Below are 57671 nucleotides of genomic sequence, written 5' to 3' on the forward strand. Positions count from 1 at the left end.
GTGTATATGAGGGCGCAGGCGGCGGGGGTGGTGTAGGGCAAGGTCGGGGCCTGGAAGGCCTGATCCGCCACCAGCCGGAAAACGACCGCATGGCCCAACGCCTAGAAGCAGGCACGCTCGCGGCCTTGGTGGAGAAGGATGCGGTGCTGGTCGGCCAGGCGGAACTGCTGCGGTCGATTCTGGAAGGTGTCGAAGGGGATGCAATCCTGGCGGGCAAACGCGAGATCGAGGAGGGGATTGCGGCGATTACGGCGGCGTTGCGGGAGCGGCAGACGTTTTTGTTGTGAGGTGAGCGAAGCCTATCACGCCTATTCTGCTATGGCTACTACTACGCCGAGCATATTACGCTTTTAAGGCCAATCCCAAAACTTTAATAGGGAACTTTTCTTAGGGCGATCTTCGCCCCGAAGGACGATCTCCATCTCAGCTGGCGTGAGGGCGAGCCGGTTCAAGATGTTGTTGTTCGGAGCAACCAAGCTCAGCTTTGAAAGGCTCAGAAGGATCCGTTTGTTTAGATCCCAGTAGCTAGCCGAATAGAAATGTGGGAGGTCGCTCTCTAACATGGACTTTGCAGTCCGAGACAAACCAGCGTTAACAACCACAACGCGAAGTTCGGGCAACACCAGTGAGATCAAATCCCAACTGTTCGCGGTTTCCTCGTCGATCGCTATCCTGAGCAATGCAGCTTGCATGGTCGTACGTTCATTACCCTGGGCGTCATCGACCATCGCGGACATAAGCCTTGCAATCTCTGCGCTGCTCTTTGCAAGATTTCGCGGATAACGCAATATGGAGAGTGCCGAAGCAAATTCCTTCGTGGACCGAAGTAGTGATAACCAATTCAAGCGCAGAATCTCCTCACCCTGACGCGATAGGCGATCGAGCCATGACTCATGGATCCGATTCTCGCAATGAGCCTCAACAGCGAATTGAAAAACGAGCGCGGGGCGCGAAGAAATCATCAAATCTTCGATATCACCCAAGTCTCTTTGAAGCATCTCGCGGATCACGACATGAGCGTGAGAGGCGGACGACTTGCCCTCGAGGAGCTGAGGTAGAACATCGTTTGCTACGAGCGCGAGACTGTCGGCGTCGATGAGGTCCTTCCGCGCAAGGAGGACGTCGGCGAGCATATCGCTCGGGTACTCAGTTGTGACGGATGACTTATCCGCGAGCGCAACAATAGCTCTGTTGATTTCGTGCTTCCATGGCGACAACTCTTTCTTGTTCGCTGCGTAATAGCGCGCGACGGTGCCGATCTCTCGTGATGACAACTCCCCGAGCCTGGCTCCGACCTGCGCGGTCGTCGGAGTTTCGGGAAGTGCCTTCGAAGTCAGAATCTGCAGAAGATCGACAGCGGAAATCGCAGCCACAAGCCTTGGTGAACTGGGGCCGAGCCCCAATATATCGCGCTTGAGCACCGCACCTTCCAACGGATCTGGAAGAGCTCGAAAGACGTCAAAGGCTGTATCTGCGGGGATAACATCGGCGTTCCCGAAACGTACGTAGAGATCTACTATCATCCGATACTGACGTCGGGAGGCCGTGATGTCGCGACCATACCGCCACAGGAAGCGCCGCAAGGGCGTCACTTGGTTTAGCGCAGCGTCTACGGCTGCAGTGAGAACCCACTTTTCACGAGTCTCTAAAGGCGCCTCATCGCGTGGAGCGACCTGAACACTGTAGTCGTTCTGATCAGTTCGGCGGTTATCGCTCAGCGATGCCGTGCAGAAGGTGAACGTAGACCTGAGGCGCGGCCATTGCTGCGACCAAACGGCCAACACGGCATTTTCGATCTCATCGGGTTCACCGCTGTCGGGTGACAATATTGCTCGTCCGGCAGTGTAGTAGCCCGCAATGATTTCTGAGATCAGGTCGACGTTAGCGGGCTCAACGGCCCGCGCGAGCGGGACATCCAGCGGATTTTCGTACAAAGACGTCTCGTTCAAGACTGGTCGCCGGAAGAGCTGCAGAACCCCAGAGAGCGCGGGCACGGAACCCGAAGTTTTCGGACCGAGCAGGAGCACATGACTCCACACGCAACCCGGGCGCGGCATTTCCGGAGCAGCCCAGGTCCGAAACACGGCATATCTCCGCGACTCCGGCAAGGGCAATCCGGACAGATAACTGTCCTGTTCACCAAGGCGGGCTCCACTGGCTAGATCGCTCGCAGAGCTGAGAAGGAACAGGTCCCTCGGTGGCAAGCGCACGGATGACGCGATCTGTCGATGGCCGTCGGCATAGCCGAACAGGGCTTGGTCGATGCTATCGTGCGCAGCAGCACTCAAATCGCAGACTCCAGACCTGCCAGCCAGAGCAACGGCCGAGTGATGTCATGTTCCGTGATCTCCGGGCCGACGATCCGTATCCGCTTGCTTGCGGGCACGATCGCGAGAAGATTTTCGCGGTCGGGACCTGGTCCATCCTTCTTCTTCGACAATCGTCCACCTTGTGCCGAAACGCCGTAGATCCGCAAATTCAGGATGCCTTCCGAATTCGCCAGATACTGCGCCAAGAGAGGATATCGATCGTTAAGCCATTTCTCGGGGTTTGTGTCGCCGTCTGGCACCAGATCCCAGGCAGACACTACCAAAGCGACCTTCATAGGCTTTGCCTCAAAAGGTGGCCGTTGCAGACATTGAAGGAGGTCCACGAGTTGTACCTGCAGGGGAGCCTTCGCAGGCTCCCAATGGTTCGGGTCGACGGCTGGCTGGGCCGCTTCCTCTTCTGCATCGAACGCATCAAGGATCGTGACTGAGTCATCGTTCCTTCGATTCGCACTGAGGAACAACAGCATACCCTCGGCATTCTTGACGAGTTCGACGAATTTCTCAGGACAGTATCTCGTCGCGAAGGCTTGCTCGAGTGTTTCGCCCGACATGTCATCAAATTGCAGTGTCATCTCGTCGCCCGATGCCGCATGCAGCAGATTAACTCGAATGTTCTCAACCTGCTGTAATTTCGTGCGCTCAACCTCGTAGCCTTCGGCCCACGATCCTGAAATTTCCTGCAGATAGGTAAAGTCACCGAAGTGCTTCCCTTTGATTAAGGCCGTGGGAATCTCCTCGCTATCAACCAAATGCCAGAGGGCGGCCGCGAAGGTGGTTTTCCCGGATTCTTGGATACCGAAGACCATGCAACGAGTATCCATCACGCCCCCCTCGCGACTTTCGACATCAGCCGGTCGATCTGGCGCGGCGCATCGACGACCGGCCGCGGCGCGACGTCGGGAAGTGGCTCGGGCTCCGTCCAGCGCCGGACTAGATCGTCAAGGCCAACAATGCCGATCGTGCGATCCGCCTTTGGCAGTGCACAGATTTCGTGCGATGAAATCGCGAGTCCTTTCTTGGCGAAGTCGGACACGATTCGAGCTTGGAAATCGTTGAGGAAGCTTATGTCAGCCGGATCACTGCCGCGAGTGATGTCCAACTTAGTTGAAAGGATCTCAACAGCGGCGGCATCAGCTAGGGCCCCGTTGTCGTGAAGGGCATTGATCATCTGGCGGAAATTCCGGGTGTAAGCAGTCCGATCGTCGTTCGATGCGAGCCGCCCGCCGTCGAGTAGGAAGCAGACCCGGTCCGCCAGCTTGAATTCGGCGAGTGTTCCGATGAGGTCGGTGGAAGTCCGGGCGGCCGCATAGGTCTCTCCAGATCGGTCCGCGATTACCAAATCAACAATGTCTCTGCGGCTGCGCGCCAGCGCCAGATGGAAAAACGCCAGCGGATCGCGCCTGCTCGTTCGGGGTACTGTCGGCGAGGCACGGCCAGAGCTCAGCATAGCGAACGCCTGGAGCTTGGCAAACCCGAGCAACGTCTCGCTGCCCGCAAACGTGAGGTCGGCGAACGGACCCCGACAGAACATCGCATAGATCGAACATAGCAAAGTCGTCTTGCCGACCTTCTCCTCGCCGACGAGAGCAACCGTTCTCAGCCGACGCCGTCTCGACAGAATCGAGTAATCGGCAAGTAGCATCTTGTTGCTGGCCCAGATCTGTACCGGCGGGACAGTCCTGGGTTCTTCCGATTCTTCGAGCTCTTCGATCGGCTCGATATCAGTTGCGTAATTCTCGCAGCCCTCAACCGGATCGTGGCCAAGCGCGCACTTACCATCGATCTGAACTTTGCAACCGTCGTAGCTGCAGATCGGCACTACGGTGTTCATCAAATGGTCCAACCGTACTCGAGCAACGCTCGCTCGCGAAACGCTTGAATGCCGAGTTCAAAATGCGACATCTTGGCGGTTGCGATTTCGGGCACGGACTTCGTGAATTCCGTGTCCCAAGCGTCGCCGTCGTTCGCGATCAATTGGATCGCCGTGTGCACGGGGAATAGAGACCTAGATGCTTCCGGAATATCCTTCGACAGTTTTTGCGCATCTTCCTGGGAAAGCGATTTGACAGCAGCCTTGAGACTGGACTTGCCGTCCGCCTCTGCTCCCGAAATCCTTCTCAGAATCCCGTGCGCGCCGTAGGGACCTGGCAATTGCCGCACCATCGCGCCGAGTTCAACACCGGATACTACCATCTTTAGTGCGGACGTCGTTTCGGTGCGCGGCTTATTGAGCAATTCGTGCCAGTCGCCAATGCACCACCACAGCATATCGACTTCCTCAGCGAGCCGGACGATGTCGCTGCGGGCGCTTTCCACAGGTCCCTTGACGTTGTCTGATAGAGCCTTGATCGCGGTCTCGGTTGACACCATGACCGCGTCGAAAGCTGCCTTCACGACTGGGCCGGGCAATGGATTGTTGTTGTTCACTGCATCGACTTCCGCCGTGATCGCCTTCAGTTTCGGCACCGCCAAGAGCTTCGTTCCACTAGAAACCCGATGGTTGCGGACCGCGTTGTGAAAAGCAACGTTCGCTTGCATCGTCAGCACGTCTCCGTCAGCGGAATGCCGCCGACCGCAATATGATGTTGTCAGAATTGCCAGCGGTGCATACGATCCCGGCGACTTAATACGTTCTCGAAGAAGCAGCGCGGCGATCCGCCCAGCATCAGCCTTGTCCTTTTCCGCAAGGAAGTGCGGATCGAATTCCCGCACGGCATCCTCAAACCATGGGCGCGCGGGGAAAGGCTCAATTTGGTAGGCTAGGCGACAGAGATCGTAGATTTGCGCCATCTTGTCGATGGCCTTTGAGAGTTTTCTGAAGCTTTTGTGCCTCGCTTCGACGACCTCGCGAGATGCACCGGCGTCGAGATCCCTATACGACTGGATGAAATCGAATTCGTCGGCCATCAAAGCGTCTCCCCTGCCAATGTCTTGTCGATCAAGCGGTCCATGTCGGAAAGAACGCCTAGCGTTTCGCTTCTTTTTACGGCAGCCACCACGAGTTCGTAGTCCTTCATATCTCGGTCGCCTGGCCTATCGAGCTTCAGCAACGTGATCACACGTCGTTGCTCGTGCTCCTTTAGCTTAAACAGCTTGATGGTCACGCTCCTGACGGTTGGCGGCAGGGGGGCTGACGTCGTCATTGTCTGAGACTCCAGCACTGGCGTACTCGCTTCGGCTTTCGTAATCTGGGGGACGACGGCTTTCGGCGCCGCCCAACGCGGCAAGTCATAGGAATTTTCCCAAATCGGATTTCCCCTCCGGTCTGGTACCGCAAGGAAATTGTTCGTTGCAAATTGACGTACCCAAACCTTAACGACGAGCTTACGCTTCTCGTCAGTTCCATCAACCGACACATCGATCCAATTATAGCCCGGCTTCCAGTCACGTTCGTTCCGATCCGGGTGCATTGCACCTGCGCGAATTCTAAGGAAATACTTTCCTTCCTCAACGCGTAGAGTGTGTTCGTGGCCGAAAAGTTGGATCTGCGCCACTGTCTCGCACCGCTCCTGAAAGTCCTGCCCGTTCTTGAGCCAGCCAAATGGATGGTGCGCCATCACCATATGACAGACACCGTCTTCTTCCTCGATCTGCGCGGCCGCCGGATCAATCAACATGCGATCCTTATCGTCTGTAATGTCAGAGACTAAGACGGTGTTGAACCCCCAGAGGCGAAGGGTCGAACCATCGTTTAGGGGAAGATCTCGCCGCGCGAACGGGCGCGCACCGAGGTCTTCCGCTCCGTCGTTGTCTAGGTACGGTTTCAGCAAGCACAAGAATTTCGCTGCAAATCTGTTGTACTCTTGGATCGGCCCAAAGATCACATCCGAGGCGATCTTGCTGCGCATCCACTGTCTGAGATAGCCGTTCACTTCGTTGGCGGGTTTGGCACGGAGCGCTTCCCTGGCCATATTCTGTGCGATGTCGTTTTCCGCGCTTCGATCTACGTCATGGTTGCCAGGTATGACGAATACATCATCAATCAAACATCCTGCTTCAGGACACAGCTTTTCTTCGAGCCACTTGTAGGCAAAGGCATACTCTTCCGTACCGCCAGCGAAAGCGACGTCTCCGGTCAGCAGGATGCCGTCGGCAGGTCGCCCGATTTCCGTCCGCATCCGCCGCACATCACGAACTATGTCGCTGCGCAAAGCAAGGTTTGGATCGTCCGGCTGGCCGATCTCGGTCTTCTTGAAATGAATGTCAGATAAGTGCAGAAAGAGCATCGCCTGTCCCCAACCAGGGCGACGTCGGCAGCCGTTTTCAGTATTGGCCAGCCTTTTATGAACACTCAATGTGTACTGATATTTCGCCCGATTCCCTAATAGCATCTTGGTTGTGGTTCGAATAGACGCACCACCTACTCTAGAACGACTATTTGTGTAGATCCAACAGCAGCTTGTCTGATAAGCTTTTTAGCACAATGGGAATCAAGATAATCGCGGCGGCGCGAATGAAACGTGCAGCTACCGTGAAGACGTGACATTCGACATGCTTTCCAGCCATTCCGCACGCAAAATAGCCGAAGCGGATCATGAAGAGGTTTGGAAAGTTCTCACTAAATTGCTCCCCCCTCACCCTCCCGCCAATCTCGGCAGCAGAAAAATCTCCGCCCCCGGCGGCAGCTTCTTCGACCAGGTATCGCGATAGATCGTCCCGTCGATCGCGACAGCAATGCCGCGATCGATCCACGGTTCAAACCCGGGATACTGTTCAGCCAGTTTCCTGAACAGCTCCCTGATATCCTTGGCCTCGATCTCGACCTTGCTCTGGCCTCCGGCAAGCTGGCTGAGCGCGCCCCAGAGCGTGACTTCGACCATCAGAACCTCATCTGGCCCTAGCCTTCCCGTTCCGCCTCGATCGCCGCCAGGATGCGGGGCGGTGACATCGGGATGTGGGTCATGCGCACGCCGGCCGCGTTCGAGACCGCGTTGGCGATCGCCGCCAGCGGCGGCACGATCGAGGTTTCGCCGACGCCGCGCACGCCATAGGGGTGGTTGGGGTTGGGGATTTCCAGGATTTGGGTGTCGATCATCGGCAGGTCGGAGCAGACCGGGATGCGGTAGTCGAGGAAGCCGGCGTTCTGCAGCCGGCCGTCCTTGCCGTAAATATACTCCTCGTTGAGCGCCCAGCCGATGCCTTGCGCCGCGCCGCCCTGGTACTGGCCCTCGACATAGGTCGGGTGCACCGCCTTGCCGGCATCCTGCACCACCGTGTAGCGGATCACCCTGGTCGAACCCGTCTCGGGGTCGACCTCGACGTCGCATATATGGGTGGCGAAGGAGACGCCGGCGCCGTCGGCGACGAGCTCGCTGTGGCCGGCGATCGGCCCGCCGGTCTTGCCAGACTGCGCCGCGATCTCCTTCAGCGACAGCTTGCCGAGATTGCCGTGCTTCTCGCCCCTGGCGACCGCGTGGCCCTGTTCCCAGACGACGTCGTCGACCGCTATGTCCCACATCTGCGCGGCGCGCTCGCGCAGGATTTTTATCGCGTTGCGGGCGGCCGAGATCGTCGCCATCGAGGACGAGAAGGTGCCCCGGCTGCCGTCGGTCATGTCGTTGTAGCCGAGGCTCGACGTGTCGGCGACGATGGCCTTGACCTGCTCATAGGCGATGCCGAGCTCCTCCGCCGCCACCAGCGACAGCGAGGCGCGGGACCCGCCGACGTCGACCGTGCCGACGGCGAGCGAGACCGAGCCGTCCATGCCGATGTTCAAATCGGTGCAGGTCTGGCCGCCGAAATTGAACCAGAAGCCGCAGGCCATGCCGCGCCCCTGGTTTGCTTTAAGCGGCGCCTTCATGTGCGCATGGTTCTTCACCGCTTCCAGCGTCGGGCCGATGCCGATCGGGCCGTAGACCGGGCCGTAGGACGACCGCGTGCCTTCCTGGGCGGCGTTCCTGATGCGGAACTCGACCGGATCCATGCCGAGCTCCTTGGCGAGCTCGTCGACGGTGCTTTCCACCGCGAAGGCCGCCATCGGGGCCGACGGCGCGCGATAGGCGGCAGTCTTCGGCCGGTTGACCAGCACTTCGAAGCCCACGGTCTTGACGTTGTCTAGACGATAGCAGGCGAACGCCGTCATGGCCCCGATCTCGGCCCAGGTGCCGGCATAGGGGCCGCTGGTGTAGCGCAGCGTCGCTTCGGCCGCCGTGATGGTGCCGTCCTTGCGGGCGCCGATCTTGACGTCGATCGAGGTGGCGCTGGTTGGCCCTGAGGCGCGGAACACCTCGTCGCGGGTCATCACCAGCTTCACCGGGCGTCCGGCCTTGCGCGACAGTGCGAGCGCCACCGGCTCGGCCCAGACATGGGTCTTGCCGCCGAAACCGCCGCCGATCTCCGAGGAGGTGACGCGCAGCTTCGAGGCTTCCATGCCGAGCAGCTGCGCGCAGTGCTGGCGATAGACGAAATGACCCTGCGTGCAGACCCAGAGGTCGGCGGTTCCGTCGGAGCTGACATTGGCCACGCAGGCATGCGGCTCGATATAACCCTGGTGCGTCTGCTCGGTCTTGAAGGAGCGCTCGACGATGAAATCGGCGTGGCCGAAACCCTGATGGACGTCGCCATGGCCGAACTGCGAGCGCTTGGTGACGTTGGAGGGCTTGACCGGCTTTTCCTCCAGCCCCTCGGTGAAGACCGTGTCGTTGATCAAAGGCGCGTGGTGCTGCATCGCCTCGTCGACGTCGGTGACGTGCGGCAGCACCTCGTAGTCGACCTCGATCAGCTTCAGCGCTTTCTTCGCCGTATGGGCATCGATCGCGGCCACGGCGGCCACCGCATGGCCGTCATAGAGCGCCTTGGTGCGCGCCATGCAATTGTCGAGGATGTCGTACATGGCGGCATCGCCGTCGGTGAGATCGGGCAGGTCGGCGGCGGTGATCACCGCCTTGACGCCGGCAAGCGCTTCCGCCTTCGAGGTGTCGATCTTCCTGATCTTGGCATGCGCGTGCGGGCTGCGCAGCACGCGGCCGACCAGCTGGCCGGCCATGTTGAAGTCGGCACCGTAGCGGGCGCGGCCGGTCACCTTGTCGACACCGTCGGGACGGATCGGGCGCGTGCCGACGGATGCGAATTTACGCCCCGAAAAACGCGGATCGAAATTCATCTCAGGCTCCCTTCATAACGATGGCCGCGTCCTGGACGGCGCGCACGATCTTGTCATAGCCGGTGCAGCGGCAGAGATTGCCGGCCAGCCCGAAGCGGATTTCCTCCTCGGTCGGGTCGGGGTTTTTGGCGAGCAGGTCCTTGGCCGCGATCAGGAAGCCGGGCGTGCAGATGCCGCATTGCAGGGCGGCGTGCTCCAAAAACTTCTGCTGCAGCGGGTGCAGCGTATCGCCATGCGCCATGCCCTCGACGGTCTCGATCCGGCGGCCTTCCGCTTCCGCGCCGAGCACCAGGCAGGAACACACCAGCCGGTCGTCGACGATGACGCTGCAGGCGCCACAGTCGCCGGTGCCGCAGCCTTCCTTGGCGCCGGTCAACCCGAGCCGGTCGCGCAGCACGTCGAGCAGCGTCTCGTCGGGCTGGCAGAGATATTCGACGCTGTCGCCGTTGATTGTGGTTGAAACAGCTACACCAGCCATCATTTGCCTCCTGCGCGTGCATAGGCGGTCTGTGCGGCTCTCCTCGCCAGCACGCCCGCAACCTTGCGTCTGAATTCGATTGTGCCTCGCTTGTCGTCGATGGGTCGGCAGGCCCCGGCGCAGACCTTGGCCAGCCGCTCCAGCGCTGCCTCGTCGAGCTTGCGGCCGATCAGGGCCTGCGCCCCTTCTTCCACCAAAAGCACGGTCGGCGCGGCGGCGCCGATCGCCACGCGGGCCGCCGTCACGACGCCGGCTGCGTCCACCGTCAGGTTCACGCCCGCGCTGACCACGGCGATGTCCATCTCGGTGCGCGGAATGAACCTGAGATACGCATCGGCCGAGCGCGGCGCGCGCTTGTCGAGCAGGATCGCCTCGATGATCTCACCCTTGGCGAGCGATGTCCGGCCCGGCGCGGTCGGCACGGTCTCCACGGCAATGGTGCGCTTGCCCGACGGGCCGACGACCACCGCCTTGGCGCCAGCCGCCACCAGCGCCGGCACGCTGTCGGCCGCCGGCGAGGCATTGCACAGATTGCCAACAATGGTGCAGCGTCCCTGCACCTGCTTGGAGCCGATCAGCTTCGCCGCTTCGACGACGCCAGGCCACGCCTTCTTGAGCGCGGCGTTCTCGCCCAGCACGGCGCAAGGCACGGCAGCACCGATGCTGAAGCCGTCGGCGGTTTCCCTGATGTCGCGCAAGCCGGCGATCGACTTGATGTCGACGATCAGTTCGGGTTCGACAAAGCCACCCTTCATCCTCACCAGCAGGTCGCTGCCTCCGGCAAGAATGGCGGCCGGACCGGCCGCCCCGGCCAGTTGGCCGACGGCATCTTCGATTGAAAGCGGACGTATGTAGCGCATCGTCTCCCCTTGGTATCGCGATTTCAGCGACCGTTATAAACAATCGTCTCATAATGACCATCCGTTTCCCGGGCCGAGGCGATTGGGCCAGGTGCGGCAAAATGCGGTCCACCTCACCTGAAGCCCGCCCAGGGAAGCGCAGGTGCAGGGCCGCATTAAGGCTTGACCGGATGATGCCGCGCGTCAATCCTCTGTCCCAGGGGAGGAGTTTCCATGCCACGTCTCTTGGCTGCGCTTTGCGCCGTGATGCTGGCCTCGCCGGCGGGCGCCGCGACGCTCTACTACGGCTCACGGGTCGGGATGGAGCTCACCATCGTCAAAAAGTCAGGCATCGGCTCCACGCACGCCGGCATCCTGGCCAGACACGACAGGCGGAAGGCGCGCGTCTACTGTGAATATGGCCACGATTTCACCGAGGAGTGCATCGACGCGGAAATGCAGGCGCCGCTGCACTTCGAAATCACCGCCAACTGCAAGACCGGCGAGTTCACCACCTTCTATGGCGCCAAGATGCTGTTCCAGGGCCGCAACAAGGGCACCGATGTGACGACCGATTACCGGATCACCGCCGTAGACGAGAAGGTGGTGCTGGATGGCTCCGGCGCCTCGGGCTACGACTACACACTCGACCAGTTCAAGGCGCTCTGCCCCAACCGCGTGCGGTAGCCGATCCACAAGGGAGTGCCGTGTCTGGCCCGCCGAAGCCTGGGAGTTGGACCGTGGCAGACACGGCCGTTTATCGCTAGCACAGGACCGCAGTGGAGGCGAAAAACCATGACCCTGACCAATCGCGACATTGTCGAACTGACCGAGTGGCGGCGCAAGCTGCACCGCCAGCCGGAAATCTCGAACGAGGAGGAGAAGACGGCGGACGAGGTCGTCGCCTTTCTCGCCGACACCGGGCCGGACAAGGTGCTGACCGGCCTCGGCGGTCACGGCGTCGCCGCCATCTACGACAGCGGCAAAAACGGACCGACCGTCCTGTTTCGGTCCGAACTCGATGCGCTGCCGATCGAGGAACTGTCCGGCGTGCCGCATTCATCGCAAGTGCCGGGCAAGTCGCATATGTGCGGCCATGACGGACACACCGCGATCCTGGCCTCGCTTGGCCGCCAGTTCGGCCGCGAGCGGCCGGCCAGCGGCCGCGTCGTGCTGATGTTCCAGCCGGCGGAGGAAACCGGCAATGGCGCGGCCGGCGTCGTCGCCGATCCCCGCTTTGGCGAGATCGCGCCCGATTTCGCCTTCTCGCTGCACAATCTGCCCGGCGTGCCGTTCGGCGAGGTCAGGCTCAAGCCCGGCGTGGTCAACTGCGCCTCGCGCGGCATGCGCATCGTGCTGGAGGGCAAGACCGCGCATTCCTCCATGCCCGAGACCGGAACTTCGCCCATGCCGGCGATCTCGGAGCTGATGCCGGCTTTGCCCGCGCTCGGCCGCGCGACCTTCGCCGATGATGATTTCTCCATGATCACCGTCACGCATGCGCGAATGGGCGAGGCGGTGTTCGGCATCGCGCCTGCTTACGCCGAGGTCTGGGCGACGCTGCGCACCCGCCGCGACGAGCGCATGGCGGACCTCTGTGCGGCCACTGAGGCGCTGGTCAAGGAGATCGCCGGCCGGCACGGCCTCTCCGCCAGCTGGGACTATCACGAGATCTTCGTCGCCAGCGTCAACGCACCCGATGCGGTCGAGCATCTGCGGCGCGCCCTCGACGAAGAGAGCGTCGCGCATGGCGAGGAAGCCCTGCCGATGCGCGCCTCGGAGGATTTCGGCCTGTTCGGCCACAGCGCCTCGTCGGCGATGTTCTTCCTCGGTGCCGGCGAACGCCACCCCGCGCTGCACAATCCCGATTATGACTTTCCCGACGACCTGATCCCGATCGGCTCGAGGATCTTCATGCGCACGGCGCGCAACCTGCTCGGCTGATTTCAGCGCAACCCGGCCAGCACCGCGGCTCCGTCCCGGATCAACTGGACATCTGGACTCTTCGAAACTGGGACATTTCCAACGGGCCGAATTGTGTGGCATCTGTCAGGCCAACGCAAGGAGTTCGAATGTACACGCCGCCCGCCTTCCGCGACGACGACAAGGACAGCCTCATGGCGACGATCCGCGCCGCGCGGCTGGCCAACCTCGTCACCGCCACGGCGGACGGGCCGCTCGCCACTCCCCTGCCCCTCTTTCTCGACGAAACCGAGGGCGAGCATGGCGTCATCCATGGCCATCTGGCCAGGGCCAACCCGCAGTGGCGTATTCCTTCGATCGGCGACGGGCTCGCCATCTTCATGGGGCCGGACGCCTATGTGACGCCGGCCTGGTACGCGACCAAGCAGGAAACCGGCAAGGTCGTGCCGACCTGGAACTACGCCGCCGTCCACGCCTATGGGCCGGTCGAGTTCTTCGACGATGCGGACAGGCTGCTGGAGGTCGTCACCCGGCTGACGAACCTGCACGAAGGGGCGCGCGCCGCGCCCTGGGCGGTGTCGGACGCGCCGCCCGACTTCATTCAGTCGCAGCTTCGCGGCATTGTCGGCCTGCGCATGCCGGTCGTGAGGCTCGAAGGCAAGCGCAAGATGAGCCAGAACCGCAACGCCGCCGACCGCGCCGGCGTGGCCACTGGGCTGGCGACGAGCGAGCGGCCGTCCGACCGCGAGGTCTCGTCCTTGATCCCGTCGTAACGCACACGACGCCTCGCCTTTGATTCGGCGGCCCGCGCCCGCCGCCGTCAGGCGTCGATCCGGCCCGCGACCTGCTTCGCCTATCGGCGTCCATTGCCACCAGAGCCGGCTTCCCTCGCCAGCACCAGGTCCGCGTCGTCGAGAATGTAGCGGACATAACGGTAGTCGCGAATGAAGCTGATCCGGCCTTCGCGCCATTCCAGCCACATGAAATGACTTGGCTTCGGGGCGGCCCGGTCTTCGAACACCGCGATCACTTCGCGGCCCTCGACCCATGCCGGCCTGAGCCACAAGCCGTCGCTCTTGGCGTAGATCGTGAAGAACATGCCGACGTCGGCGGCGCCCGCGCGCGGCGGGTGCATGGATTGATGGAGCCGCACATCATCGGCGAGCAGCGCGCGCAAGCCGTCCCAGTCGCGTTGGTTGAACAGAGTGACGTAGCGCACGGTCGCCGCGGACGCGATGCGCGCATCGGGGAGCGGATTGGCCTCAGCGTTGAGCCGCCGAAGCCGGGCGCGTCCGCGCGCCAGATGCGCCTTCACCGCATCGACCGTGATGCCAAGCAAAGCGGCGATGTCGGCCAGCGGCTCGTCGAGCACATCCCTCAGGATAATCACGCTGCGTTGCGGCACCGGAAGCTCCGCGAAACGCGACACGGCGGTTTGCACGGCTTGCCTGCGCATCAGCATCTCCACCGGGTCGACCTCGTCGGCAATCTCAAGCGCCGCTTCGATGGGCTCGGCGGCGCGGATCGCGCGGCTGCGCAAAAGGTCCAGCGCGCGGTTGTGGGCAATCCGGAACAGCCAGGGCCTGAGCTGCGGCACCTCGCGCAACTCGTCCAGGGCAATGAAGGCGCGCGCGAACGTATCCTGCACCACATCCTCGCCGTCGATGACAGAGCCCATCAGGCGCGAACAATAGCGGTGCAGCTCCGGCCGCAAGGCGGCGGCAAGGGCAAGCAGCCCCTCCTGCCGGTCGCGCTCCACGGCTGACTTTCCCTCGCTCAAGGGCCCTCCATGATCGTCACGCCCGCGTCGCCGCTGAGGCCGAAGACGACGCCCTCGGCATATTGCGGGTCTTCCAGCACGGAAACCACCCTGTCGCCGAAAGCCCGGGGCGGCATCGGCGCGCCGAAGCGGGTGATGAATTGTTCCGGCGTGATGCCCATCGAGCCGGCATAGGCGCCGGCCGCCGCATCGCCGATCCCGGTGCCGAGGATCATCTGCCGCGGCACGATCGCCTGGAAGCGTATGCCGAGCCCCTTCTCCCGCGCCACGCCATTGGCGTATTTGGCCATGAACCACAGCATCCGCTTGGAGCCGCCATAGCCGCCCGACATCTGCGACCCGGTGACGGCGGCTCCGCTCGACCCGACCAGCACCCGGCTACCCGGCTTGAGCGGCAGGTTCAGCGCCGCCTGCAGCCAGTAGAGCCCGGCCTTGACGTCGGTTTCCCAGGCGATGGAGAAATCCTCCCACTTCAACTCGTCCAGCCGCCCCATCCGGGGCGTGGCACCGGCGTTCAGCACCACTATGTCTGGGCGGACCTCGCCAAGAATGCGATAGGCCGCGTCCTCGTTCGTGACATCGGCCGCAATGGTGGCGACCCCAAGCCGCGCACCGACCGCTTCCAGCGCCTCGGCGCCACGCGCGACCACGGTCACGCTGGCGCCTTGCTCGACCAGCGCTTCGACCAAGCCGAGGCCAAGCCCACGGCTGCCGCCGGTGACCACGATATTCCTGTCCCTGAGGCTCATTGACCCTGCTCCAGTGTTTCACTGTAGCTAAGACGTTTGAGGATCGGGAAAAGAGTCAGGGGTGGGCGAGATTTGGCATCTGCCCCGGCCTTCCGGGATCGTGGTGTGTTGGAGAGGTTCGTGGTGGAGAGGTTCGCGATAGACATGCACTCGGCCGATATGGAGCCGGCGGCAGGCCGGCAGCTTCGAGGTCATGCCCAGTGGACGGTCCGCCGGACATGTGCTCCATGGGCAGGTGACGAAGCGGTGGGGAAGAAGTGAAGCGCGTTTTTCGATTGTTTGCCGCGGCGATCGTGGCGTCCGCCATGAGCGGTTGCACCAGCATTTCCTACTACGCGCAATCGCTGGAAGGTCATGTCCGGATCATGGCCGCGCGCGAAGACGTCGGAAAACTGATCAAGGCCCCTTCTACCCCTGAGGCATTGCGAACCAAATTGACGTCGGCGAGCGCCATAAGGCGTTTCGCGACAGACGAGCTGGCACTGCCCGAAAACAGCAGCTACCGCAGCTATGTCGACATCCACCGGGATGCAGTGACCTGGGCCGTTTTTGCCGCGCCGCAATTCTCGCTCACGCCAAAAACATGGTGCTTTCCGGTTTTCGGCTGCGTTCCGTACCGGGGTTACTTCGATCGCAAATCCGCAACCGAAAGCGCCGTCGCACTTCATGGACAGGGGCTGGACGTCTATGTCACCGCCATCACCGCGTATTCCACGCTGGGCTGGTCCAGTGACCCGCTGCTCAGCACCATGCTGCGTCAGGACGACACCTATCTCGCGAGCCTTATCTTTCATGAACTGGCGCATCAGCGCCTCTATGTGAACGGCGATTCCGCATTCAATGAGGCTTTCGCGGTTTCCGTCGAAACCACCGGCACAAGAAAATGGCTCCGCGCCGCCGGCGATCGCGCCGGATTGCGCCGCTACGAAGCCGACCGCAAACGCAGCGCCGATTTTCTCGGACTGGTGTCGAAAACGCGCGACGAGTTGAGGCAGGTCTATGAAAGCTCCCGCACGCCGGACGAGATGGCGGTGGCCAAGGCAGCCACGCTCGACAGCCTGCGGACACGCTACCGGCAAATGCGCGACAGACGCTGGGCCGGATACCGGGGATACGACGCCTGGTTCAACGCCCCGATCAACAATGCAAAGCTCGCCGCGACTTCTGTCTACGGCGAACAGGTTCCGGCGTTTCTTCGCCTGTTCGAGCTGTGCTCCGGCGATTATCCAAGGTTCTACGCTTCCGTTCGACGGATCGCTGATCTGCGCGAACCGGCCCGTGCCGAAGCGCTCAAGGCCGCGACCACGTGCGATTGACCTGCGGAGCACGATGGGCTTTGGCGTGCTCCGATGGCTCTAAGCCTGGTTCGCCAGGACTGACGTTCCTATGTCCGCGTCGAGCACAAAACGCTCGCAACGCTCGCCGTCGGACTCATCGATGAAGCTGTCGACATGTTTGAAGCCTAGCTTCGCCAGTATCCGCAACGACGCGACATTGCGTGCCGCCGCCTCGGCCGTCACCTGGTCGAGCGCCAGGGTCTCGAAGGCGTAGCGAACCACCTCGCGTGCCGCCTCGGAGCCCAGCCCCTGCCCCCAATGCGCACGCCCCAGCACAAATCCCAATGCGGCTGTCTTGGGGTCGTTCGCGCCGAAGGACAGGGTTATCGTCCCGATCGCGTCTGACACGCCTGCCTGGTCTACCGACCATTTGATCGCCCTGCCGTCGGCGAACCGCTGACGCGCAAGGGCGAGCCATCGCTTGCCCGCGCTGATGTCGTCGGCAACCGGATCGCCTGCAAGGGAGGCGGATTCGACATCGCTCGCGCGCGCGAACCACGCCGGGATATCCTGCTCGCCCGGCGCCCGAAGCACGAGCCTTGCCGTGGTGAGCCTGGGAACTGCCTCCATGGAGGGCAATGGACCGCCGTCTCTGAGTTCCATCCCCAGCCCCGTGCAGCTTCAGCCGATCCGACTCATGGCAAACCTGCTAGGCAGGCGAGCCTTCTTGCCTTCAACCTTGACAGGGAACATGAGAGACTATTCGCTCAGCTTTCCGCCGCGGTGTCCCATCGTCATCTTGGATGCGTACATCGTCGGTGCACGCTTGCCTGGCAGGTTCGCCTCGAGAACGATCTGCTCGACAAACCCTTGGTTCATTTCGAATTCCACGCATTCGTCAAGCTTATCGACAATCCAGAGCATATATTTCTCCGAGCCATGCTTATTAAATTTCTTATCATACCCGCAATCGTCGAGAGGTATCATTTGAGGGAGAACTGGGAGAAGCATGATCTTCGGTTTTGGAAGATCAAAGCAATGCCCCTCATACGAATACCCGACGATAATTCCAGATGACAGTACTTTTCCGCTCTTATATGCCTCATCGAATGACACCACCGTAGAAATCACGATAAATCCGATATTTCGCACGGCTAAGGAAATCTGAGTCGCGTAGCCAAACCCATCGGGAAATCCGTTGATTCTTCGATTTGCAATCAAGTTAAGAAATTCTTCCTTTGTAAGTTTTGAATCACCCAATTGCGTCAAAAATTGCTCATTTTGACTTATATCATCCGATTGTGATCGAACTGATATTGCGAAGTCTGAGCTCTCAAGGTTTTTTGGATGATTGGGGTAAACAAGATCTCCGCCGCCTGGGGCGATACCGTAAAGCCTGACCTGTGTCGCGTTGTAAGCGCCCGATGGAAACGTCAATGTCGGTCGGTGATAGTCGTCGCTCATTTTCCTCGCTCCCTTTTGTTGCAATCGATCAGTTCATAGAATCTCTCGCCATCTGAAGTTTTCTTCAAACTTTTCCGCAAGCGCGGGCGCCAGCCGGTCGCTGACATCGACCAGCGTGGCAGCGGCATTCTCGAAGGTCAGGTCATCCGCATCGAGGCGCGGCCATGCCTGAGCAAGTGCGAGGGCCACTTCGTCCCTAGCTCTGATCAGCATGCTCTTGAACATGAAGGGCCGAGCGCGAAAGGCGCGGGACGTGAAATCCGAGATGCGCTGCATGTCGGACTGGTCGACATCCCTGATATCGATCCCCAGCAGCCGCTCGTCGGCCAACCCCTCGTGCACCAATGCCGCGTGGTAGACGTCGACGATCGTGTCGAACACAGCTCCCGTGAACGGCCGTGACCTGTCATGGATTTCCGCCGTCACCTCCGACATGCGGCGTGCGTTGCTGGCGAGGCGGATCTGCCGATCGCCAGTCAGTTCGGCAATCCGGTTCAATTCATTGAGAACAAGCAGGTTGCCATCGCAGTGCCGCAGCAGCCGGTCCATGCCGCTGTCGAAATTCAGGAAGGACAAGAGCGAGACCAGATCCGAGCTGGCTTCGTGGAACGGCCCGAAATCGCCTTGAGTCAGGCCGCCGGCTGGTGTCCCAAACAGCGAAAACAAGATTGCGTGGCCGACCTCATGTGCGATCACGTCAAAGTTGAGCGCATAGGGATAGTTGCCTCCGTCGATGCCGCGCTCTCGGCCGAGTTCCAGATAGCCATAACCCGATTGCGCATTCTCCCAGTCAACGAACGGAATGATTTCGAGCCGCTCGTACGTCTCGGCAAAATACCAGACAATCGGTTTGCCGAGGTAGCTTTCCCAGATGTCCAGCACGCGGCTGACCGAGGCGAAAGCGTGCGCGGAAAGGAACTGCCTCGATGTCAGGGAAAGCTGATCGAAATGGCCGTCAAAGCCAGCCTCCGCGGGCGGAAAGATTTCGCCGACAAAGGGTGGCAGATAAGGGTAGTCGTAAGGCTCCTTGTCAAGGAGCGGATCGCGAACGTAGATGCGGTGATCTTCCGGACCGGGGCGGATCAGATCCGGTGGAGTAGAAATCCATACTGTCTCAGGTGTTCCGTAACCCGAAAGGTGAGGGACCTGCGCGTAGACCAGGAACCGCGTTCCCAACGCGGGATCTTGCGCAACGACACGATCGACCGCGTCCAATTGCTTGGCCCCCTCTGAGCCTATGACCGTATCACGGCGCTTACGTCACGTAAATCATCGACCGCCAAGAGGCCAGGGCCTATAGCGCCAGCCCCGCATCATCCATATCCTTGGAGAAGGCCGAGGTTAGCTGCAATTCCGGCATGGGGTGTGCTTTTTCAAATGCTTGCTCCCGCAAAAGTTCGAGTGCCCGCAGGGCATCTTGCTTTTTTTGCTGGACGAAAGCCGCGCCGAGTTCCCTGCACAAATTCTCGACGTCGTCCTTGCCGTCGTGCGCATCCCGGACCATCCGTGCCAGGGTGCGCTCGCGAAAGTTGACGGCCTGCGCCGCCCCCTCGAGCCTCGCCTGCTGTTCGGGTGAAATCACGCCGCGCCGGCAAGCGGCGCGAACGGTCCGGCGTAGGTCAATCAGCGCATGCGTCAATTGAGCGAAATTCACCTCGGCTGGTCCGTGCAATACCGCTACCGCGTCGTCGGGTGCAAAGGCGAAGCGGCGATACCATCGGTAGATAAGCCCGACGCCTTGCATATGGGGGAACAGCTCGGCCGCTCGAAGGGCACCCATGCTGGCCGCGCCGACGACATGAATGCCGCGGCTGAGGGCCCACAGGATTTCCTTGTGCCGAACCGCGGGCTCGGCCTGAAAACCGCCGTCTATTACAAGGATCGCACTCGGGTCGAAATGCTGCACGGCCGACACGATCGAGCCTTGCACGGCCGGGGGAAGGCATACCGCATCGACGACCTTCAATGCGTCGGCATGGGACACGGTAGGGCCGGTGAAGACGAGCTTCGGGCGCATGGTCCCTACCCCTGTAAGAGCGGCTGCAAGGCAGGGATGACGATCCTGACAACCGACAGGGTGTCGAGCGGTTTCGTTGGCACCCGGATTAGGTGAACCGCATCGAACCCCCTCTCTTCGAGAATTGCCAAGAGGACCGACAGCCCGTCCGACGCCGTGTTGAATTTCTGCTCGGCGAGCGCGCGGAAGTCCACGCTGCGCGGGCCATCGCGGAGGAGCCGGCGATGCGCCGCGATCATCCGCCGATCGGGGTATTTCGGATAGAACGCGCGCGTCAGGTCATCGCGCGCGCCCGAGATCGCCGCCAGACGGGCCTGGGCCGCTTCGTGGATGGCGTGCGTCGCGGCGCCGGCGGGACTGAAACCGGCAGCCGAACCATCAGCCGGATGATCCAAAAGGACCATTTCCGTCGGTTCGTCCTCCAGCAAATGGCACCACACCACCGGTATGCCCAACGGCGACAAAGCTTGCCAAAGGCCGACCAGCACGTTCTTGGCCGCCAAGGTTTCCAGGAGATCGCGGAGCGACGGATCATCGATCGTCTCGGTATCGATGCGTTGACGGTGGAAAAACCCGTGGGTCCGGTATGCCGTGGCGATCGCGTCGCGTTCGATGCATTCAAGCATGCCATGAACGATGGCATCGGGCTCCTCGAAGCCCGCGGCCAAACCGCTCGTCGATGCCGCGAAAATGCCGTCATGGGGCAGTGACGGCAACACATAGGCGGTGTGCACGAGCTCGAAAGGGACTAGGTCGCGGCTGCCGGTAAGAAGATTGTCCGCGGCTACCCACGCCGTCTCCCTGCCGCGCCATCCGGGCGCGGTGCCACCCTGGAGATGCCTTTCGAAACGATCGGGCGGGATGCCCAACAGATCGGCGCGGCCGACGACTGTGTCGAAATTCGCCACCTGCTCCGCAAAGAAGCTCTCGGCCGATTCCAGCATGGCCGATATCGCGGCTTGCGCCAGGGTGGCGCCCTTCCCTTGCGCGACCGCGTTGGAGAGCGAGAAAGGTCTTGTCACTTGCACGACCGGGATGCCGAGTTGGTCGAGCCCGGTAATGTCGGCGATCCGCGTGATGCCCAAGCCTTCGCGCATCTTCATCAGTCTCGCCAGCGCCTCATCGGGCGGCGGACCCAGGCGTTCATATCGCTCCAGCATCGCGGATACTCTTGCAGGGCCGGCTAGTGCCGAACGGCCGATTCGGGATTGACGATCAGCGCGGCGCCCGGCTCGAGAGCGGATTTCGCACGTTCGACCCGATCGCGATAGCGCGACGACAGTTCAGGTGACAGGCCTGATGATTGAAGGGTCTCGTATGTACCGACGAGGAAAGGCACAGCGCTTTGCTCCGCGGCTATGGCGATGCTCTTTTCGAGGGCAGCGATTATGTCCGCCTCCGCATCGCCCTGGAGAAGAAGTAGCTCCGCCCTTCGCCGGTAGAGCTCCGCCAGCCAGAAGCGGCTGCCTCCGGCCTCGGCCTGCGCCACGGCCGAGCCCAGCAGCGCGAGCGCCTCATCGACCTCGGCGGTTCGTGTCAAAAGCTCTGCCAGCATGCTGCAATAGACCGGTTCGTCCTCAGGCGTCTGGAACGCGCCATGGAGGCCAAGGCCTTGCCGCATTTTTTCCCTGCCGCTCTCGACCTGGCCGGCGTTGCCGTCGCACCAGCCTTCGAAGATTTGCGCCGCGGCGGCCAGGGCGGGCATATAATGGCGCTCCGTCAAGTGGCGCAAATCCGCTATCACGCTTCGCAGCATCGAAAAATCGCGGCGATAGCAATGCAGCATCGCCTCGTTGAGGTAGGCATGCGCGATGCTGCCGGCATGTTCGGTTAGCTGCGCCCAGTTCCTAGCTTCCGACATCGAATGGATCGCGCTTGCCGGCTTTCCGACGAACCACAGCGACAAGGCGCGGTGGGCGAGCCCGCAGACCCTCGCGTCATGCCCGCCGAACAACGCGGCATTGGCTTTGCCCTGGCCGTGCTCATAGAGCGACAGTCCGGCGTCGACGGCCGCGATACAGCGGTCGTGGCGGCCAAGATTGAAGTCGATTGCCCACACGCAATGCCTGGCCTGGAGTTGCACTTCGGCATCCTCGACATCCCTGAGATCCCTGAGCACGACTTCCGCGCGCTCGCCGTCCATGACGGTATCCGTGAACCACCAACCCCAGTAGATCGGGAACCACTTGGCCCGCTCCGCCACCGGCCGCCGCCGGGCGATCACCACGCCGTTCTCGTACAATTCGCGGGCGGGCGCCGAGTTCGGACCTTCGACAGCGGTCAGGATGGGACCGAGCACGATCATTGCCGATAGCCGCAGCGCGTCTCGCGTGTCGGCTGCCGCAACGCGCTCGCAGAGCGCCAATGCATGCTCGAGTAGCTGCCTCGCTTCCGCCATTGCTGAGCGGGACGAGCTTTCCGTGCCTGCAATCACGAACTGAGCGATCGCGTCCTCCAGAAGGCCTGCGCGCTCGGCGTGCTCGGCGATCTCGGCGGTGCCCAGCCACCCGGCCAGGTTTCGGTTGCGGCTGACCGCGGCAAACAGGCGGCGATGCAAGGCCTGCCGTCTCTTGCGCAGCGTTGCGTTGTAGATCGTCTCCTGAATAAGCGCATGGCGCACGCCATGGACCGGAACGCCGGAAGACCGCACGCGGATCAGGAACCCGGCCTCCATCAGCGAATCCAGCGCGTTTGCGATGATTTCGTCGTCGAGCTCCGGCAACAGCGCGCGCAGCAATTCCTGATTGAAACGATTGCCCACGACGGCGGCGGCGCGCGCGACTTCGCGTGCCGGCCCCAGCGTTTCGAGCCTGGCCTCGATCACGCTTTCGAACACCGAGGCATGACTGCGCGTCGCGGTCCGCGCCAGCCGATCCGTTGCCGAGGCCGCGTTCTCGGTCATCCATTGGCAGATTTCCTCGATGAACAGCGGGATGCCTCCGGTCACGCGTTCCACCACGTCGAGCAATTCCGGGGAAGTTGACGGCTTGCCTTGCGGCCACATGGCCGCGATCGCCAGCCGCGTTTGCTCGCGGTTGAGCGGCTCTAGTGAGATATGCCTTGGATTCGATGCTGCCAGCCAGCTTTCGGATTCAGGGCGCGTCGTCGCGATGACAAGCGCCCGGAAGTGACGGGCCGACCGTGCAAGCTCAGCCAATAATTGTCTCGACGTCAGGTCGATCCAATGTATGTCCTCGACCACCAGGACGATCGGTCCGCTGGCGCACAAGGCTTCGAGCGAGTGGCGAACCGCCCAATTGGCTTTCGCGCGCATCGCCTCGGCGTCGATTTCCTTGAGCATCGGATCGGCTCCCGCGGCGCCGAGCAGGAACGAGAAGATGTCGATGATTTCGGGATCGCGGACGTCATGATCGCGGAATACTTCCGCCACGGCGGCAGCGCTCAGCTGTCCTTCGTTGCCGGCGAGATCGCCGCGTACGTTCTGTAGCAGCGGATGCAGCGCCGAGCGCAAGCCGCCGGGCGTGCACTGGAAGAGCAGCAGTTTCGCGCGCTGGTGACGCGTGCGCCGGCGCACTTCGTGAAGAATGCGCGACTTGCCGATGCCGGCCTCGCCCTCGATCACCACCACGCCGCCGTTTCCCGCGACGGCGCTGTCCCATGCTTCGGCGATCGTGGCGAGCTCGGCCTCGCGATTGACGAGCGGACTGCTCAGCCGCCCGAAGGCGAAGAAGCGGTCGACCTCGCGCTTGTGACTCAGCGCGCGCCAGACCAGCTCCGGCTCGGCAAACCCCTTGATCGCATGGGGGCCCCTGAAGCTGAACACATGCGACCGTCGCGCCAGGTTGCGCGTCGCGTCCGAGACCACCACCGTATCCGGCTGCGCGATGGCCTGGAGCCGCGTGGCCATCGCGAAGGCAGGGCCGGTGACATTGTCACGACCGGTGTCGGCGTCACCCTTGTGGATCAGGGTCATCGATGTCGCGATTCCGACCCGGACATGCAGATCGGCGCGGCCTTGGTCCGAACCGACCCGCCTGCAGGCGTCGATGATTTCGAGCCCGGCCCGGATCGCCAGCGATGCCGCGTCCTTGGCGTCTATTTCGGCGGGAAACAAAGCAACGCCGCCATCGCCGACCTCGACCTGGACGGCACCCGAGCACGACGCGACCGCCTGTCTCGCCGCCCGCTGGAAGGCTGATATCAGTTCCTCGAACTCTTCGATGTCCAGGATGGCAAGAAGGTCGGTCGATCCGACCAGGTCGTAGCAGAGCGCGGTCAGGATCCGGCGCTCATGCCGGGCTTCGGACGCATTTTTGCCGTTGCCGCCCAGAAAACCTGTTGCTACCGACGCCGCCGGCAACGCGACCGGGCTCTTCTCCGACATGCTGCGATTTCCTCGCCGAGCACAGTGACGGCAATATTAGCAAAGTGCGATGCTGTTCACAAAACACTTAATCGGTGGGCGGGGCGGGAAAGCCGATGCCGGGATCATATGGAGAGATATGCTCACGGCGTAAACTCCCCGTGGCGTTGACATTTGCCGCGACCGCTTTTGGTGGGCGGCAGGGATGACTTCGATGACCGAAATAAAGCTGTCACCAACCGAGCTTATCCGATCCTCGGGAATGAACCATCCACGTGACACGCCTTGAGGCAGCCCGGCCGGAGGGCGATCGGAAATGTGGAATGCTGTTTTCGGAGACGACCATGCTTGAACGGACAGACAGGGCCGCGCCCCACCGGGATCACACGAAGAAATAGGACATGTGGCTGAGTGAATTCGAGATTGTCCTGCGCGACCGCGTCATTGCCAATGGCGCTGTCAGGATCGAAGACGGCCGGATCGCCGAGATCCGCGACCAGCCTGTCGAGAACGCCGACCTCATCGGCGGCGGCCGCCTGCTGCTGCCCGGTTTCATCGATATGCATGGCGACATGGTGGAGCGGGAAGTGGAGCCGCGCAGCGGGGTCCACGTGCCGATGGCAATCGGCATCGCCGAACTCGACAAGCGGCTGGCCTCCTGCGGCGTGACCACCGCCTATGCCGCGCTCTCCTTCATCGGCAACAGCGCCACCGCAGCCTTGCTGCGCTCGGAAGAACATACATCTTCGATCATCGAGACCATCACCGGGCTGAAAGACGACCTTCTGGTCGATCACCGCATCCATGCCCGTTTCGAGGTGACGTTCACCGCGGCTGTCGGCGTGCTGGAAAGATTGATGGATGCCGGCAAGCTGCATCTGGTTTCGCTGATGGATCATACGCCCGGACAGGGACAGTACCGCGATGTCGAATTGTATATCGCCCGCATGGCCAAGGAGCGCGGCATGTCGATAGCCGATGTATCCGAGGTCGTCGGCAAGCGCATGGCCGATCGAAACGGGCATGGCGGTGTGCTCGGCACGTTGCAGAGCCTGTCGGCGTTTGCCCGCGCCCGCGGCATCGTGCTCGCCTCGCACGATGACGACACTCTGGAAAAGGTGGAATTTGTCCACGGCCTGGGAACCGTGCTCAGCGAATTCCCGGTGACCCTGGAGGCTGCGCGGGAAGCCCGCCGGCTGGGCATGTATACGGCCATGGGCGCGCCCAACGCGCTGCGTGGAGAATCCTATTCGGGCAATCTTTCCGCCCGCCAGGCCTATGAGGCCGGGCTGCTCGACATGCTGGCCAGCGACTATCACCCGGCCTCGATCCTGCCGGCCGTGCTCGGCCTGGCGGAGCTGCGCGACGGTGGCCTGGCGAAGGCTGCGGCGCTGACAAGCGCTAATCCGGCCGAGGCACTCGGGCTCACCGATCGCGGCGCCATCGAAGCCGGGCTTCTGGCCGATCTCGTCGTCGCCGACCGCCAGCCGGTGCCACGTGTGCGAGCAACCTTCCGCGCCGGCCGCATGATCTACGGCGACGGCACGCTGAGCCGTTCGCCGCCTCCCGGGAACGGCAAACGGCTCTAACGCTTTGTCTTGACGCAATTCCCGCGGGGAAAGCGCCGCGCGCTTTTCCCGGGAAACCACTTCACGGTTTTCCCGGAATTGCTCTAGGTGCCTGCCATCCAGAACGCCAGCATCCGCTTGGTCTCGCCGGAGGTCCGGCGCTTTTGCCAGTCCGGGTCACGCGACAGATATTGGAAGGGATCCTTCCTCTCCTTGGCCGCCTCCGCGAGATAGGCACGCCAGCGATAGTGGCTGTAGGTCTGCATGGCGTTGATGGCGTAGTGCATGGCGATCTTCTTGTGGCCCCGAATGACGATGAAGTTCTCGTCGTTTGCGGCACTCGCCGAGTGCGAAAAATTATGTGAGCCCGTGACGACGATGGGATCGTCGCTGAATGGATCGATCACCAGCACTTTTGAATGCGTGATGGCGTGACCTATGGCCGATTGGAAGTCGGCAGCCGTACCTTCCACGGCCCATTGCCCAACCGGTTTCTCAACCCCGGTGTCCTGCGCCGCATCGAGGAAAAAATCCTCGGGCTTCGCCTTCAGCAGCTTGAACTCCTCGAGACCCTTGCCGGTAAATCGGGTCGCGACGCCGCGCACATAGAGCTTCTTCTCCTTTTGAAGCCTGAGCAATGTTCGCACCGGCTCGTTGCCCGGCTGAAACATCACGAAAAAGACCCCATGCTGCGCACCTTCCACCAGTTTGACGAGTTCCCTGATGTCGATTTCATCGCTCAAACTCGAGAACCAGCTGTCGATGGCGCCGGCACCGAAAGCGATGCCTTGCTCGGGCGAATTGTTGGATCGCAGCAGGTCGTCGGAAATCGCGCTCTTTGCGTCGACCAGCAGGTTGAACTGCGCTTCGTACCGCTCTGCCAGCACCGGATGCTCGAGCATGATGCCATTGTTGAGCTGCGTGCAGAGACCGGTCGGTGTCCAGTTCGTGCTCCCGGTCCACACCTTGGCCGGCTCGAACTTGTCGTTCGCAGCGCGCCCGATGACCAGGAACTTGTTGTGGGCCAGTGCTTTCGGTGCGAGGAAGCGGTCGTGCACGACAACATCCGCGCCGCGCAGACGCGCCCGCGCATCCGCGTTTTCGTCCTCGCCCTCGGCATCGACGCTTCCATTCGCCAGGACGATCTTCGCCCGTTTGCCGATGGCGCTCAGCCCGTCGATGAGTTCCTCGTCGCTGAGCTCATAGAGCGCGGCATGCAGCTCCAGCTCCTCATCGGCCGCGACCTCGGCCATCATCTTCAGCATCGTTTCGCGCAAAGTGCCGCCCAGAAAGGCCCTCGCCTCACGGTCGACATTCTTGCTGACGATGACGGCGGTTTCCTTCAACTCCTTGAGCGTGATCCCCTTGCGCTTCATGTAACGCGCCATGAACTGCGACAGCACATAACCCCGGTTGAAGTGGACACTCGCACCGTCGCCGCAATCGGCGGAAAGTGTCAGCATTTCGGACCATTCGCTCGCCGGCCCGTCTTCCAGCGCGCCAGAGGCACCCTTGACCCTCGCGACGATACGATAGGCAATGACGTCGCCAAGGTCGGCGGCGTGGTCTGTCCAGTCATAGCGTTGGAATGGCCAGATCCGCGAGGAACGCGAGGTGATCCGGTTGCCGTCCTTGTCGACCTCCGTATCGTCTTCGAACCCGACGCGGTTCGACAGATAGTTGGGGGCGGAGGCGCCGCGGCGGCACTGGATGGCAAATCCCAGACATCCCTCAATGTCCTCCTGATGCGACCAGACGAGATGCACATCGTCGGCATTTGCAAACACTTTCAAGATGATATCGGCCACATCAGCCTCCCTCGCCGCTGTCAGCGCTTCTTATCGTCCCTATAACAGTATCAGCACTGGATAAGTCAGTATAGAAGAGCTTTCATCCGAGAGTCCAGCAAACGAAAGAAGGGGGAAAAATGCATATAAATTGCCGTCTTTCGATAAAATTGGCAACATTCCTCGCTCATAATTCGCCGGCTTATTAAAGCTCAAAACTCAACCTTTGCCTCATCCGAACTCGAAGCTTGTGCCAAGCGTATTGCAGAGGTAGGTTATTGCCTGGACCGCTCGCGCCGGCGTTCCGGCAAGAAGAGCCCAAATATTGGGCGGATTTATTTCCTATGGCAACATGGACGCGCCGGTCGTTTCCTGCCGCGCCCTCCCGCCCGATCCGAAGCGCGGACGACATTGCGTTTTGAAGGAATCCCTTCGGCCACACGAAACGGCACGCATGCCGGGTCCGAACCCGATCAAAATGTCGATTGGGTCGGAGCTAAAGATCGAGCTCCACCATCATTCCACGCTCCTCTGCCATTTCCAGCAGCAGATCCTGCAGGGTCTCAATGGTCTGGGCCTTGCGGGCTGTCGCCGGCAGTTCCTCGATACTCTCCTTCATCGAAATCACGGCAGACCCGGTTTTCTCCGAGAGCAGCCGTGCGATAGCTGCGCGGATAAGCGCATTCTGATCGGGCATGATTCCCCCTTCATGCTATAACGGCACCATTTTCTTTCATGCTGTATGCCTTGTCGCAACTTATGCGAGCATTCATTCACGCCTGCAAGTCGTCTCGTTGATATTCGTATGATCGACAGCCGCTCAACAGCGAGAGCGACGGCACCCTGCTGTCGTCGGGTTCCATGGCGGCGAGCAGGGCGAGCGGCACTTCGTGCCGACAGAGCCCGATCAAGATCCTGCCTTCTACCGCAACCGGTAATTCGGTGTATCTGTCGAAAATGGAAAACGTGCCTGTCGGCTCGTACAGGATCTCGAAACGCTCCAAATCACAAACCTCATCTCCCCGGAAGGCCTGTAACGCACGCACCCATCAGAGGTTGCATAACGAATCGATTTTTCCCGAGGGCCGCCGCTGAGGGCCGAAATCATCGAGAAGATGAAGGAGGCAGGCGGCAAATGAGGCTGATGCCGTCCCTCCTCATCAGGGGTGGGAGCCCTGAACCGCCTCGGGCCGGCGACGCATCAGCAGATAGAACGCGGCGACGTGCGTGATCATCAGAAGCGGCACATAGAGGATCGGGATCGCGTAGGCCGCCCCCAGTTCCCCTGCCAGATCGGGAAGGGCGAGTTGGACCCCTTGATAATAGTCGACGACGATGTCGACGGCTCCCACGAGATTGAAGGCGATGACAAGCGGCCAGAATAGCTGATGTCTGCGTGCCGTGAGAAGCGCCAGCATGGCCAGCAGGCCGGTGGCGAAGTCACCACAGGCCGCGAGGACGGCGAAATCAGCCGGCAGATTGGGCCCGACGACACCTGGAAGCATGAAGACAAGCCCGAAGAAGCGGAAGCTGTGCAGCGTGGCGATGGCGCGTTGCGCCTCGAGGCGGTCCATCGCTTTGAGCCTGGGCCAGGCATAGGCGCCGAAGCACAGCAACCATGGCACGTAGCCCAGAGCGAGATGGATGTCGAAGATCATGGCCGGCGACATTCCTGCCTCCTTCAAGCCTTGCCCGGAATGGCTTCGAAGATGGCGGTCAGAATGCCCAGCCGGCCTTCCCCGAGATTGCGTCCGAGGTTGGCGGCAACTCCCGCGAAGTCCGACCCCATGACGAGGCCGAGATTGAGCAAAGGGGGCGGTCCGGACGCCCGCAATTGCGAAAACCACGCCTTGGCTGCCTCGGTGTCGTCTTGCCATACGAGCGTTTCAAAGCCTGCCTGCTCGATCCGCGCAAGCGTTTCAGCCGCGGTGAGCAAGAAACTCTCCGCCGGGCTTCGTGCCCAGGGAACGGGATAATGCGGATCGCCGCCGTTCAACACGACGTCATGGGTGGCAAACCTGCCGCCCGGCTTAAGCACCCGCCTGATCTCGTCATAGAGCCGTCCGCGCTCGGTGATGTTCATCGCCACGTGTTGCAGCAACACGACATCGAAATGGCTGTCGTCGAAGGGAAGCGCCAGCGCGCTGGCGCCCTCGAACGTTACCTGTTCGCTCAGCCCCATTCGTTCGGTCAGATAGTGCGCTGCCTCGACAAACGGCTCACTGAGGTCTACGCCCGTCACCCGGCAGCCATGGGTCGCCGCCAGGAAACGGGCCGGCCCACCGAGCCCCGATCCGACATCGAGGACGATCGTTTCCGGGCCAATTCCGGCCAACCCGGCAAGCTCGGCGGTCGCCGCCAGCCCGCGGGTGTGGAATTGGTCGAGCCCCGCCAACTGCTCCGGCATGAGCCGTTGGCCCTCTGGTCCCAAAGCGGCCAGCGCCGTCTTGAGACGATCGGTCAGGCCGCTCGCGCGGTAATGAGCGCGCACTGCGTCGAGATTATCCGTCATTGCGGTTTCCTCTGGATTTCCGTCGTTGCCGCAGAGATAGACGCGCTTTCTAACCGCGACTATCCGCGATAATGTCGATGCGCCATGAAGCAGAACTTCACAGTCAGGCAGGGAGCGCTCGACGGCGTCGAGGCCTTCCTGAGCGTCGCCCGGCATCGTAATTTCCGCAAGGCGGCGGCCGAGCTCAAGGTAACGCCGTCGGCGATGAGCCAGGCGATCCGCACGCTCGAGGCGCGCATCGGCGCCGCGCTCTTCACCCGCACGACGCGCAGCGTCGGCCTGACCGAAGCCGGGGAGCGCTTTCTGTCACGTGCCGGACCTGCATTCGAGGAACTGGTTGCCGCGAGCGAGGTGGCGCGCGACCTCGGCCAGCGGCCGACCGGACTGCTGCGCCTCTCGGTACCGCCGTCGGTGGTGCCGATCCTGCTGGAGCCGCTCATCGCATCCTTCTGCCAGGCCTATCCGGAAATCGAGCTGGAGATCGTCGCCAGTGGAGAACTCGTCGATCTTGCCGCCGAGGGCTTCGACGCCGGCATCCGGCCCGGCGAATTTGTCGCCGCCGACATGATCGCGGTGCGCTTGACGCCGCCGCTGCCATTCGTGGTCGTCGGTAGCCCTGATTATCTGCGCCAGCGGAACGTGCCGCAACGCATCGAGGATCTGCGCAGCCATGCCTGCCTGCGCATGCGCCGGTCAAACGGATCGATCGCGCCCTGGCCCTTTATCGACGGCAACAAGTCGGTCGAGGCCATCGTCTCCGGGCCGCTGATCGCGCATGATTATCCGACGCTTCTGGGCGCGGCGATGCAAGGGGCCGGCCTTGCCCAGGTGCCCCAGCCGCTCGCCAGCGTGCCGGTCGCTGACGGCCGGTTGCAGGAGGTGCTGAGGTCCTTTGCCGTGACCTTGCCTGGGCTTTTCCTGTACTACCCGGGGAAGCGCCAGGTCTTGCCCAAGCTGCGCGCGTTCATCGACCATGTCAGGCACCGAGGCGACGCCGAGGCACGCGCCTGAGCTACCTGGCCCGCAACGAATTGCAATTGGCGCTTGCCGAAGCCGGCGGCCTTGCTCATCCATGGCAAACAAACAACAGCCTGGGAACAATGATGACCGACGCCAGCTTTCACCTCGTCGAAGCGACGATCGACCAACTGCGCCGCGCGCTGGATGACGGCCTCGTCACCAGCATCGAGCTGGTCGCGGCCTATCTCAGGCGCATCGCGCATTTCGACCGGCACGGCATCGCGCTGAACGCCGTGCCCGTGCTCAACCCTGATATGTTCGAGGATGCCGCCGCTTCCGACGAGCGGCGCCGGCAAGGAAAGACACTCGGGCCGCTCGACGGCATCCCCTACACCGCCAAGGACAGCTACAAGGTCAAGGGCCTGACGGTGGCGGCCGGCTCGCCGGCCTTCGAGCATCTCGTCGCCAACGAGGATGCCTTCACCATCGCCAGGCTGCGTGCCGGCGGTGCGGTGCTGATCGGCCTCACCAACATGCCGCCGATGGCCAATGGCGGCATGCAGCGCGGCGTCTATGGCCGCGCCGAAAGCCCCTACAATGCCGATTACCTGACCGCCGCCTTCGCGTCGGGTTCGTCCAACGGGTCCGGCACGGCAACGGCGGCCAGCTTCTGCGCCTTCGGGCTCGGCGAGGAAACCTGGTCGTCCGGCCGCGCTCCCGCCACCAACAATGCGCTCGTCGCCTACACGCCCTCGCGTGGCGTGATCTCGGTGCGCGGCAACTGGCCCTTGGTGCCGACCATGGACGTGGTGGTGCCGCACACGCGCAGCGTACCCGACATGCTGGAACTGCTCGATGTCATCGTCGCCGACGATCTGGAAACGCGAGGCGATTTCTGGCGCGCGCAGCCTTGGGTCGCTTTGCCTAGAAGTTCCGAGCTACGCCCGCCGCGCTACACGGACATGACGTTGGAAGGGTCGCTCCGGGGCAAGCGGCTCGGCGTACCCAGAATGTATATCGGCCGCGACAGCGAGGCCGACCGGCCGATCGCAACCCGCGCCTCGGTGCTGGCGCTGTGGGAACAGGCGGGTGCGGATTTGCAACGGCTGGGCGCCGAGGTGGTCGAGGTCGATTTTCCCGTCGTCTCCAACTACGAGCGTGACCGTCCCGGCGCGCGAACCATGGTCGAGCGCGGACTGGTGCCGCGGGATTTCGCCGAGCGCGAACTCTGGGACCTCAGCATCTGGGGCTGGGACGATTTCCTGCGCGCCAATGCCGACCCCGCTTTACCCGATCTCGCCGCGGTCGACGGCCCCAGGATTTTCCCGCAGCCGCCCGGCACGCTGCCAGACCGTTATGAGGGCGGCTTCGACTTGGCGCAGTATGTCGAGCGCGCGAAATCGGGCGTCACGCCGTTGGCCGACATTCCCACGCTGGAGGACGGCATCAAGGGACTGGAGACGACAAGGCGCATCGATTTCGAGGACTGGCTAGACGACAACCGCCTCGACGCCGTGATCCTGCCGGCCGCCGCCGATGTCGGACCGGCGGACGCCGACGTCAACGAGGCGTCCGCCGATCTTGCCTGGCGCAACGGCACCTGGGTCGCCAATGGCAATCTGGTCTGGCGCCATTTCGGCATCCCGACCGTCACCGTGCCGATGGGCACCATGGCCGACATCGGCATGCCGGTCGGCCTGACCTTCGCCGGCAAGGCCTATGACGACGAAAAGTTGCTGCGCATGGCCGGCGATTTCGAGCGCGCCACTCAGCGCCGCACCCGCCCGCCGCGCACGCCCGAGCTGGCCGGCGATGTGTTTTCAGGCCAACCCAGCCGAGCCGGCAATGGCAAGGCGCCCGCGCTCAAGCTTATGGCCGTGACACGGGCTTCGGGTGATCTGGACGAGATCGCCATCACACTCGAAATGGTTGGCGAGGTTGCCGAAACGGCCAGCGTCAAGGTACATCTCAACGGAGAAGCCGTGGAGATGCAGCGAAGCGGTGCGTGTTTCACCGGGCGGGCGCTTGTCCCTGCCGCCGAGCATCGTCGGTCCCACAGTGTCTGGCGCGGCTCGTACGGCTCCATTGTCACGGCGGAGCTGCGACTGCATGATGGGCGCACCGCCGGCGTCTATGCGGTTACCGGCGGGATTGGGTGAGGAGCAGCCAGGATGGGCTCAGCCATGATCAAGGTCAAGCAACTCGCCCATGTCTGCATCTTCGCCGATGACCTCGAAGAGACGCGGCGCTTCTACAGTGATGTCCTTGGCATGGACGTCCAGTTCAACTTCCTGCGCGACGGCGCGATTTTCGGCTTCTACCTCAATTGCGGCGGCCGCAGCCATGTCGAGGTTTTCCAGAAGGACGGAGCACGGTTCAGCGAGACGGACCAGATCAACCATTTCTGCCTGGAGGTCGAGAACATCGACGCCGCGATCGCCCACATCACGTCCATGGACGTCGACGTCACCGCCAAGAAACTCGCCTGCGACGACACCTACCAGGCCTGGCTGCGCGACCCTAACGGCGTGAAGATCGAACTGTTCGAATACACCGGCAAAAGCGCGCAATTTACCGGCGGCGATCGGGTCGCCGACTGGTAGAGCCTGATCAAGATTTAACGCTTTGCGGCATGGGCAAGGTATGAGCGGATCGTTTCCAGCTTGTCTTGCGACAAGCCGGAGATGAGAGCTTCGTCCATATGCCCTGCGAGAATGAGACGGGTAAACACGTCCAGAAGCTGGGAGTAACGGTAGTCGAGCGTCCCGTCGATCTCCCGTCGCTGTTCCCGCAAAAAATCCTCGACCTCCCACATCTCGGAAGGTTGCGTAGCTGCACTGGCCCTGCTCTTGAACTCGGCCATCGTCTTTGCCAGCGCCACCTCCAACGCCGCATCGACGCCCGGCGCGTGATCTTCTTTTCGGACGCTGACCAGCTATCCCGGGTGTCCATCACCGTCTCCGCGCATCTCCTCCGACCCTAAGCCCAGGATTTCATGAAACCGCGCTTACGGCTAGCGCGCGGCCCACAGCAAACCGCGCTCGGCAATCAGCGCCATTTCCGGCACCGCGAACTCGTCCGCCGTGTGGCCAAGCGAACTGTAAAAGACCTTGCCGGCGCCATAACGCCGCTTCCAGACGACCGGCATGACGACGCCGCCAATCCCGGGGAAATGCGCGTCGGTGAAGGTGGTTGTCGCCAGCACCTCGTTGCCCGGGTCGACATGCATGTAATATTGCTCCGACCGGTAGGCGAAGCCACTGACGCCGCTGGTGATCGGGTCGTCCGGCCGGGCGATGACGACACGATAGTCGATGATGTCGCCGGGATGCGCGACCCATTGGCCGCCGGTCATGAACTGGTAGTCCGGCTCATTGCGAAAACTGTCGCCCATCGTGCCGTGAAAACCGCCGAGCCCGCTCCCTTGGCGAACCGCCTGCGTCAGGTTCTTCAGTTCCGCTTTTTCGATCGTCGACATGGTGATGACAGGCACGATGAGATCGAATGAAGCGAGGTCCGGATCGGCGAACATCGCCGTGCCGTGGCCGAGCGTGACCGCGAACCCGTTACGCTCGAGCATATCGCGCACGACGTTGGCGCTGCGCTCCGGTGTGTGGCCTTCCCAGCCGCCCCAGGCAATCAGGGCTTTCTTCGACATGCAGCAACCTCCCTCGATCTATTAGACCGACGACCGCTCGCCGCATGGGTCAGCGCCAGCCGAGCGCCGGCGCGACATGGGTGAGGATCGCCTCGATGACATGGGCGTTGTAGTCGACGCCGAGCTGGTTGGGAACCGTGAGCAGAAGCGTGTCGGCCTCGGCAATCGCCTCGTCCTGCGCAAGCTCCTTGATCAGCACGTCCGGCTCGGCGGCGTAGCTGCGGCCGAAGATCGCCCGCGTATTCTCCTCGATGAAGCCGATCTGGTCGCGGCTCTCATTGCCGCGGCCGAAATAGGCGCGGTCGCGATCGTCGACCAGCGCGAAGATGCTGCGGCTGACCGAAACGCGCGGTTCGCGTTCATGTCCGGCCGCCTCCCACGCCTCGCGATAGATGCGGATCTGCTCCGCCTGCTGGACATGGAACGGCTTGCCGCTCTCGTCGAATTTCAGCGTCGAGCTCTGCAAATTCATGCCGAGCTTCGCCGCCCATTGCGAGGTGGCGTTGGTGGCCGCGCCCCACCAGATGCGCTCGCGCAAGCCCTCCGAATGCGGCTCGAGCCTGAGCAGGCCGGGCGGATTGGGAAACATTGGCCTTGGGTTAGGCTGGGCGAAGCCTTCGCCGCGCAGCGTGTCGAGGAAGACCTCGGCGTGATGGCGGGCCATGTCGGCGTCGCTTTTGCCTTCCTGCGGCACGTAGCCGAAGTAACGCCAGCCATCGATCACCTGCTCCGGCGAGCCGCGGCTGATGCCGAGCTGCAGGCGTCCGCCGGCGATGATGTCGGCGGCACCCGCATCCTCGGCCATGTAGAGCGGATTTTCGTAGCGCATGTCGATGACCGCCGTACCGATCTCGATGCGGCTGGTCTTGGCGCCGACGGCCGCCAGCAGCGGGAATGGCGATGCGAGCTGGCGGGCGAAGTGATGCACGCGGAAATAGGCGCCGTCCGCGCCGAGCTGCTCGGCCGCGACCGCGAGATCGATGGATTGCAGCAGCGCGTCCGAAGCTGAACGCACCTGCGATTGCGACGAGGGCGTCCAGTGCCCGAATGACAGGAAACCGATTTTCTTCATCGCCGTGAAGTATATGCGAGCGGCACGTGCTTCAATGGCAAAAGAGCGGGGTTACACACCGTCGCCCTCTCGGTGCCAAAAGTTCGCAATACAAAGCACCAACGCTGTGGAGGATGGGATGCTCAGGGGAATCCGCATCGTCGAGATCGAGGCGCTGGGGCCGGCGCCCTTCGCCGGCATGTTGCTCGCCGATCACGGCGCCGATGTCATTGTCGTTCATCGCAAGCTAGCGTCCATGCAGGGCGCGCCTGAGCGCTCGCTGCTCGATCGCGGCAAGCGCTCCATCGCGCTCGACCTGAAGAATGACGACGACGTGACCGTGCTGATGCGCCTCATCGCCACCGCCGACGGGCTGATCGAGGGATTCCGGCCCGGCGTGCTGGAACGTCTCGGGCTCGGCCCGGAGGCCTGCTTCGCCGTCAACCCGCGCCTAGTCTACGGCCGCATGACCGGCTGGGGCCAGGACGGACCGCTGGCTTCCACCGCAGGACATGACATGAACTATATCGGCCTGTCGGGCGCGCTCTGGTACGCCTCCTTGCCGGGAGAACCGCCCATGGCGCCGCCGACGCTGGTCGGCGACATAGGTGGCGGCGCGCTCTATCTGGTGATCGGCATGCTGGCCGGCATCATGAACGTCCGCGGCGGCGGCAAAGGCACCATCGTCGATGCCGCGATCGTCGACGGCTCGGCCCACATGATGAACCTGCTGATGTCGCTCAGCCAGTCTGGCGCGCTCGCAGCCGAGCGCGGTCAAAGCCTGCTCGACGGACCGCATTGGTGCCGCGTCTACCGAACATCGGATGGCGGCTTCATCAGCGTCCAGTGCATCGAGCCGAAATTCTACGCGCTTTTCCTCGACAGGCTTGGCCTCGCCGCCGATCCGCAATTCGCCAACCAGTTCGATCGCGATCTCTGGCCGGCGCTCGGCCACCGGCTTGCAGCGATCTTTGCCACGAGACCTCGCGACGAATGGGTCAAACTGTTCGAAGGGTCCGATGCCTGCGTCGGACCTGTGCTTGGCCCCCATGAAGCCGCCCGGCATCCGCACATGACCGCGCGTGGCACATGGCAGACGGTGGACGGCGCGCTTCAGGCGGCTGCTGCGCCGCGCTTTTCCGGAGGGGAACAAAAGACATCGGCCAAGAGCCCGGCGCGCGGCGAGCACGATGCCGAAATCCGTGCGGGCCTGGCGGAACCGTGATGGCGCCGTGTTAGGCTATACCAGCTTGGCCGGTAGTCTACGGCCTCACCCGACGAAGTGACTGGCAGACAGGACGAGGTCAGTGGCGGTTCGACCGATCATAAAGTTCCCCAATCCCCTCCTTCGTGCCGTCGCGGAGCCTGTAGAGCTGTTCGACAGGGAGCTGCACGGTTTGGCCAGCGACCTCATCGACACCATGCATGCGGCGCCCGGGATCGGCATCACCGGCCCGCATATCGGCATCTTGAAACGCCTGGTGGTGATCCAGCTTCCTTCCGCCGCAAAGCGGGGAATCTATGTAAATCCATCTGTCATCCAGGCCTCCACCGAGATGATCCGTCACGCGGAAGGCAGCGTTTCGATGCCCGGCGTCACCGAGGACATCGAGCGGCACGCCCGCATACGCGTCCGCTATCAGGATCTGGATGGCAATGAGCGGTTCGAGGATGCCGAGGGCCTGCTGGCGGTTTGCCACCAACATGAGATCGATCAGCTCGACGGGCTGTTCTGGACGCACAGGCTGACGCGCCTCAAGCGTGATCGGCTGATCAAGCGCTACGGCAAGCTGATGCGAGCCTCCTAGGCGCTGTACCCGCAAGAGAAGCGACACCGGCACCGTGTCACCTTCGCAACGTGCTGGCCTGATGGCCGGCAGCCGATTATTTCCCGCAGTGGTGATCGTTGATCTTGTTTATCGCAAACCCGTCCGGACCAGTCCGGTGGTAGGAGCAGGCCCCCGCAGCCGTCGTGAACAACTGCTGGTCATAATAGCGCGGGCCGCCGAACAGAAAATCGATGAGATCGTCGTCGGCCGGAACATAGCGTTCCTGTTCGCCTTGTTGGTAGTGACGGTGCTTGGCCCCCGCGAATGCCGAGGACATGCCGAAGCCCATTGCGACCGCAAGAACGCAGATCGCTAACCGTTTGGTCGTCATCGCAAACACCCTTCTGTTGGGATTCCATCTTATATTCAAATCCTCAGATGACGAGAAGTTCCTGGACCAGAGCGTTGCCAGCCGATTTGCGGCCGCACGCAATGCCGCCCGGCCTCACCTGAATGTCGGGACACCTAGTCGGTCTGGATCCAGACCGACTTCGTCTCCAGATACTCGTGCAGGTGCTCGATGCCGCCTTCGCGACCATGGCCGGACATCTTCATGCCACCGAACGGCACCGCCGGGTCGATGGCATGGTACATGTTGACCCAGACCGAGCCGGCCTTGATGCGGCGCGCCAGCTTGTGCGCGGTGCCGAGATGGCTGGTGAAGATGCCGGCGGCCAGACCGTAGGGCGTTGCGTTGGCGCGGGTGACGGCCTCGTCGAGCGTATCGAACGGCATCGCCGAAATGACCGGCCCAAAAATCTCTTCGCGCGCGATGGTCATGGTGTCCGACACCGCGCCGAACACGGTCGGCGCGATGAAGTTGCCGCCATCATAGAGTTCGCCTGTCAGCCGCACGCCGCCGGCGACCAGTTCGGCGCCTTCGTCGCTGCCGGCCTTGATGTAGCCTTCCACCTTGCCGGCTTGCCTCGCATTGATGAGCGGCCCGATTTCGGTTTCCGCCTGGATGCCGTGGCCGACGCGCAGCCTGCCGGCGAACTCGGCCAGCCGGCGCACGAATTCGTCATGGATTTCGCGCGCCACGAACAGGCGCGAGCCGGCAATGCAGATCTGGCCCGAATGCACGAACACCGCCATCGCCGCGATCGGAACCGCCTTGTCGATATCGGCGTCGCGGCAGACGATGATCGGTGACTTGCCGCCCAGCTCCAGCGAAACGCGCTTGAGATTGGTCACCCCAGCCCGCGCGATCGCTTGGCCTGTCAGCGTCGAGCCGGTGAAGACGATCTTGTTGACGTCGGGGTGTTCGGCGAGCCGCGCACCCGCTTCGGCGCCGGTTCCGGTGACGATGTTGACGACGCCGTCGGGTACGCCCGCTTCCTGCATCAGCCGGGCGATCAGCAGCGGCGTCAGCGATGCATCCTCCGAAGGTTTCAGCACGACAGTGCAGCCCGTGGCGAGCGCCGGCGCGATCTTCCAGATCGAGGCGGCGGTCGGCGCATTCCAGGGAATGATCGCGCCGACGACGCCGACCGGCTCGCGCCTTGTGAAGGTGACGATCTCGCCGGGAATGGAATTGTCGATCGCCTCGCCATGCAGCGCGGTCGCCATGCCGCCATAGAAGCGCAGCATGCCGATGACGCGGCGCCGGTTGGCCAGCGTGCGCGTGATCGGCAGCCCCATGTCGAGCGTGTCGGAGACGCTGAGGTCTTCCCAATGTGTCTCGAACAGGTCGGCGATCCTGAGCAGCACGCATTGCCGCTCGTAGGGCGAGAACTTGGACCAGGGACCTTCGAACGCCGCGCGCGCCGCCGCCACCGCCGCGTCGACATCGGCAGCTCCGCCACGCGGCACCGTCGCCAGCACTTCGCCGGTCGCCGGGTTCAGCGCCTGCATCTCCTCGCCGGACTGCGCCGCGACCCACATGCCGCCGATAAACATCGGCCTGAATTCGCCACGATAGAGCGCCGTGGCCTTCGTCCTCGGGTCGAAATTCAGCGTCATCTTTTTCTCCTCCCGAATTCCGTGGCGACTAATACTCCCGGCGCGGGCGACCTCAAACAGGAAAGCTGAAAAGGCGTTTTGGCGGCCACGACCGGGGGCACGCAGCGCATCCGCATCGGCCCGCGCGGGCGTCTTAAGTCAAGGCTGACAGTGGACCCGCAGGGCGAGAAGCCGTCGGAAAATCAACTGGTTAGCAGGCGTCTGGCCAACCCATACCCTTCGTGTGATCCAAACAATGCCGAGACACCGCTGGGCGCGCACTTAGGCAACATGTCTTGTCGGTAATGTAAATTGAAAGCGGTAGGCTGGAAAGTCGCCCAACTGTCAGGCTAGTTCCTGAATTATCCTAAATCGGCCTGGAGATCCCAAAATGCAGGTGGCAAAACGAATCCTGGTAACCGGAGGCGCGGGTTTCCTGGGATCGTTCTTGTGCGAGCGACTGCTTGGCGAAGGTCACGAGGTTATATGTGTCGACAATTTCTTCACCGGAAGCCGAAGAAATGTCTCGCATTTGCTCGACAACAGGTCCTTCGAGATCATCCGCCACGATGTCACGTTTCCACTCTACGTAGAAGTTGACGAGATATACAACCTCGCCTGCCCTGCGAGCCCGGTTCACTACCAGTTCGATCCGGTCCAGACGACCAAGACCAGCGTCCACGGGGCGATCAACATGCTGGGCCTGGCCAAGCGCGTTCGCGCAAAAATTCTTCAGGCGTCCACGTCGGAAGTTTACGGCGACCCCGAAATTCATCCGCAGACCGAGGACTATTGGGGCCGGGTAAACCCGATAGGACCTCGTTCCTGTTACGACGAAGGCAAAAGATGTGCCGAAACTTTGTTTTTCGACTATTGGCGACAGCATAGGCTGCGGATCAAAGTCGCGCGCATCTTCAACACGTACGGCCCGAGGATGCGTCCGGACGACGGCCGCGTCATTTCCAACTTCATCGTGCAAGCACTGCAGAACGAGCCGATAACAGTGTACGGCACGGGCCAGCAGACACGTTCATTTTGTTATGTCGACGATCTCATCGTAGGTCTGGTTCGCATGATGCAGACAGCTGACGATGTTACCGGTCCGATCAACCTTGGCAATCCGGTCGAATTTACGATGCTCGAACTCGCCAATCTTGTGATCGAGCTCACTGGAAGCCGGTCGACTGTCGAATTCATGCCGCTGCCGATCGACGATCCAAAACAGCGACAGCCCGATATCGGGACAGCCTTGCACGAGTTGAATTGGAGGCCGGAAACCGCATTGCGAGATGGTCTTGCCAAGACCATCGCCTATTTCGAAGGCTTGGCTTCGTCTGGGCATTTGCGGCCCGCGGCCGCCGAATGAAGACAGTCCTGGTCACCGGCGGGGCCGGCTATATCGGATCACATTGTTGCAAGGCTTTCGCCGAAGCCGGTTGGTCCGTCATTGCATATGACAATCTCTCGCGCGGTTGGCGCGACGCGGTCAAATGGGGGCCGCTCGTCGAGGGCGATATTTGCGACGCCGCGGCCGTGTCGGCGGCGCTGCGACAATACAAGCCTGATGTGGTGGCGCATTTCGCCGCCTACGCCTATGTGGGCGAGTCCGTCGAGCGCCCGGAACTCTATTATCGAAACAACAGTTTCGGCTCGCTGGTTTTATTCGAGGAAATGCTGAAGGCCGGCGCCGACAAGCTGATCTTTTCCAGCACCTGCGCGTCCTATGGCGTACCGGTTCGCTCGCCGATTGACGAAATGCATCCGCAGTCGCCCATCAATCCCTATGGATGGTCGAAATTCATCATAGAACGGATGGTGGACAGCCTGTCATTCGCTCATGGTCTGAACGCGGTCATGCTCCGGTATTTCAACGCGGCCGGATGCGATCCCGACGGCGAGATCGGTGAACGGCATGAACCGGAAACACATGTCATACCGCTCGCTATCGAGGCGGCGGTCAGGCCGGGCCGGATCTTTACCGTCAACGGCACCGACTTCGATACCCGCGATGGAACCGCGGTGCGGGACTATGTCCATGTCACCGATCTCGCGCGTGCCCACGTCCTGGCAGGGGAGAAGCTTCTCCGCGACAAAGGTGTCGACGTCTACAATCTCGGAACCGGAACCGGAACGACGGTGAAGGAATTGGTCGATGCGGTGAACCGGGCTTCGGGATCGCGCGTTCCGGTGGTCTACGGTCCGCGCAGGGCTGGTGACCCGCCAGCGCTCGTGGCCGCGGCCGGCAAGGCGCACCGGGAACTCGGCTGGGTGCCCGAGCAATCTGGAATCGACAGGATCGTCGAGACGGCATTGGCTTGGTATCGCAGCCGATAGCTACGCCAGACGGCCGGGTGGCCCTACGCCACCATCCAGAAAAGCGGCGTCCTCAAGTAGGGATCACTTACCCTCGGCCTCGGAGGCACATACGATTTCGTGCTGGCGACGTTGATATTGAGGAACGACGAGAGAAGCGGGCCCTTGGCTGTTCACTCTGCCGTCCTCTATCCAAATGACGTTTGCGGCGTCACGCGCCGTTTCGATGCGGTGCGTGATCAGCAAAATGGTCCTGTTGCCAAGCTTTCTATCAATCGCACGCCGAACCTGGTCCTCGAGCGCGGTATCGAGTGCGTTCATAGCCTCGTCCAGGATCAGGAAGTCCGGATCGCGCAATACAGCTCGCGCGAGGCCGATGCGCTGTCGCTGGCCACCGGAAAATCGCAGTCCTTCCTGTCCGATCCAGGTGTCGTAACCGTCGGGAAGGTCCTCGACGAATGCCGCGACACCCGCACTGCGGGCGGCGGCAAGGATCTCTTCTTCGGTCGCATCGGCTTTGGCCATCCGGATGTTCTCCGTCACCGTGCCCTCGACCAGGTCGACGTCCTGCCCGGTCACCGCGATCTTGGAAAGCCAATCGTCCCGCCTGATATCCTGGAGCCGGGTACCGTCGATCTTGATCTCTCCGGAGGTCGGTTCGTACAGCCGCAGGAGGAGATTGACGATCGTGGTCTTGCCGGCGCCACTTGCGCCGATCAGGGCCGTGGTTACTCCGGCTGGAATCTCGAGCGACAGGTCCGTGAGCACCGGCGCGTTTGGATCATATCCGAAGGTGACGCGCTCGAAGACGATACTCGCGTCCAAATTCCTGAGCGCGATTGTTCCCTGCGATGGATATTCCTTGTTCTCGGACTGGATCATCTCCAGGACCGAGCGCAGTTGCGGCTGTATCTGCGCCAGAAACAGCAGGTTGCTTTCGAACTCCTGGGTATGCGGTTGCAATCGATACAGCAGCGCGACCGCGGCCAGCGTCACCTCGAAGCTGATGTGCCACCACCCCGAGACCAGAACGATGGAGCCCAACATTCCGAGGTAGCCGATCTCGGTGGTTGGCCCGATCCATGACGACAGGCGGATCATGGACAACGAAGCGTTGCGCGCGGCCGCCGATGATTGCACGAAGCGGCGCTGATGAAGCGCCTCCTGTCCGTAGGCGCGGATGGTGCGCAACGCCTGGAGCGTCATGAGCATGTGCTCGCCGAGCAATTGGTGGATCTTCTTCACCTGATGGCCCAGGTCACGCGCGGGCCGCGAAAAGATGCGCAAGATTGCGGAGATCGCGATTGAGCCGAGGGCTGCGATCAGCAGGATCTTCCAGGAGATAGTGAGCAGGAAGACGGCGAACACGACGATCGAGCAGCTATTTATGATGAGCCGGGTGACCGCGCCATAAGCCTGCGCGACCAACCACGATTCCGTCCCGAGCACCTCCATGAGTTGCGATTGCTCGTGCTGCTGGATGGTTCCGAAAGCGACCCTGAGATATTGTTGGTGGACGAGGTTTCGCGACCGTTCGCTGATCCGTTCGCCAATGCTGGAGCTGATCAACGAATATACCAGCGCCAGCGCCCCGCGCGCGAGGATGAGCAGCAGGATCGCCAAGGCGAGCCGGGTAGGACTACCGAACCAGGCGACTGCCAGGCCCAGCGCTCGACCTTGAAGGCCACCTCCTGCCTCCGTGATCCGGTTGGACACCAGATAGAGGAACAGCAGGATCAGGGTGATGCCGAGCGTCTCGGCCAAGGACGACAGAAAACCAAGCGCGAGCAGCACGGGGGTCGCCCAGCGCGGCTTTCCAACGATGCGAAGCAGGTGTGAAAGATCGCGCAACGAAGCACGGACCGCACCGCGGCGTATGGCATCCTTGGCGTCGCTCATTTCAGGTCCCCGATCGGGAAGCGCGTGGTCACCCGCGGGCGGATCGGCCCCCGACCGCGCGCCAGCCTCGTCGCGACACGCTTGGCCAGATGCGTACCGATCCACGGCAAATCGAAGGCGATTATCCGCATGGCGATCACCGGATGGTGGCGCAGCAACAGTGACAGGATCGGGAGCACATAGCGCGGTTGCCTCTGGCGCAACGTTCGCTCCAGGAGCCAGGCCGAATAGAAATGCAGGCCCTCACGCAGCGTCGGTGCCGCATCCGGGTGGCGGCCGAGCATCTCGTCCACCACGAGCATCCAGGATCGCAGCATGCGGGTCATGTCGCTCGACATATTTCCCGGCAAATAGCGATACCCGACCAGCGGCTCTTCGACGACTTCGAAGTGGTACCCTTCGGCGACGCGACAATAGAAGAGGATATCTTCACAACCCTGCGCACCGGCCTCTCGCAGTCCGCTCTCGAAACCGCCGGCGTCTATCAGTGCCTGTCGGCGTACCAGGGCGGCGCTGCCGTTACCAACGAAATTGCCGTGGAAGAGGCGTTCAAGCACATCGCCCCGCCAGTTTGGCCGATGCCGGTCATCGGTTACCGCACCCTGGGCATCGACCACCAAATACCAGCAGTAGACGAGCCCTACTTTCTCGTCTGTCCGATCGAGCACAGCCATCTGCCGCTCGATCTTAGTCGGCGCCCAGAGATCGTCGGCATCGACAAATGCGATCATATCAGATCGCGCCGCTTGCCATCCCCTGTTGCGGGCAGCGGCTACCCCGGCGTTTGCCTGCTCGATCAGCCGCACGCGCGGGTCGATCTCCATGTGACGCCGGGCGATGGCAACAGTCTGGTCGCGCGACCCATCGTCGACGACAATAATCTCAAGCGCCTTGTAGGACTGCGAGCGAACGCTGCGGAGCGTCTCGTCGATCGTATCTTGCGCGTTATACGCGGGGATAATGACGCTGACCGGTTCGCCGTTCATTCAAGGACGGCCTCTAAAATGGCAACAAAGTCATCGAGCGAACGATCGCCGCGAATCTCGATGCGGGGAAGGTCGATGGGATCGCTATTAAGGTCCGCCGGCCCATGTCCGCCGCCAAAGCCGATCCGATAGCCGCACTCCTTGGCCAGGCGGCCAAGCCGTCGGTCGGTGACCGAGAAAGGTGCCGCGAACGCCATCGTGGGCCGGCCGGTCCACCGTTCGATGAACATCCGTGAGCGTAACAGCTCACCGGCCAGGTCGGAGCTCGAAAGACCATCGATCGCGCGGTGCGTCGCCAGATGGCTTCCGAAGAATACACCTTCGGTGGCGAGGCGACGCACCGTCCCGGCGTCCATGAGCGGCGCCGGTGGACCAAAGTCGGCATCCCACCGCGCGCTTTCCCCCACAAGGTCCGTCACCAGGAAGACCTCCGCGGTCAAGTCGTTCGCTCGCAAGATCGGCCAGGTTTGTTCGGCAAAGTTCTGGAAACCATCATCGAAGGTGATGAGCACCGGGCGGCCAACGAAAGGATGGCGGTTGGCGACGAACCATTCCAGCTGATCGGAAATGATCGTGTGAAAGCCATTGGCGCGCAGCCATGCCATCTGGTCGGCGAACGCGGCGGGGGTCAACCGATAACGGGCGAGCGCGGCCGGACCTTCATCGCAGATGCTGTGATACATGAGAACAGGGACGCGTTGCCGCCGCTCGCTGCGCGCGACCTCGCGGCGCAGCGCCCGCGCCCCGCCCCAGACGATATTTCGCGCGACCTCTATTTCGATCGGCGCGCGGATTGGGACATGGTCGATCGTCGGTTCCGTTGCCACATCCTCAGGTAACACGCGGCGGAAGCGGTCGATGCGGTAGAGATCGGTCTGGATCGATCGCTCGAGGACGAGGCCTTCCGTCGCTGCCAACGTCTGCGAGATCACCTGAGCGCCGAATTTGTTATCCCAATCGAAGCCCGTCCGTTCCAAATTGTCCCGAAGCACGAATGCGTTTGCGCTGACAAGACTGCCGCCAGGCGCCAACGCCGCGACGAGTTTTGAGGCGAGTTGCCGCAATTCGGCGGGATCGTCCAGGAAATAAAGCACCTCCGAGCAAATGATCAGGTCCATCCCACCCGGCAGGACAGCCGCGGCGAAATCCAGCACGGCGAACTCGACATTCAGTTGATCCGAGCAGCGCGCGCGCGCGCGTTCGACGGCTACGGCGGAAATATCGGTTGCGGTCAAATGGCCCACCAGCGGCGCCAGTTGCCGCGTGAAGTGGCCCTCCGCGCAGGCCAGTTCAAGCGCCCGCTCTATGGGACCGGCCGGCAGAATTTCGAGTTGCCGCTCGTATTTTTCCTGCTCATAGGCCGAACCGTAGTTCCAGGGATCCTCAGTCGCGAAATGGCGATCCCAGAACGACGCGCGATCATTGTCGCGCCCACCCTCGGCCCGGACACGGCGCGGCGGCGCAAGAGGTTCTACCGCCTCGGCACTCGAACGCACCAGCCCTTCGGCTTCCGCTGCCAACCGCGCCAGTCTGTCGTAGTGGCTGCCCGGATCAGACCGGCGTCCCGCCGCCGACAGCAATGCGTCTGCTGCAAACTTATCCTGCTTGTCGGCTCCGGCGTTCTGTCGCGGATCTGGAAGGGGCGATCGGCCCGTCAGCCGCGCGGCTCCCTTCCGGAAGCGAAACGCCATGCGCTGGTAGCCGGACAGGCCGCGTATGACCTCCTGAGGAGTCACGAAATCGAGAATCAGTTCAATCCAATGACGCCTTGTCACTCTGCCGAGCGCACCGAACTGCACCAGAGCCTCGATCTTGCCGTCGATCATCAGGTAGGCGTAGATTTGATCGATCCCTTCCGGCAATTCGGTCGAGGTCGGATTTCGAGCATCGATGCGAATGCCGAGCGTTAGCGCCAGCGGGCGCGGCGCGGCAAGATCGTCGAAGTCGAGAAGCATTTGCTCAAGATGATATTGTACGCGGCGACCCGCCACGGGATCGCCCCAGACTTGGCCGAGGTCGATGATCAGACCGCTCAAGGGGCCGCCGAACCTGTCCCACCTGGAAGCCAATTGCTCCGGCACCGACAGGCTTCCCACCATCAGGCCGTCGAAAACGACCTTGGCGATCTCACGCACCCATTCATATCTGGCCGGGAGCGCACGCAAGATCTGCCGGTCGATCGAGCCGCCGCCGCCGCGGCCGCAATCAGCTGCCGCGATCCACAGCGCGAACCAAGCCAGTGCTTGGGAAGCGGTGCGGCCGTCCGCCGAGATCGCCCCATTGGCATGCGCCGACGCTGGATGCTTGACCCTGGAGTCGGCGGAAAAGCCGCGGGCGATAACGATTTCCGCGTCTGCCAGCATCTGCCTCGAATTGCGGGTGAGCGAGTTGGGGCTTGCCCGATAAAAAGCGAGCGGCTCGTCGACCATCACCCAAGGTTTGCCTTGACGTGCGACGCGCTGCCACAAATCCCAGTCCTCGCAGGTGTGCAGCGACACATCAAAGCCGCCCAACTCGACGATTGTCGCCCGATCGATCAGCAGCGCGTGCGTGCGGATGGCACATCGGCGCGCGAAGGCCTCGAAGGGTTCAATCGCAACCTCGGTCGCGATGCTCGACGGGGTCAGTGCGCCATCGGGCATCACGCGCCGGGAACCGCAATAGCAAGCCACGGCATCAGGCGCGGCCTCCAGTGCGGCGAGCATCTTTGCGAGGAAGCCGGCATCCACCCAATCGTCCGCATCCAGGAACATCAGCCAGCGGCCACGCGCCATCGAAATCCCTTCATTGCGCGCCCCCGCGGCGCAATGGGCGCAAGAGTTCGCTGTCCGAAACCGGGCATCGCGCTCAACATAACCGGCGATGATTTGTGCGGTATTATCCGTCGAGCCGTCGTCGACAATGATCGCCTCCCAATCGGCGATACCCTGAGCGAGGAGGCAATCGAGCGCCTGTGTGAGCGTGACCTCGGCGTTCCGGGCAGGCACCACGACTGAAACCAAGGGATTATGCGCCACGCCGTCTTACCCGCGCCTGGTTCGGAGGTAGAACAGGATTCCCGAAGCATAGCCGGCGATTTCCTGCCAAAGGAAATGGTCCTCAGGGACCCTGCGTCCAAGCAGCCTCCTGCGAACCCTGCCAAGGTACCAAAGTGGCTTCCATTTGAGAACCTGCGTCAAATTCGCCTTGACGCCGGTCCGTTCGTGCTGGACGAGCAACGCCGCTGAGTGACCGCGCATGTAGGAGTAGATTTGCTTGGCCAAGCCTTCCATGGTCCGCCTGTGGAAATGGAACGCGACGGAGGTGGGCTGATAACGGCAGTCATATCCATTGGCGAGCAGCCGGTACCAATATTCGGAATCGCCCGAACATCCGGCCTGACCGACGTCGAGGCGCTCGTCGAACAACCCGGCATGGTCGAACACGTCGCGCCGGAACGCCATGCTGGCGCCGGCCCCGATTTTCCAGGCTGGGAACACCTCGTGCCTGCTGGCGGCAAAATCGGCCGCGCGGAAAATTCGGGGTGTATAGCCCTGCCCGAAACTCCAGAATGTCTCGAAATAGCGCTGCGCTTCGGAGGCAAGCTCGGCGGGCAATACGAGACCCGTCACCGCGCCGATCGAGGGACCGTCGAATGCCGTGACCAGCCGCTCAAGCCATTGCGGATGAAGCAGAACGTCATCATCGGTGTATGCAACGATCTCCGAGGATGCACACAAGGCTCCCCGGTTGCGGGCTATATCCAGGCCAGGTCGATCCTCGCGCACATAGATCGCGCCGGCAGCGACCGCTACCTCGCGCGTTTCGCTGCCTCTCGATGCGTTGTCAACCACAATGATCTCTTCAGGCGGGAAGGTTTGCCGAGGAAGCGAGGCGAGGCAGCGCCGCAATTCGTTCGGCCTGTCGCGCGTGCAGATGACCACGCTGGCGCTCGGCAGGTCCAGAACCGGTGCAATCAGGCTTGAGTCTCGAGCGGTCGCCATCGGGGCAATGCGGCACTCTCCGTCGCTCGCCCTGAGCAAATGCCCGACCGGCAGTCCGCCGCGCCACAAGACGATCATGCCGGCATCGCAGCCTTCGGGAGCATCTTGGATGTCCAAATCCACATGGCGGACACCCGCGCAGCCTTCCACGCCAAACATCTCGCGCAGTTCCGCTTTCAGTATATTCGCGTGCCCGTCTGGGGTGGATGACATCTTCACCAGCTAATTTCGCCGTAAACAGGCCGAAACTCGGCGTCTGTGCGTAGCATCCGTTTCATGCCAACCTTGATCCAGCGAGGAACCAGCCTGGCCCGGCAATATGAGTTTACCATGTCGGGCAAACGCGAAATCGTCGTGCGCGGGTCCAGGGTGACTGACGTCTTCAACAGGCTGCCGGCCGCGCGAAACCGTCCCTCAATCAAAGCTCTTGTGGCAAGCCACTGGATCATGTCGACCAGATGGGCATCAAGATCACTTTCGAATTGCGGATATTTTCGACGAAACTCGGCAAGGACAATTTCACAGGAACGAAGCATCTGCATGACATCGCTCGACATGTTGAAATTCGTCATCCGGTAACCCACGAGGTACTGGGGCACGACGCGGAACTCGTAACTTTCCGCTATTCTCAGACACATCAGAAGGTCCTCGCACCCTTGTGCGCTCCTGGCTCGCAGCGACGGATCGAATTGTCCGGCTCGCTCGAATGCGGAGCGGCGGACAAGCATCGAACTTCCGTTACCGACAAAATTTTGTCTGCACATGCGCTGGAGAACGTGACCTTGGGCATCGGGCTGATTGTGCAGCGAGAAGACCCGATCGTCCTCGTCGATATGCGCAAACCAACAATAGGCCAGGCCTGCTGACGAGCCCCCGTCCCTCAGCGCGCCCAACTGAAGTGCGATTTTGGATGGAGCCCAAAGATCATCCGCGTCGACAAACGCCAGAAACTCTGCCTCAGTAGAAGCGGCACCGCTGTTGCGAGCGTGCGCGACACCGCCATTTGACTGCCCTATGAGGCGTATGCGCCGATCCTTCTCGGCGCAGGAGGCCACGATCGATGCGGACCCGTCCGTCGATCCATCGTCGACCACGACGATGTCCAATGTCCGGTAGCTCTGCCGGCAGATGCTGGTCAGGGTAGAGCGAATGGTTCGCTCGGCATTGAACATCGGCACCACGACGCCAACTGTGGCTTTGTCCGAGATCATCGGGACTTCGTTTTCTCCGCAAGGGTTGATAAAAATTATGCGGGCATGGTCGTCGGTACCGCTCTCGTCAAAGATCGGGGCGAATTCGCGGCAAAACCGCCAGTCCATTAGCTTTTCCTTAATAAGCCAGTCAACCGGAAGGCTCCGGTCGCCGAATCCTGACCGGTAGCGAAGGCCGTTCTAAAAAGTCGCTAGGTGTTTATCTCGCCAAGGCAGGGCCTCAAAAGCGGCGCTCAAGCCAACTCAGCGCGCGAGGCGATGACCTATGTCCAAACGCGGCCAGGCTCGGCCTTATTGTCCGATCAACGTCAAGCCAAACAGAACGGCTAGCCACAGGCCTGTCGCCGCCACCGCCAGCCGGGGCAAGATGCCCTCGCTGGTCAGGTGCATGAACAGAGTGGCGATGATCGCGGCCTTGGCCGCGGCGATCGCCAGGTTGAGCGCGGAGTTCAATCCGCCGAGGTCGAGGAACGACGAGCCCACCGTCAATGCCAGCAAGGCCAGCAGCCCGAGATAAGCGACTATAAGTTTGCGGATGTGGCTCATCGGTTGATCAGATAGAGAACGGGAAACAGGAAGACCCAGACGATATCGACGAAATGCCAGTAAAGCCCGATTGCCTGGACACGGTGGGTGCGGCTGGCCTCCGTGGTTCCTGGCCAAAGCAGCAGCATGCCGGCGATCACGGCGATGCCACATATCAGGTGCAGCGCATGCAGCGATGTCATGGCGAAATAGAGCGCGAAGAAGAACTCGGCGTGGGTCGGATCGGGGCCTGTGAAACTGAACGGCGCACCAAGAACCGGCGCCAGGCCCTCCTTGAATTCCCTGCCGTACTCGACGGCCTTGACGAATAGAAAAACAATTCCAAGCAGGCTCGTGCAGATCAAAGCCCAGGCAGCCGGGCGCCAACGCCGCCTGGCCGCGAACATGTGAGCAAGCACCATTGCAAAGCTGCTGGTCAAAAGAACGGCCGTGTTCAGCGTGCCGAGCGGCAGCGACAGGCGTTGTGAAGCAGCGGCAAAAGCCGTGCCGTAGCTGATCCTTGCGATCAGGAACACCAGCAGGATCGCGCCGAACAGCATCGCCTCGGACCCGATGAACACCCACATGCCGAACGTGTCGGCGGCCTTCTCGCGGGCCTTTGTATCGAAGGCGACACTTTCGGTGGATGAACGCATCAGGCTTCGTCCTTGTGCGGACTGAACGTCTCGTGCTGCAACCCCTTCATCGCATAGTCATAAGCGGGCCGGCTGACGCTCGGCATGATGTCGAAATTATGCGGTGGCGGTGGTGAAGCCGTCTGCCATTCGAGCCCGGTCGCGCCCCACGGATTGGCGGGCGCTCGCGCACCTCGAAACATCGACCAGCCGAGATAGAACAACGGCATCAGGTAGCCAAATGCCAGCACCACCGCGCCGGCCGACGACAGGACATGCCAGAATTGAAATTCGGGCGGATAGGTATGATACCGCCGCGGCATGCCGATAAAACCGAGCACGAATTGCGGGAAGAAGGTCAGGTTGAAGCCGAGGAAGGTAACGGTCGCCGCGATCCGCCCCCACGTCTCGGAATACATGCGGCCGGTCAGTTTCGGCCACCAGAAATGCAGCCCGGCCATGTAGGCCGTCACCATGCCGCCAACCATGATGTAGTGGAAATGCGCCACGACGAAGTAGGTGTCGTGGACGTGGACATCGATGGCGAGCGCGGCGAGAAACAAACCCGCCAGCCCGCCGAAGGTGAACAGCGCCAGGAAGAACAGCGCGTAAAGCATCGGCGTCTCGAAGGTGATTTCGCCCTTGCGCAGCGTCAGGCTCCAGTTGAACACTTTTATAGCTGAGGGGATGGCGACGCAGAACGACAGGAAAGAGAACAGCACCCCGGCATAGGCCGATTGGCCGGAGACGAACATGTGGTGGCCCCAGACGAGGAAGCCGAACACCGCGATTGCCATTGAGGACAGGGCAACGGCCTTGTAGCCGAACAGCGGCCGGCGGCTGAAGCAGGGCAGCACCTCCGAGACCACGCCCATGCCTGGCAAAATCATGATGTAGACGGCCGGGTGCGAATAGAACCAGAACAGATGCTGGAACAGCAGCGGGTCGCCGCCGAGCGCCGGGTTGAAGATGCCGATGCCGAACACCCGTTCAAGCACGATCAGGATCAGCGAGGCGGCCAGCACGGGCGTTGCCAGCACCATCACCAGCGCGGTGGCGTACATCGTCCAGACGAAGATCGGCAGCCGGAACCAGGTCAGTCCCGGCGCGCGCAACGTGTGGATGGTGACGATGAAATTGATGCCGGTCATGATCGTCGAGAAACCGACGATAAAGACGCCAAGGGCCGCCATGGAGACGAAGCCGTTGGCGTAGAGCGTCGAGAGCGGCGTGTAGAACGTCCAGCCCGTGTCGACGCCGCCGGCGAGCACCGAGGCCAGGGCAAAGGCACTGCCGAGGATGAACACATACCAGCTGGCGAGGTTGAGGCGCGGGAAGGCGAGATCGCGCGCGCCGATCATCAGTGGCAAAAGGAAATTGCCTAATGTCGCCGGAATCGACGGCACCAGGAAAAACCACACCATGATGATGCCGTGCAGGGAGAACAATCGGTTGTAGGTATCGTCGGAAACGAGGTCGCCGGCAGGCGTGGCAAGTTCCACGCGCATCAGCACGGCAAAGGCGCCGCCGAGGAAGAAGAAAGCCGTAAGCGACATCAAATAGAGCCAGGCGACGCGCTTGTGGTCGGTGGTCAACAGCCATGCGGCGGGACCGGCGCCCTCGCCAAGATAGCTCGAAGGCCTCAGCGCTTCGGTGCTCATTGGGTCGCCTCGTTCCTGGTTGCCGCCCGCAGTGAAAGCGATTTGAGATAGGCGAGCAGCATCTGCATCTCGCCCTCGTCGACAATTCCATCGAAGCTCGGCATCACCGGATCGTAACCGGCGGCGATTTCCTTCTTCGGCTCTATGATGGAATCGCGCAGATAGCGTTCGTCGGCGACGACTGTCTGCTGGTTGTCCAACGCCACCGGCCGTCCGAAGATGCCGGCAAGATCCGGAGCCCTCACCTTGCTGGACTTTTCATGGCAGCCGGAACAGCCGAGCGCCCGAAACAGCTTTTCACCATCGGCCGCGAGCGTGTCGCCCTTGCCCTGGTTTCCCAGCCACGCCGCATAATCTTCCGGCGGCATCGCCGTTACCCAGCCACCCATTTCCGAATGCTGCGTGCCGCAATATTGCGCGCAGAACAGATGATAGCGCCCCGGCTCGTCAGCTATGAACCAGACATGGGTGGTGCGCCCCGGCACGGCGTCCTGCTTGACCCGGAAGGCCGGCACGAAGAACGAGTGGATGACATCCTGCGATGCCAGCGAGACGATCACCGTCTTTCCGACCGGCACATGCAGTTCGTTGATCTCGCGCTGGCCGCCGGGATGGCGGAACTCCCACATCCATTGCTTGCCGAGGCCGGCGATCTCGAGCGCGTCAAGCGGCGGATGTTCGCGGCGCAGGAACAGCACGGCGCCCCACCCGAAGATGACGAAAGCGATCAGCAGGCTCGCTACTGTCCAGGCCACTTCCAGGGGCAGGCTGCGCGCGCGCTCGCCGGTTCGTTCCGCCTTGGAGCCGGCGCGATATTTGATGGCATAGAAGACGACGAGGCTCGCCAGGAAGATCCCCAAGGCCGCGGTGAATGCCAGCAAGGTGTAAAACAACATGTCGACGCCGCCGGCGATCGACGAGGCCTCGGGTGGCGTGAAGGGGATGCCGAAGCTCAGACCCGCCTCCCCCGCGTCAGCATGAAAAGGCTCGCACAGAGCCCCAGCAGCGTTGCCAGCCCCGCTACCTTCAGAACCGCCTGTATCGTCGAGGTGTACTGCCCTTTGGAGCTATCGAAGCCGGCGCAGAGCAGGAAGACATGGTCGGCGATCGATCCCAGCCGCCCCGCCGACGCCTCGACCAGAGCAAGCCTCAAATCGCGCGGCTCGAAAGTCAGCGCCGGCAGCACCTGTGCGATCCGCCCTTGCGGCGTCAGCGCGATGACGGCGATCGGATGGACGTATTGGGCAATGCGGTCACGCCAGTCGAAAGTGATGCCGGCCTCCGATGCAAGGTCGGCACCGCCGCCATCGGCACTGGTCAGAAAGCGCCAGGCCGACAGGCCGGCCTCACCGGCGGACCGCGCGACCTCGCTCCGGACGGAGGCCGCGTCTGCAACCGCCTCGGAAGGATCTATCGAGACGAAAAGCGCGTGATAGGTGGAAGGATCCAGGCCGGTCTTGTTCAGATCCGAGGCCACCGCCTGCTGGGTGACACCGCACAGGTTGGGACACTTGTCATAGCCGAAGATGACGAGCGCCGGCCGACCGTCGAGGATGGCAGACAACGGCGCCTGCTTGCCGGAGCTGTCTTGAAAAACCCGATCGAGATCGAGCTGGGCGCCGATTTTCGGTTCGAAAGACGGCCGCGCCGAAGCGCTGGCGGCAGCTGGAACAAGCAACAAAAATACCAGCAGCCCCAAACGGGTCATGGGCTCGCCCCCGGGGCCGGTGCGGCTTGGCTCGGCTGGGGCGCTTTGTCGTTTGGCTGCGCGGTGAATGATCCGGCGTGGCAATCGCTGGCCTGGGGCGCGCGTGGGACCTGGCCTTCGAGCAAGCCGCAATCCTGACCTGGCGAAGCGGCCGCGCCTGCCCAGTCCGGCAGACCTTGCGCCGCAACCAGCTTCATCGCGTCTTCGATTGGAATGCGCACTATGCCGGCACCGCGATCAACCCAGGCAAGCCTGCCGAGTTCCTCATCTTCCCGCTTGCGGAACGCCGCGAGATCGGCTCCCGGCAAGCGCTGTAATGCGGGACCTGCTTGGCTGGTCTTCTCGGCATTCGCCAAGGGCCAGTATGGAGCCGTGTCGAAAATCAGCTTCAGCGCCAGGGCCGCAAGCGCCAGGAAGACCACCAGCGCGACCCCGAAGAGCAGCAGGGCGCGTGGCCAGACATCACGCGTTTCAGGATGCGAGGCCTTAGCCACGGACCAGCCTCCTGCGCCACACAGCAATGCGGTCTGGCCTCTCCCAGAGGTAGAGGAAACACGCGCACCACGCGCCACCCGCCCCTGCAAACGCCGCCAGGTCCGGCCAGGACACCTGCGCGCCGGCTGCCGACAGCGACGGGCGAACGCGCCAGACGACGTCAAGGAAATGTCCGGCAAGAACGACCGCGCCAAGCCCCAGCAGGCCGCGATGGCTGCGTTTGACCGAGCGTATGAGGAAGGCGAAGAAGGGCACCACGAACTGCAGCGCGATCAGCAGCCAGAGCAGATATTGCCAGCCGTTCCGGCCACGAAGGACGTACCAGTGGATTTCTTCCGGCAGGTCGCCGGCCCAGACGATCAGCCACTGCATGAAGGACAGGTACGTCCACATAAGTATGAAGCCGAACAGCATGTTGGCGAGGTCTTCGCCAAGCGCCACGTCCTCCTCGCCACCGGGCATCGTCTCGATCGCGCGGCTGGCTGCCAACACCACCAGAGCCAATGCACACGCGCCGACGACTTCGGCAGCGGCTTCGAGCAGCGCGTAGATGGTCGACGTGAACTCCGGCTCGATTGACAGCATCCAGTCGATGGCAAGCACCGTTGCTGCCAGGCCGTGAACGATGAGCCCGATCGCATAGCCGGTGGTGTTCCCCTGTCTCGATCTGTCGCCATCAGGCGCTGTCCAGCCGATGACGAGCCAAGCGAGCACCAGCCACGCCAGTGCACATATCAGGAAGCGACCGATGAAGAATGGCACGTTGAGATAGGCAAGTTTTTGCCGCACCGCTTCCGGCAGCATCGCAGGGTCCGCTCCCACCCAGGGAAAGACCAGATCGAGCCGGGTGAGGACAGGTAGAAACAACAACAGCGCCACAGGCAGTGTCGCGACGATGGCGCGCAGGGGCGGACGCAGCGCGTCGCCCCAACGACCGCCGGTCAGGCCATGAACCATCAGAACAGTCATCGCGCCAAGCGGCAGTCCGAGCAGGAACAGCGCTGCAGTCAGCCAGCCGGCAAGCGTTGTCTGCGGATTGAGAAAAAGCCCGATGCCGCAAAGCAGAAGTCCCGCGGCGGCCGCAACAACCATCGGAGCAAAGACACCATCGGGCCATGCGAAATGCCTCATCGCGCGGCCTCCGCATCGAGTTTCGCGCGAAGCGTATCCGGCAGCGCCTTGCCAGGTGCGTAGCGTGAATATTGCAAGGCCCTGATATAGGCGACGATCGCCCATCGATCCGTCGATGGCACCCGCGCGGCATAGGAATACATCGCGCCATAGCCGTTGGTGATCACGTCGTAGAAATGGCGGTCGGATGCCTTGCGCAGCGGGTCCTGATGATAGGTCGGCGGCGCCGGGAAACCGCGCTGGACCACCATGCCGTGACCGTCGCCGGTGCGGCCATGGCAGGGCGAGCAGAAGATGTCGAAGCGTTGCTGCCCGCGCTGGAGAAACGCTGTGGTGACCGGGTACGGAAATCGGTCCGGCGTTGCCGCGAGGTCGGTGTCGCGCGCCACGCTGCCATCGACCGGCGTCCGGGCCGACATGCCGTCGGAGAATTGCTTGCTGGCCTCGAGCGGGTTGTAACGCGGCTGGTCGGCCATGTCCTGTTTGCAGCCGGCGAGCAGCAGGATGAATGGCAAGAGCGGCGTCCGCCATCTCATGCCTCCACATCCTCGACTGTCTCCGCGCCAAGCCGGGTCAGTTGCCGCCTGGTGATGCCCTTGCGGTATTTCGGATCGGCGGCTTCGACGAGAAGGTAGAACTTGCCGCCCTGCGCGTAGGTGAAAGTTTTGGCGTTGAACACCGGATGGTAATATTGCGGCAAACTGTTCGCGCGGAGCATGCCGACGAAGCCGGCCAGAGCCGCGCCCAGTATGGCTGCCTCGAAGGCGATCACCATGAAAGGCGGCCAGGAATGCAGCGGCCGGCCGCCGACATTGACGGGATAGTCGATCTCGACCGAATAGAGGATCAGTGCATAAACCAGCAGCCCGCCGGCAATGCCGCCCGCCAGCACCGCCCATGGCAGCCGCGTCCTTGGCATGCCCAAAATTTCGGCAAGGCCGCGCACCTCGAAGGGCGAGAACGCATCCATGCGCCGGTAACCCTTATCGCGCATCGTGCGCGCCGCCTGCGTCAGCGCATCGGGATCGGCGAAAGCCGCGATGACGCCATGGAGGCTCATGCGGCCCCGTTTTTCTCTTCGACCAATTCCTCGACCTCGAAGATGGTGATCGCCGGCAGGATGCGGATGAACAGGAAGACCAGCGCGAAAAAGGTACCGACCGAACCGAACAGGATGCCGAAATCGAGCCAGGTCAGAGACTGCTCGCCCCAGGACGACGGCAGGTAGTCACGGCTCGGACCTGTTACCACGATGACATAGCGCTCCAGCCACATGCCGATGTTGATAACCAGCGCGATCGAAAACAAAACCGGCATGTTGAGCCGCACGCGGCGCAGCCAGAGCAGCTGCAGCACGATGCAATTGCAAAACAGCATGATCCAGAACAATGGCGCGTAAGGACCGACTGCGCGCTGGGCCATCATCGCGCGCTCATAGGGCTGCCCGGAATACCAGGCGAAGAATGCTTCCGACGCATAGCCGTAGATGACGATCATGCCAGCCGCGATCATCAGCTTGGCGGCGTTCTCCATGT

55 protein-coding genes (1 of these 55 running past the window's edge) are annotated in these 57671 nt (G+C 62.2%); 13 read left to right on the forward strand and 42 right to left on the reverse strand.

The genetic code is table 11. The features are described from left to right. Positions 1-287: hypothetical protein (locus FJ960_RS24490; protein WP_210243291.1), on the forward strand; the 287-nt coding region annotated here is incomplete at its 5' end. Between the two features lie 63 nt (positions 288-350). Here FJ960_RS24490 and FJ960_RS24495 read toward each other — a convergent pair. From FJ960_RS24495 to FJ960_RS24535, 9 genes are all read right to left on the reverse strand, one after another. Then, entirely contained in the window at positions 351-2288 is a 1938-nt protein-coding gene (locus tag FJ960_RS24495; RefSeq protein ID WP_140717393.1) for a hypothetical protein, read from the reverse strand. Continuing rightward, positions 2285-3136: a hypothetical protein gene (locus tag FJ960_RS24500; protein WP_140717395.1), complete on the reverse strand. Its 852-nt coding sequence runs from the start codon at positions 3134-3136 to the stop codon at positions 2285-2287. The genes FJ960_RS24495 and FJ960_RS24500 overlap by 4 nt, the downstream gene beginning before the upstream one ends. Before the next feature lie 14 nt (positions 3137-3150). Further along, complete coding sequence (locus tag FJ960_RS24505) at positions 3151-4161, reverse strand: hypothetical protein (protein ID WP_140717397.1); 1011 nt, start codon at positions 4159-4161, stop codon at positions 3151-3153. Further along, the gene (locus FJ960_RS24510; RefSeq protein WP_140717399.1) at positions 4161-5237 is read right to left on the reverse strand and encodes a GTPase-associated system all-helical protein GASH; all 1077 of its coding nucleotides are present in this window, start codon (positions 5235-5237) and stop codon (positions 4161-4163) included. Before FJ960_RS24510 ends, FJ960_RS24505 begins: the two co-directional genes overlap by 1 nt. Then, on the reverse strand, positions 5237-6556 hold the full coding sequence (locus FJ960_RS24515) for a metallophosphoesterase (protein WP_181174307.1): 1320 nt from the start codon (positions 6554-6556) through the stop codon (positions 5237-5239). Before FJ960_RS24515 ends, FJ960_RS24510 begins: the two co-directional genes overlap by 1 nt. Positions 6557-6904: 348 nt before the next feature. Continuing rightward, complete coding sequence (locus FJ960_RS24520) at positions 6905-7150, reverse strand: MoaD/ThiS family protein (protein ID WP_140717403.1); 246 nt, start codon at positions 7148-7150, stop codon at positions 6905-6907. Positions 7151-7167: 17 nt separating this feature from the next. Then, the gene (locus FJ960_RS24525; protein ID WP_140717421.1) at positions 7168-9432 is read right to left on the reverse strand and encodes a xanthine dehydrogenase family protein molybdopterin-binding subunit; all 2265 of its coding nucleotides are present in this window, start codon (positions 9430-9432) and stop codon (positions 7168-7170) included. Between the two features lies 1 nt (position 9433). Next, positions 9434-9910, reverse strand: a complete 477-nt coding sequence (locus FJ960_RS24530) for a (2Fe-2S)-binding protein (RefSeq protein WP_140509251.1) — start codon at positions 9908-9910, stop codon at positions 9434-9436. After that, positions 9910-10770, reverse strand: a complete 861-nt coding sequence (locus FJ960_RS24535) for a xanthine dehydrogenase family protein subunit M (RefSeq protein WP_140717423.1) — start codon at positions 10768-10770, stop codon at positions 9910-9912. The genes FJ960_RS24530 and FJ960_RS24535 overlap by 1 nt, the downstream gene beginning before the upstream one ends. 213 nt (positions 10771-10983) lie before the next feature. On the opposite strand from FJ960_RS24535, the gene FJ960_RS24540 reads away from it, so the two are divergent. The 3 genes from FJ960_RS24540 to FJ960_RS24550 all read left to right on the forward strand — a co-directional run bounded on the left by FJ960_RS24540 (position 10984) and on the right by FJ960_RS24550 (position 13445). Beyond that, positions 10984-11436: a hypothetical protein gene (locus FJ960_RS24540; protein ID WP_140717425.1), complete on the forward strand. Its 453-nt coding sequence runs from the start codon at positions 10984-10986 to the stop codon at positions 11434-11436. Between the two features lie 108 nt (positions 11437-11544). Continuing rightward, the gene (locus tag FJ960_RS24545) at positions 11545-12693 is read left to right on the forward strand and encodes an amidohydrolase (RefSeq protein ID WP_140509257.1); all 1149 of its coding nucleotides are present in this window, start codon (positions 11545-11547) and stop codon (positions 12691-12693) included. Between the two features lie 128 nt (positions 12694-12821). Then, positions 12822-13445, forward strand: coding sequence for an FMN-binding negative transcriptional regulator (locus FJ960_RS24550; RefSeq protein WP_140717427.1), 624 nt, complete (start codon positions 12822-12824; stop codon positions 13443-13445). 80 nt (positions 13446-13525) lie between these two features. On the opposite strand, the gene FJ960_RS24555 is transcribed toward FJ960_RS24550, so the two are convergent. Together FJ960_RS24555 and FJ960_RS24560 are read right to left on the reverse strand one after the other, a co-directional pair. Beyond that, entirely contained in the window at positions 13526-14452 is a 927-nt protein-coding gene (locus FJ960_RS24555) for a sigma-70 family RNA polymerase sigma factor (RefSeq protein ID WP_140717429.1), read from the reverse strand. Further along, the gene (locus FJ960_RS24560) at positions 14449-15201 is read right to left on the reverse strand and encodes an SDR family NAD(P)-dependent oxidoreductase (RefSeq protein WP_140717431.1); all 753 of its coding nucleotides are present in this window, start codon (positions 15199-15201) and stop codon (positions 14449-14451) included. The genes FJ960_RS24555 and FJ960_RS24560 overlap by 4 nt, the downstream gene beginning before the upstream one ends. Before the next feature lie 257 nt (positions 15202-15458). Between FJ960_RS24560 and FJ960_RS24565 the strand changes: the two genes are divergently transcribed. Further along, positions 15459-16517, forward strand: coding sequence for an aminopeptidase (locus FJ960_RS24565; RefSeq protein WP_140717433.1), 1059 nt, complete (start codon positions 15459-15461; stop codon positions 16515-16517). 39 nt (positions 16518-16556) lie between these two features. On the opposite strand, the gene FJ960_RS24570 is transcribed toward FJ960_RS24565, so the two are convergent. The 6 genes from FJ960_RS24570 to FJ960_RS24595 form a co-directional block, all read right to left on the reverse strand. Further along, complete coding sequence (locus FJ960_RS24570; RefSeq protein WP_246672931.1) at positions 16557-17141, reverse strand: GNAT family N-acetyltransferase; 585 nt, start codon at positions 17139-17141, stop codon at positions 16557-16559. Between the two features lie 96 nt (positions 17142-17237). Further along, complete coding sequence (locus tag FJ960_RS24575; RefSeq protein WP_140717435.1) at positions 17238-17942, reverse strand: hypothetical protein; 705 nt, start codon at positions 17940-17942, stop codon at positions 17238-17240. A gap of 33 nt (positions 17943-17975) precedes the next feature. Then, positions 17976-19157, reverse strand: coding sequence for a hypothetical protein (locus FJ960_RS24580; protein WP_140717437.1), 1182 nt, complete (start codon positions 19155-19157; stop codon positions 17976-17978). Between the two features lie 79 nt (positions 19158-19236). After that, positions 19237-19959, reverse strand: coding sequence for a TfuA-like protein (locus FJ960_RS24585; RefSeq protein WP_140717439.1), 723 nt, complete (start codon positions 19957-19959; stop codon positions 19237-19239). A gap of 5 nt (positions 19960-19964) precedes the next feature. Then, a complete protein-coding gene (locus tag FJ960_RS24590) occupies positions 19965-21119 on the reverse strand; it encodes a YcaO-like family protein (RefSeq protein WP_140717441.1) in 1155 nt (384 codons plus the stop codon). 23 nt (positions 21120-21142) lie between these two features. Beyond that, the gene (locus tag FJ960_RS24595; protein ID WP_140717443.1) at positions 21143-24304 is read right to left on the reverse strand and encodes an AAA family ATPase; all 3162 of its coding nucleotides are present in this window, start codon (positions 24302-24304) and stop codon (positions 21143-21145) included. Positions 24305-24684: 380 nt separating this feature from the next. Between FJ960_RS24595 and FJ960_RS24600 the strand changes: the two genes are divergently transcribed. Then, positions 24685-25872: an alpha-D-ribose 1-methylphosphonate 5-triphosphate diphosphatase gene (locus FJ960_RS24600; RefSeq protein ID WP_140717445.1), complete on the forward strand. Its 1188-nt coding sequence runs from the start codon at positions 24685-24687 to the stop codon at positions 25870-25872. Positions 25873-25955: 83 nt separating this feature from the next. On the opposite strand, the gene FJ960_RS24605 is transcribed toward FJ960_RS24600, so the two are convergent. The 5 genes from FJ960_RS24605 to FJ960_RS24625 all read right to left on the reverse strand — a co-directional run bounded on the left by FJ960_RS24605 (position 25956) and on the right by FJ960_RS24625 (position 30150). Beyond that, positions 25956-27659 (reverse strand): phospholipase D-like domain-containing protein, encoded by a 1704-nt coding sequence (locus FJ960_RS24605; protein WP_140717447.1) that lies wholly within the window; start codon positions 27657-27659, stop codon positions 25956-25958. Positions 27660-28134: 475 nt separating this feature from the next. Continuing rightward, complete coding sequence (locus FJ960_RS24610; RefSeq protein ID WP_140509276.1) at positions 28135-28335, reverse strand: hypothetical protein; 201 nt, start codon at positions 28333-28335, stop codon at positions 28135-28137. Between the two features lie 76 nt (positions 28336-28411). Then, positions 28412-28642 (reverse strand): hypothetical protein, encoded by a 231-nt coding sequence (locus FJ960_RS24615; RefSeq protein ID WP_140717449.1) that lies wholly within the window; start codon positions 28640-28642, stop codon positions 28412-28414. Between the two features lie 156 nt (positions 28643-28798). After that, positions 28799-29308 carry a hypothetical protein gene (locus FJ960_RS24620; RefSeq protein WP_140717451.1) on the reverse strand — a complete coding sequence of 170 codons (510 nt, stop codon included), beginning with the start codon at positions 29306-29308 and terminating at the stop codon, positions 28799-28801. Between the two features lie 11 nt (positions 29309-29319). Continuing rightward, positions 29320-30150: a class I SAM-dependent methyltransferase gene (locus tag FJ960_RS24625; RefSeq protein ID WP_140717453.1), complete on the reverse strand. Its 831-nt coding sequence runs from the start codon at positions 30148-30150 to the stop codon at positions 29320-29322. 84 nt (positions 30151-30234) lie between these two features. Between FJ960_RS24625 and FJ960_RS24630 the strand changes: the two genes are divergently transcribed. From FJ960_RS24630 to FJ960_RS24640, 3 genes are all read left to right on the forward strand, one after another. After that, positions 30235-31161, forward strand: a complete 927-nt coding sequence (locus FJ960_RS24630) for a LysR substrate-binding domain-containing protein (protein ID WP_140717455.1) — start codon at positions 30235-30237, stop codon at positions 31159-31161. 92 nt (positions 31162-31253) lie between these two features. Continuing rightward, complete coding sequence (locus FJ960_RS24635) at positions 31254-33269, forward strand: amidase (RefSeq protein ID WP_140717457.1); 2016 nt, start codon at positions 31254-31256, stop codon at positions 33267-33269. Positions 33270-33293: 24 nt separating this feature from the next. Further along, on the forward strand, positions 33294-33713 hold the full coding sequence (locus FJ960_RS24640; protein ID WP_140717546.1) for a VOC family protein: 420 nt from the start codon (positions 33294-33296) through the stop codon (positions 33711-33713). A gap of 14 nt (positions 33714-33727) precedes the next feature. On the opposite strand, the gene FJ960_RS24645 is transcribed toward FJ960_RS24640, so the two are convergent. The 3 genes from FJ960_RS24645 to FJ960_RS24655 form a co-directional block, all read right to left on the reverse strand. Beyond that, entirely contained in the window at positions 33728-33973 is a 246-nt protein-coding gene (locus FJ960_RS24645; protein WP_246672933.1) for a hypothetical protein, read from the reverse strand. Positions 33974-34123: 150 nt separating this feature from the next. Next, positions 34124-34768, reverse strand: a complete 645-nt coding sequence (locus FJ960_RS24650) for a ThuA domain-containing protein (RefSeq protein ID WP_140509287.1) — start codon at positions 34766-34768, stop codon at positions 34124-34126. A 49-nt stretch (positions 34769-34817) separates the two neighbouring features. After that, positions 34818-35840, reverse strand: a complete 1023-nt coding sequence (locus FJ960_RS24655) for an LLM class flavin-dependent oxidoreductase (protein ID WP_140509289.1) — start codon at positions 35838-35840, stop codon at positions 34818-34820. Positions 35841-35958: 118 nt separating this feature from the next. On the opposite strand from FJ960_RS24655, the gene FJ960_RS24660 reads away from it, so the two are divergent. Together FJ960_RS24660 and FJ960_RS24665 are read left to right on the forward strand one after the other, a co-directional pair. Further along, entirely contained in the window at positions 35959-37044 is a 1086-nt protein-coding gene (locus FJ960_RS24660) for a CaiB/BaiF CoA-transferase family protein (RefSeq protein WP_140717459.1), read from the forward strand. An 82-nt stretch (positions 37045-37126) separates the two neighbouring features. After that, positions 37127-37627 (forward strand): peptide deformylase, encoded by a 501-nt coding sequence (locus FJ960_RS24665; protein WP_140717461.1) that lies wholly within the window; start codon positions 37127-37129, stop codon positions 37625-37627. Positions 37628-37703: 76 nt separating this feature from the next. Here the strand turns inward: FJ960_RS24665 and FJ960_RS24670 are convergent, their stop codons facing one another. Further along, entirely contained in the window at positions 37704-37979 is a 276-nt protein-coding gene (locus FJ960_RS24670) for a hypothetical protein (RefSeq protein WP_140717463.1), read from the reverse strand. A gap of 134 nt (positions 37980-38113) precedes the next feature. After that, positions 38114-39610, reverse strand: a complete 1497-nt coding sequence (locus tag FJ960_RS24675) for an aldehyde dehydrogenase family protein (protein WP_140717465.1) — start codon at positions 39608-39610, stop codon at positions 38114-38116. 370 nt (positions 39611-39980) lie between these two features. Here FJ960_RS24675 and FJ960_RS24680 point away from each other — a divergent pair, with 370 nt between their 5' ends. Continuing rightward, positions 39981-40955 (forward strand): UDP-glucuronic acid decarboxylase family protein, encoded by a 975-nt coding sequence (locus FJ960_RS24680; protein ID WP_140717467.1) that lies wholly within the window; start codon positions 39981-39983, stop codon positions 40953-40955. After that, the gene (gene galE / locus FJ960_RS24685) at positions 40952-41923 is read left to right on the forward strand and encodes a UDP-glucose 4-epimerase GalE (protein ID WP_140717469.1); all 972 of its coding nucleotides are present in this window, start codon (positions 40952-40954) and stop codon (positions 41921-41923) included. Before FJ960_RS24680 ends, galE begins: the two co-directional genes overlap by 4 nt. 63 nt (positions 41924-41986) lie before the next feature. Here the strand turns inward: galE and FJ960_RS24690 are convergent, their stop codons facing one another. The 15 genes from FJ960_RS24690 to nrfD form a co-directional block, all read right to left on the reverse strand. Continuing rightward, positions 41987-43801 carry an ABC transporter ATP-binding protein gene (locus tag FJ960_RS24690; protein ID WP_140717471.1) on the reverse strand — a complete coding sequence of 605 codons (1815 nt, stop codon included), beginning with the start codon at positions 43799-43801 and terminating at the stop codon, positions 41987-41989. Beyond that, positions 43798-44787: a glycosyltransferase family A protein gene (locus tag FJ960_RS24695; protein ID WP_140717473.1), complete on the reverse strand. Its 990-nt coding sequence runs from the start codon at positions 44785-44787 to the stop codon at positions 43798-43800. Before FJ960_RS24695 ends, FJ960_RS24690 begins: the two co-directional genes overlap by 4 nt. Then, on the reverse strand, positions 44784-47789 hold the full coding sequence (locus FJ960_RS24700; RefSeq protein ID WP_246672934.1) for a trifunctional glycosyltransferase/class I SAM-dependent methyltransferase/polysaccharide deacetylase: 3006 nt from the start codon (positions 47787-47789) through the stop codon (positions 44784-44786). Before FJ960_RS24700 ends, FJ960_RS24695 begins: the two co-directional genes overlap by 4 nt. 21 nt (positions 47790-47810) lie before the next feature. Further along, positions 47811-48893: a glycosyltransferase gene (locus FJ960_RS24705; protein WP_246672935.1), complete on the reverse strand. Its 1083-nt coding sequence runs from the start codon at positions 48891-48893 to the stop codon at positions 47811-47813. Between the two features lie 92 nt (positions 48894-48985). Further along, complete coding sequence (locus FJ960_RS24710) at positions 48986-50089, reverse strand: glycosyltransferase family A protein (RefSeq protein ID WP_246672936.1); 1104 nt, start codon at positions 50087-50089, stop codon at positions 48986-48988. A gap of 183 nt (positions 50090-50272) precedes the next feature. Continuing rightward, positions 50273-50527 carry a cytochrome C oxidase subunit IV family protein gene (locus tag FJ960_RS24715; protein ID WP_051442783.1) on the reverse strand — a complete coding sequence of 85 codons (255 nt, stop codon included), beginning with the start codon at positions 50525-50527 and terminating at the stop codon, positions 50273-50275. Continuing rightward, positions 50524-51162, reverse strand: a complete 639-nt coding sequence (locus FJ960_RS24720; RefSeq protein ID WP_140717477.1) for a cytochrome c oxidase subunit 3 — start codon at positions 51160-51162, stop codon at positions 50524-50526. The genes FJ960_RS24715 and FJ960_RS24720 overlap by 4 nt, the downstream gene beginning before the upstream one ends. Beyond that, on the reverse strand, positions 51162-52802 hold the full coding sequence (gene ctaD, locus FJ960_RS24725; RefSeq protein ID WP_140717479.1) for a cytochrome c oxidase subunit I: 1641 nt from the start codon (positions 52800-52802) through the stop codon (positions 51162-51164). The genes FJ960_RS24720 and ctaD overlap by 1 nt, the downstream gene beginning before the upstream one ends. Continuing rightward, complete coding sequence (coxB, locus tag FJ960_RS24730) at positions 52799-53797, reverse strand: cytochrome c oxidase subunit II (protein ID WP_348642368.1); 999 nt, start codon at positions 53795-53797, stop codon at positions 52799-52801. The genes ctaD and coxB overlap by 4 nt, the downstream gene beginning before the upstream one ends. After that, entirely contained in the window at positions 53755-54594 is an 840-nt protein-coding gene (locus tag FJ960_RS24735) for an SCO family protein (RefSeq protein WP_140717483.1), read from the reverse strand. Before FJ960_RS24735 ends, coxB begins: the two co-directional genes overlap by 43 nt. Next, positions 54507-55004 (reverse strand): hypothetical protein, encoded by a 498-nt coding sequence (locus FJ960_RS29590; protein ID WP_181174309.1) that lies wholly within the window; start codon positions 55002-55004, stop codon positions 54507-54509. The genes FJ960_RS24735 and FJ960_RS29590 overlap by 88 nt, the downstream gene beginning before the upstream one ends. Next, positions 54997-56136, reverse strand: a complete 1140-nt coding sequence (locus FJ960_RS24745) for a hypothetical protein (protein ID WP_140717487.1) — start codon at positions 56134-56136, stop codon at positions 54997-54999. The genes FJ960_RS29590 and FJ960_RS24745 overlap by 8 nt, the downstream gene beginning before the upstream one ends. Beyond that, positions 56133-56672, reverse strand: a complete 540-nt coding sequence (locus tag FJ960_RS24750) for a cytochrome c (RefSeq protein WP_140717489.1) — start codon at positions 56670-56672, stop codon at positions 56133-56135. The genes FJ960_RS24745 and FJ960_RS24750 overlap by 4 nt, the downstream gene beginning before the upstream one ends. Further along, a complete protein-coding gene (locus FJ960_RS24755) occupies positions 56669-57196 on the reverse strand; it encodes a DUF3341 domain-containing protein (RefSeq protein WP_140717491.1) in 528 nt (175 codons plus the stop codon). Before FJ960_RS24755 ends, FJ960_RS24750 begins: the two co-directional genes overlap by 4 nt. Then, a protein-coding gene (nrfD, locus tag FJ960_RS24760) for an NrfD/PsrC family molybdoenzyme membrane anchor subunit (RefSeq protein WP_140717493.1) crosses the window boundary here: on the reverse strand, positions 57193-57671 show its final stretch. The gene runs 901 nt beyond the window's last position; only the last 479 of its 1380 coding nucleotides appear in the window; the start codon falls outside the window, past its right edge — the gene reads right to left on this strand; the stop codon is at positions 57193-57195. Before nrfD ends, FJ960_RS24755 begins: the two co-directional genes overlap by 4 nt.

Origin of the sequence: Mesorhizobium sp. B2-3-11 (assembly GCF_006442215.1) — a bacterium.
Classification (GTDB): Bacteria; Pseudomonadota; Alphaproteobacteria; order Rhizobiales; family Rhizobiaceae; genus Mesorhizobium; species Mesorhizobium salmacidum.

What these genes read in the sequence shown, in the direction of transcription:
- FJ960_RS24575 (WP_140717435.1), bottom strand. Translation starts at nt 17,942, where the DNA reads ATGAGCGACGACTATCACCGACCGACATTGACGTTTCCATCGGGCGCT.
- FJ960_RS24590 (WP_140717441.1), bottom strand. Translation starts at nt 21,119, where the DNA reads ATGCTGGAGCGATATGAACGCCTGGGTCCGCCGCCCGATGAGGCGCTG.
- FJ960_RS24750 (WP_140717489.1), bottom strand. Translation starts at nt 56,672, where the DNA reads ATGAGATGGCGGACGCCGCTCTTGCCATTCATCCTGCTGCTCGCCGGC.
- FJ960_RS24530 (WP_140509251.1), bottom strand. Translation starts at nt 9,910, where the DNA reads ATGGCTGGTGTAGCTGTTTCAACCACAATCAACGGCGACAGCGTCGAA.
- FJ960_RS24550 (WP_140717427.1), top strand. Translation starts at nt 12,822, where the DNA reads ATGTACACGCCGCCCGCCTTCCGCGACGACGACAAGGACAGCCTCATG.
- FJ960_RS24695 (WP_140717473.1), bottom strand. Translation starts at nt 44,787, where the DNA reads ATGAACGGCGAACCGGTCAGCGTCATTATCCCCGCGTATAACGCGCAA.
- FJ960_RS24660 (WP_140717459.1), top strand. Translation starts at nt 35,959, where the DNA reads ATGCTCAGGGGAATCCGCATCGTCGAGATCGAGGCGCTGGGGCCGGCG.
- ctaD (WP_140717479.1), bottom strand. Translation starts at nt 52,802, where the DNA reads ATGAGCACCGAAGCGCTGAGGCCTTCGAGCTATCTTGGCGAGGGCGCC.
- FJ960_RS24625 (WP_140717453.1), bottom strand. Translation starts at nt 30,150, where the DNA reads ATGACGGATAATCTCGACGCAGTGCGCGCTCATTACCGCGCGAGCGGC.
- FJ960_RS24680 (WP_140717467.1), top strand. Translation starts at nt 39,981, where the DNA reads ATGCAGGTGGCAAAACGAATCCTGGTAACCGGAGGCGCGGGTTTCCTG.
- FJ960_RS24745 (WP_140717487.1), bottom strand. Translation starts at nt 56,136, where the DNA reads ATGAGGCATTTCGCATGGCCCGATGGTGTCTTTGCTCCGATGGTTGTT.
- FJ960_RS24560 (WP_140717431.1), bottom strand. Translation starts at nt 15,201, where the DNA reads ATGAGCCTCAGGGACAGGAATATCGTGGTCACCGGCGGCAGCCGTGGG.
- FJ960_RS24755 (WP_140717491.1), bottom strand. Translation starts at nt 57,196, where the DNA reads ATGAGCCTCCATGGCGTCATCGCGGCTTTCGCCGATCCCGATGCGCTG.
- FJ960_RS24720 (WP_140717477.1), bottom strand. Translation starts at nt 51,162, where the DNA reads ATGCGTTCATCCACCGAAAGTGTCGCCTTCGATACAAAGGCCCGCGAG.
- FJ960_RS24645 (WP_246672933.1), bottom strand. Translation starts at nt 33,973, where the DNA reads ATGGCCGAGTTCAAGAGCAGGGCCAGTGCAGCTACGCAACCTTCCGAG.
- FJ960_RS24600 (WP_140717445.1), top strand. Translation starts at nt 24,685, where the DNA reads ATGTGGCTGAGTGAATTCGAGATTGTCCTGCGCGACCGCGTCATTGCC.
- FJ960_RS24595 (WP_140717443.1), bottom strand. Translation starts at nt 24,304, where the DNA reads ATGTCGGAGAAGAGCCCGGTCGCGTTGCCGGCGGCGTCGGTAGCAACA.
- galE (WP_140717469.1), top strand. Translation starts at nt 40,952, where the DNA reads ATGAAGACAGTCCTGGTCACCGGCGGGGCCGGCTATATCGGATCACAT.
- FJ960_RS24510 (WP_140717399.1), bottom strand. Translation starts at nt 5,237, where the DNA reads ATGGCCGACGAATTCGATTTCATCCAGTCGTATAGGGATCTCGACGCC.
- FJ960_RS24640 (WP_140717546.1), top strand. Translation starts at nt 33,294, where the DNA reads ATGATCAAGGTCAAGCAACTCGCCCATGTCTGCATCTTCGCCGATGAC.
- FJ960_RS24650 (WP_140509287.1), bottom strand. Translation starts at nt 34,768, where the DNA reads ATGTCGAAGAAAGCCCTGATTGCCTGGGGCGGCTGGGAAGGCCACACA.
- FJ960_RS24520 (WP_140717403.1), bottom strand. Translation starts at nt 7,150, where the DNA reads ATGGTCGAAGTCACGCTCTGGGGCGCGCTCAGCCAGCTTGCCGGAGGC.
- FJ960_RS24500 (WP_140717395.1), bottom strand. Translation starts at nt 3,136, where the DNA reads ATGGTCTTCGGTATCCAAGAATCCGGGAAAACCACCTTCGCGGCCGCC.
- FJ960_RS24690 (WP_140717471.1), bottom strand. Translation starts at nt 43,801, where the DNA reads ATGAGCGACGCCAAGGATGCCATACGCCGCGGTGCGGTCCGTGCTTCG.
- FJ960_RS24630 (WP_140717455.1), top strand. Translation starts at nt 30,235, where the DNA reads ATGAAGCAGAACTTCACAGTCAGGCAGGGAGCGCTCGACGGCGTCGAG.
- FJ960_RS24715 (WP_051442783.1), bottom strand. Translation starts at nt 50,527, where the DNA reads ATGAGCCACATCCGCAAACTTATAGTCGCTTATCTCGGGCTGCTGGCC.
- FJ960_RS24535 (WP_140717423.1), bottom strand. Translation starts at nt 10,770, where the DNA reads ATGCGCTACATACGTCCGCTTTCAATCGAAGATGCCGTCGGCCAACTG.
- FJ960_RS24585 (WP_140717439.1), bottom strand. Translation starts at nt 19,959, where the DNA reads ATGCGCCCGAAGCTCGTCTTCACCGGCCCTACCGTGTCCCATGCCGAC.
- FJ960_RS24540 (WP_140717425.1), top strand. Translation starts at nt 10,984, where the DNA reads ATGCCACGTCTCTTGGCTGCGCTTTGCGCCGTGATGCTGGCCTCGCCG.
- FJ960_RS24620 (WP_140717451.1), bottom strand. Translation starts at nt 29,308, where the DNA reads ATGTCGCCGGCCATGATCTTCGACATCCATCTCGCTCTGGGCTACGTG.
- FJ960_RS24570 (WP_246672931.1), bottom strand. Translation starts at nt 17,141, where the DNA reads ATGGAACTCAGAGACGGCGGTCCATTGCCCTCCATGGAGGCAGTTCCC.
- FJ960_RS24505 (WP_140717397.1), bottom strand. Translation starts at nt 4,161, where the DNA reads ATGAACACCGTAGTGCCGATCTGCAGCTACGACGGTTGCAAAGTTCAG.
- FJ960_RS24670 (WP_140717463.1), bottom strand. Translation starts at nt 37,979, where the DNA reads ATGACGACCAAACGGTTAGCGATCTGCGTTCTTGCGGTCGCAATGGGC.
- FJ960_RS24675 (WP_140717465.1), bottom strand. Translation starts at nt 39,610, where the DNA reads ATGACGCTGAATTTCGACCCGAGGACGAAGGCCACGGCGCTCTATCGT.
- FJ960_RS24635 (WP_140717457.1), top strand. Translation starts at nt 31,254, where the DNA reads ATGACCGACGCCAGCTTTCACCTCGTCGAAGCGACGATCGACCAACTG.
- FJ960_RS24610 (WP_140509276.1), bottom strand. Translation starts at nt 28,335, where the DNA reads ATGCCCGATCAGAATGCGCTTATCCGCGCAGCTATCGCACGGCTGCTC.
- FJ960_RS24710 (WP_246672936.1), bottom strand. Translation starts at nt 50,089, where the DNA reads ATGGACTGGCGGTTTTGCCGCGAATTCGCCCCGATCTTTGACGAGAGC.
- FJ960_RS24525 (WP_140717421.1), bottom strand. Translation starts at nt 9,432, where the DNA reads ATGAATTTCGATCCGCGTTTTTCGGGGCGTAAATTCGCATCCGTCGGC.
- FJ960_RS24655 (WP_140509289.1), bottom strand. Translation starts at nt 35,840, where the DNA reads ATGAAGAAAATCGGTTTCCTGTCATTCGGGCACTGGACGCCCTCGTCG.
- FJ960_RS24515 (WP_181174307.1), bottom strand. Translation starts at nt 6,556, where the DNA reads ATGCTCTTTCTGCACTTATCTGACATTCATTTCAAGAAGACCGAGATC.
- FJ960_RS24545 (WP_140509257.1), top strand. Translation starts at nt 11,545, where the DNA reads ATGACCCTGACCAATCGCGACATTGTCGAACTGACCGAGTGGCGGCGC.